Raw genomic sequence first — 57671 nt, 5'->3', positions numbered from 1 at the left:
ACCTTGTCGCCATACGACTTGGCCGCCGAGCCGAAGGTGATGTCCACGCACGGCTTGTAGTTCAGGCGCTCATCGCCCGGCAGGATCTTCACCGTGCCACGGCCATCGACCATCATCTGCTTGCCACCCGGGGCAAGCAGGGCCAGGCCTGGGCGCAGCATGTCACCGTCCTCGGCTTCCTTGACGCTGATGCGGCACAGTTTGTCCAGGCGTTCGGCAAACGCCTTGGTGAACGCAGCCGGCATGTGCTGGATCAGCACGATCGGTGCCGGGAAGTTGGCCGGCAGCTGGGTCAAGACCCGCTGCAGGGCCACGGGGCCGCCGGTGGAGGTACCGATGGCCACCAGTTTGTAAGGCTTGCGTTTAGGTGCCGCAGCCGGCGCCGGCGCGGCTGCCGGGGCCCGGGCCGGCAGCGCATTGCGCGCCGCTGCCGGGCTGCCCACACCCGCCGCCGGCGCATGGCTGCTGGCAGGTGCCGGCGTTGCGGCCGGCGCAGGGCTGGCGTAACTGCCAAACCGGCGGTTGCTACGCGCCAGCGTATGCACCTTTTCGCACAGCAGTTGCTTGACCTTGTCGGGGTTGCGCGAAATGTCCTCGAAGTTCTTCGGCAGGTAATCAACCGCCCCCGCGTCCAGAGCATCAAGGGTGACCCGGGCGCCCTCATGGGTCAGCGAGGAAAACATCAACACCGGCGTCGGGCAGCGCTGCATGATGTGCCGCACCGCAGTGATGCCATCCATCATGGGCATTTCATAGTCCATGGTGATGACATCGGGCTTGAGCGCCAGCGCCTGGTCAATCGCTTCCTTGCCGTTGGTCGCGGTACCTACTACCTGGATCGTAGGATCCGCCGAGAGGATCTCCGAGACGCGGCGGCGGAAGAAACCGGAATCATCCACCACCAGGACCTTGACTGCCATAAACACTCCATTAGGCGGCGCAACCTGCCAGGGTGCGCCACCGAAATCAAATACGCCGCGCGGCGTAACGCTTGAGCATGCTCGGGACGTCGAGAATCAACGCAATCCGACCGTCACCGGTAATGGTGGCCCCGGACATGCCCGGGGTACCTTGCAGCATCTTACCCAGCGGCTTGATTACCACTTCTTCCTGGCCTACCAGTTGATCGACGACAAAGCCGATGCGCTGGGTGCCGACCGACAGGATCACCACGTGGCCCTCGTGCTGCTCTTCATGCACCTGGCCTTGCACCAGCCAGCGCTTGAGGTAGAACAACGGCAGTGCCTTGTCGCGCACGATCACCACTTCCTGGCCATCGACCACATTGGTACGCGACAGGTCGAGGTGGAAGATCTCGTTGACGTTGACCAGCGGGAAAGCGAATGCCTGGTTGCCCAGCATCACCATCAGGGTGGGCATGATCGCCAGGGTCAGCGGCACCTTGATGACGATCTTCGAGCCCTGGCCCTTGGCCGAGAAGATGTTGATCGAACCGTTGAGCTGGGAGATCTTGGTCTTCACCACGTCCATGCCCACGCCACGCCCGGACACGTCGGAAATCTCGGTCTTGGTCGAGAACCCCGGGGCGAAGATCAGGTTGTAGCAGTCCGACTCGCTCAGACGCTCGGCGGCGTCCTTGTCCATCAGGCCCTTCTCCACCGCCTTGGCCCGCAGGATGTTCGGGTCCATGCCCTTGCCGTCGTCGGAAATCGACAACAGGATGTGGTCGCCTTCCTGCTCCGCCGACAGCACCACGCGGCCAGTGCGCGGCTTGCCTGCGGCATCGCGCTCATCGGGCATCTCGATACCATGGTCGACGGCGTTGCGCACCAAGTGCACCAACGGGTCGGCCAGGGCCTCGACCAGGTTCTTGTCGAGGTCGGTTTCTTCACCGACCAGCTCGAGGTTGATTTCTTTTTTCAACTGGCGCGCCAGGTCGCGAACCAGGCGCGGGAAGCGGCCGAAGACTTTCTTGATCGGCTGCATACGGGTTTTCATCACCGCGGTTTGCAGGTCGGCGGTGACCACGTCGAGGTTGGACACGGCCTTGGACATGGCCTCGTCGCCGCTGTTCAGGCCCAGGCGCACCAGGCGGTTACGCACCAGCACCAGTTCGCCGACCATGTTCATGATCTCGTCCAGGCGCGCCGTGTCGACGCGTACGGTGGTTTCCGCTTCGCTGACCGCATGCTTGTCGGCGACCGGGGCCGGCGTGCGCGCGGCTGCAGCAGGTTTGCTTGCAGCCGCGGGCACAGGCGCAGGCGCAGCAGCTGGCTTGGCGGCAGCTGGGCTTTCCGGCTTGGCCGCTGCCGGCGCCTTGGCCGCAGGCGGGGCCTGGACTGCAGCGACGTCACCGCCGAATTTGCCCTTGCCATGCAACTGGTCCAACAGCGCTTCGAATTCATGCTCGCTGATTTCGTCGCTGGTGGCGCTGGCGGTGCTGTCAGGCGCCACCTCGGCAGGTGCCGCCTTGGCGGCAGGCAGGGCGTCGACCTGGAAGGTGCCTTTGCCGTGCAGTTGGTCGAGCAGCGACTCGAATTCGGCATCGGTGATTTCGTCACTGGCCGCTTCGTGGCTGACGGCAGCAGCCGGCGCTGCGACTTCGGCAGTGAACTGGCCTTTGCCATGCAACTGGTCGAGCAGCGATTCGAACTCGGCATCGGTGATTTCATCACCGCCACCACTCACGCGCTCGCCTTGCAGCTGTTCCTCGGCCGCAGCTTGTGCCTTGACCGCGTCGAGCGAATCGAGCAACTGCTCGAACTCGCTGTCGGTGATGTCCTGGTGCTGCTCCTGGTCCCCAACCGGTGCCGCAGCAGGCGCTTGCGCCGCAGCCACCGGCACCACCGCTTCCTCGCCACCCTGCGGCTGCGCCGCACCCGGCTCGGCAAGGCGCGCCAAGGCTGCCAGCAACTCGGGGGTTGCCGGCGTGACTTCAGCGCGCTCGCGCACCTGGCCAAACATGCTGTTGACCGTGTCCAGTGCCTCGAGCACTACGTCCATCAGCTCCGCGTCAACCCGACGCTCACCTTTGCGCAGCACGTCGAACACGTTCTCAGCGATATGGCAGCACTCCACCAGCTCGTTCAGCTGGAGGAAGCCGGCGCCCCCTTTTACAGTGTGGAAACCGCGAAAGATCGCATTGAGCAGGTCAGCATCGTCGGGCCGGCTTTCCAGCTCGACCAATTGCTCGGACAGTTGCTCAAGAATTTCGCCGGCTTCTACCAGGAAATCCTGGAGGATTTCTTCATCGGCGCCGAAGCTCATCAAAGGTGCTCCTTAAAAACCCAGGCTGGACAGCAGATCATCGACGTCGTCCTGGCCGGACACGACGTCTTCACGCTTATCGGCATGAATCTGCGGACCTTCACCCCGAGTCGGATGTTTTTCTCGATCTTTTTCTGCGCGCAATTGATCGTGGTCATGCTGAATGCCCGCAAAGCGGTCGACCTGACTGGCCATCAGCACCAACTTGAGCAGGTTGCTTTCCACTTCGGTCACCAGGTTGGTGACGCGCTTGATCACCTGCCCGGTCAGGTCCTGATAGTCCTGGGCCAGCAGAATGTCATTGAGGTGGCCGGCGACCTTGCGGTTACCTTCGGCGCTGTGCGTGAGGAAACTGTCGACCCGCTTGACCAGGTCGCGGAATTCTTCAGCCGCCACTTCGCGGCGCATGAAGCGTTGCCAGTCGGTGCTCAGGGCCTTGGCCTCACTGGCCAGGTCGTTGAGCACCGGGGTGCTTTCCTCGACCAGGTCCATGGTGCGGTTGGCCGCGCCTTCCGTGAGCTTGACCACATAGGACAGGCGCTCGGTGGCATCGGTAATCTGTGACACCTCTTCGGCCTGCGGCATGGTCGGGTCGATCTGGAAACTGACGATGGCGCTGTGCAGCTCGCGGGTCAGCTTGCCGACTTCCTGGTACAAGCCGCGGTCGCGGGTCTGGTTCAGCTCGTGAATCAGCTGCACCGCCTCGCCGAAACGGCCCCGCTCCAGGCTTTCGACCAACTCCTGGGCATGTTTCTTCAGGGTCGATTCGAACTCGCCCAAAGAGTTATGTGATGAATCCATGGCGCGCCCCCTGACGTGACTCAGCCGTTGACGCGTTCGAAGATCTTCTCGATCTTTTCTTTGAGCACCTGTGCCGTGAACGGCTTGACCACGTAACCATTGACGCCGGCCTGGGCCGCTTCAATGATCTGGTCGCGCTTGGCTTCGGCAGTGACCATCAGCACGGGCATGGTTTTCAGCCGGTCGTGGGCACGCACCTTGCGCAGCAGGTCGATGCCGGACATGCCAGGCATGTTCCAGTCGGTCACCAGGAAGTCGTATTGGCCGTTTTCCAGCATCGGCAGCGCCGTGGTGCCGTCGTCGGCCTCTTCGGTGTTGGTGAAGCCCAGGTCACGCAACAGGTTCTTGATGATCCGCCGCATCGTCGAAAAGTCGTCAACGATGAGGATTTTCATGTCTTTGTTCAAGTAGACCTCCAAGCAGTCTCAAACGCGCTCGGCCCCGAGCGCGCATTCAATCAATTCGGTACAACGTGGAAAACCGCGTGGAAACAGCCGCTACCCCGGCAGGCTCAGCGCGCCCGCCATTCCCCCAGGCGGCTTCGCAGACGCGCGGCACACTGGCTGTGCAACTGGCTGACCCGCGACTCGCTGACCCCCAGCACCTCACCGATCTCCTTGAGGTTGAGCTCTTCGTCGTAGTACAGCGCCAGCACCAGGCGTTCACGCTCGGGCAGGTTGGCGATGGCCTCGGTCAGGGCTAGCTGGAAGCGCTCCTCCTCGAGGCCCCGGGCAGGTTCGACCTGGCCGCTGGCACCGTCTTCATGCAGCCCCTCGTGCTCACCGTCCTGCAGCAGGTCATCGAAGCTGAACAAACGGCTGCCCAAGGTATCGTTGAGGATCGCGTAGTAATCATCGAGGCTCAATTGGAGTTCGGCAGCAACTTCATGATCTTTAGCGTCACGGCCGGTTCTGGCCTCCACGGCGCGCATCGCGTCGCTGACCATGCGGGTGTTGCGGTGCACCGAACGGGGTGCCCAGTCGCCTTTGCGCACTTCGTCGAGCATGGCGCCGCGGATACGAATGCCGGCATAGGTTTCGAAGCTGGCGCCCTTGCTGGCGTCGTACTTGTTGGCCACTTCCAGCAGGCCGATCATGCCGGCCTGGATCAGGTCCTCGACCTGCACGTTGGCCGGCAAGCGCGCCAGCAGGTGGTAGGCGATGCGCTTGACCAGGGGGGCGTAGCGTTCGATCAACTCGTACTGGGCGTCTTTGGCCGCCCGGCTGTACATCTTGAACCCGCTGGCGTTCATAGCACCGGTCCCGCGCTGGTCGGCTGCACCAGGCGCTCGACGAAGAACTCCAGGTGGCCACGTGGGTTGGCCGGCAGCGGCCAGCTGTCGACCTTCTGCGCAATCGCCTTGAAGGCCAGCGCGCACTTGGAGCGTGGGAAGGCTTCGTACACGGCACGCTGCTTCTGCACCGCCTTGCGCACGCACTCGTCGTAGGGCACGGCGCCCACGTACTGCAGGGCGACATCCAGGAAACGGTCGGTAACCTTGGTCAGCTTGGCAAACAGATTGCGCCCTTCCTGAGGGCTCTGGGCCATGTTGGCCAGCACGCGGAAGCGGTTCATGCCGTAGTCACGGTTGAGCAGTTTGATCAGCGCGTAGGCATCGGTGATCGAGGTAGGCTCGTCGCACACCACCAACAATACTTCCTGGGCGGCACGGACAAAGCTGACGACCGACTCACCGATACCCGCAGCGGTATCGATGACCAGTACATCGAGGTTGTCGCCGACTTCGCTGAACGCCTGGATCAGCCCGGCGTGCTGGGCCGGCGCCAGGTGGACCATGCTCTGGGTACCGGAGGCAGCCGGCACGATGCGCACACCGCCAGGCCCCTGCAGTATCACGTCACGCAGCTCGCAGCGCCCTTCGATGACATCGGCCAGGGTCCGTTTGGGCGTCAGGCCCAGCAACACGTCGACATTGGCCAGGCCCAGGTCGGCATCCAGCAACATGACCCTGCGGCCGAGTTCGGCCAACGCCAGGGACAGGTTCACTGAAACGTTAGTCTTGCCGACGCCACCTTTGCCACCGGTCACGGCGATCACCTGTACGGGATGCATGCTACCCATGTTTGTAATTTACCTTGTATCGCTGGGACCCAGGCCACACGTAGGGCAATTCTGCGCACCCCTTGGCATAGCTACTTTGCACACGTTTCATACTCAACCCGCTCGCCGTGGGTTGTGGTAGAGATCAGCGAACATGTCGGCCATTGCCTCTTCGCTGGGCTCCTCCTGCTGCTGCACATTGACCGCCCGGGACACCAGCTGGTGCCCCCGCGGCAGGTGCAGGTCGTCAGGAATGCGCGGGCCGTCGGTAAGATAGGCCACAGGCAAATCATGACTGATGGCAAGGCTCAGCACATCGCCAAGGCTTGCCGTTTCGTCGAGCTTGGTCAGGATGCAGCCGGCCAGGCCACAGCGCTTGTAGCTGTGGTAGGCGGCGGTCAGCACCTGCTTCTGGCTGGTGGTGGCCAGTACCAGGTAATTCTTGGCGGCGATGCCACGGCCGGCCAGGGTCTCCAGCTGCATGCGCAGGGCCGGGTCGCTGGCTTGCAGGCCGGCGGTATCGATCAGCACCACACGCTTGCGCAGCAGCGGCTCCAGCGCTGCCGCCAGCGACTGACCAGGGTCGACATAGGTGACCGGGACATTGAGGATGCGGCCAAGGGTCTTGAGCTGCTCCTGGGCACCGATGCGAAAACTGTCCATGCTCACCAGCGCCATGTTCTGCGCGCCATACTTGAGCACATAGCGCGCCGCCAGCTTGGCCAGGGTGGTGGTCTTGCCCATGCCGGCCGGGCCGACCATGGCGATCACACCGCCTTCTTCGATCGGCTCTACCTCGGGGATGTCGATCATGCGGGCCAAGTGCGCCAGCAGCATGCGCCAGGCATGGCGTGGCTCTTCGATTTCGGCGGTCAGCTCCAGCAGCTCGCGGGCAATCGGCCCGGACAGGCCAATGCGCTGCAGGCGCCGCCAGATGTTGGCCTGTTGTGGCTTGCTGCCCTGCAGCTGGGTCCAGGCCAGCGAGCCGAGCTGCACTTCCAGCAGTTCGCGCAGGCCCGACAGCTCGGAGCGCATGGCATCGAACAGGCGCGGGTCAACCGCCGCCGGTGCCGTGGCGGCCGCCGGTGGGGCCTCGGCATGGGGTTCGACCAGCGGCTCGGCGGCGGTCAGCGACTGCCCGGCGAACAATTGGCGGTTGTTGTCGCTGCTGTCCTGGCGGTGGCCGAGCTCGGCCTGGGCCGTGGCGATGCGCGTGTGGGTCTTGCGCAGCTCTTCTTCCAGCTCGGCATTGGGCACACGCGGGGCCAGGGCGGACAGCTTGTAGTCCAGCGCGGCCGTCAGCTCGACACCACCGGCAATGCGACGGTTGCCAATGATCGCGGCATCGGCGCCCAGCTCATCACGGACCAGTTTCATGGCCTGACGCATATCGGCGGCGAAAAATCGCTTAACTTGCATTATCCACTACCTCAGCCGTTAGGGCCCACGGTGGCAACGATGGTGACTTGCTTGTTGTCCGGTATTTCCTGATACGCCAGCACATGCAAATTCGGTACAGCCAGGCGACCGAAACGCGACAGCATGGCGCGGATCGGGCCGGCGACCAGCAGAATGGCCGGTTGGCCCTGCATTTCCTGGCGCTGGGCCGCTTCGATCAGCGAACGTTGCAGCTTTTCGGCCATGCTCGGCTCCAGAAGAACACCGTCTTCCTGACCTTGCCCGGCGCGTTGCAGACTATTGAGCAAGATCTGTTCCAACCTTGGCTCCAGGGTAATCACCGGGAGCTCCGACTCAACGCCGACAATGCTTTGCACGATGGCGCGACACAATCCGACGCGCACCGCCGCAACCAGCGCGGCGGTATCTTGACTCTTGCCAGCGTTGTTCGCGATCGCTTCGGCAATACTGCGAATATCGCGCACTGGTACCTGTTCCGACAACAGGGCCTGCAAGACCTTGAGCAGCCCCGACAAGGAAATGACACCCGGCACCAGTTCTTCTGCAAGTTTAGGCGAAGCCTTGGCCAGCACCTGCAACAGTTGCTGGACCTCTTCATGGCCAATCAGTTCATGACAGTGCTTTTGCAGGATCTGGTTGAGGTGGGTGGCCACTACCGTACTGGCGTCGACCACGGTATAGCCCAGCGACTGCGCCTGCGAGCGCTGGCCCACGTCGATCCACACCGCCTCCAGGCCGAACGCCGGGTCACGTGCGGCAATGCCGTTGAGGGTGCCGAACACCTGCCCCGGGTTGATCGCCAGCTCGCGGTCCGGGTAGATCTCGGCCTCCGCCAGGATCACACCCATCAGCGTCAGGCGATAGGCGCTGGGCTGCAGGTCAAGGTTGTCGCGGATATGCACCGTGGGCATGAGGAAGCCCAGGTCCTGCGACAGCTTCTTGCGCACGCCCTTGATTCGCGCCAGCAATTGACCACCCTGGTTGCGGTCCACCAGGGGGATCAGCCGGTAGCCGACTTCCAGGCCGATCATGTCGATCGGTGTCACATCGTCCCAGCCCAGTTCCTTGGTTTCCAGCGCCCGCTGCGGCGAAGGCAGCAGGTCTTGCTGGCGCTGCGCCTCCTGCAAAGCCTGGGCCTTGGCCTTCTGCTGTTTCTTCCACACCAGATAAGCCCCGCCGCCGGCCAGCAGCCCCAGGCCGATGAAGGCGATGTGCGGCATGCCCGGCACCAGCCCCATGACAATCATCAACCCCGCCGACACCGCCAACGCCTTGGGCGAATCGAACATCTGCCGGTTGATCAGTTTGCCCATGTCCTCGGAGCCCGAGGCGCGCGTGACCATGATGGCCGCAGCGGTCGACAACAGCAGTGATGGCAATTGCGCCACCAAACCGTCACCGATAGTCAGCAGGGCGTACACCTTGCCGGCCTCGCCGAAGCTCATGCCATGCTGCAGCATGCCGATCAGCATGCCACCGATCAGGTTGATGAACAGGATCAGCAAGCCGGCAATGGCATCACCGCGCACGAACTTGCTGGCACCGTCCATCGAACCGTAGAACTCGGCCTCCTGGGCCACCTCGGCACGACGGTGCTTGGCCTGGGCCTGGTCGATGAGGCCGGCATTGAGGTCGGCGTCGATCGCCATCTGCTTGCCGGGCATGGCGTCCAGGGTGAAGCGCGCGCTCACTTCCGAGATACGCCCGGCGCCCTTGGTCACCACCACGAAGTTGATGATCATGAGGATGGCGAAGACCACCGCACCGACCACGTAGTTACCGCCGATCACCACCTCGCCGAAGGCCTGGATCACCTTGCCGGCGGCACCGTGGCCTTCCTGGCCGTGCAGCATGACCACCCGCGTGGAGGCAACGTTCAGTGCCAGGCGCAGCAGCGTGGCCACCAGCAGGATGGTGGGGAATGCTGCGAAGTCGAGCGGGCGCAAGGCGTAGACGCAGACCAGCAGCACCACGATCGACAAGGCGATGTTGAAGGTGAAGAACACGTCGAGCAGGAACGGTGGTATCGGCAACATCATCATTGCCAACATCACCAACAGCAGCAGCGGTACACCCAGGTTGCCCCGGCCGAGCCCGGCCAGGTTATGACGGGCGTTGCTGATTAACTGAGTGCGATCCACCGCGAGTCCTCTTGATGCAAAACTTTGACGCCCAAGGGGCATCTGCGGCTGGCATTGCAAGAAGCCTTCCAACTTTGCGCGACAGGAGATTTATGTTGTGGGTCGGCCTGTGGGAGCGGGCGTGCCCGCGAAGCAGGCGACGCAGTGTCTGGCACCGGCTGCGCCGGTGTTCGCGGGCAAGCCCGCTCCCACAGGCGTAACGGTGAATGACAGCTTCCAATCCCCTCTCAAGACCCAAGATCAACTGTCGCGGCGCAGGTCTGGCGGGATCGGCAGGTCATCCTTCAACGGCTCAGGGCGCTTGCCCTTGCCCGCACGGTATTGGCGGATCTGGAACACATAGGCCAGCACCTGCGCCACAGCCAGGTACAGGCCGGCGGGGATTTCCTGCTCGATCTCGGTCGAGTAATAGATCGCCCGCGCCAGCGCCGGCGATTCCAGGATCTGAACCTTATGCTCCATGCCAATTTCGCGAATCTTCAAGGCAATGAAGTCCGTGCCCTTGGCCAACAGCAACGGCGCCACCCCACCCTTCTCCGGGTCATACTGCAAGGCGACCGCATAGTGGGTCGGGTTGGTGATGATCACATCGGCCTGCGGCACCGCCGCCATCATGCGCCGCTGCGACACTTCGCGCTGCAGCTGGCGAATACGCTGCTTGACCTCGGGCTTGCCCTCGCTGTCCTTGTACTCGTCGCGCACTTCCTGCTTGGTCATCTTCAGTTTCTTGTGCGTCTGGTACAGCTGGAACGGCACATCCGCAGCCGCGATCAACAACAACCCGGCCGACATCCACAAGGCACTCCAGCCCACTACCTGCAGGCTGTGAATGATCGCCTGCTCCAGCGGCTCGTTGGCAATCGACAGCAGCGCCTGACGGTCGTTGATCAATACCACCACCGCCACCACCAGGATCACGAAAAACTTGGCCAGCGCCTTCAGCAATTCGGTCAAGGCATGCATCGAGAACATGCGCTTGATGCCTGACAACGGATTCATGCGACTGAATTTCGGCTGCAGCAAACTGCCCGAGAACAGGAAGCCGCTCAGCGCGATGGGCGCCACGAAGGAGATCACGAACAGCAGGATCAGCACCGGCTGCACGGCCCAGATGGCCATCTTGCCCGAGGCCAGCAGAAACGCGCCCATCGCCCGCTCATCGACGATGATGTCCCGGGTCAGGCTGAAGTTCATGCGCATCAACGCCAGCAGGGTTTCGGCCAAATGGCCACCAAACGCCAGCAGCCCGCCCGCACCGGCCAGGGTCACCGCCACCGTGTTCAGCTCCTTGGAGCGGGCGACCTCGCCTTTTTCCCGTGAGTCGCGCTTGCGTTTCTCGGTGGGGTCTTCCGTTTTGTCCTGGCCGCTCTCGCTCTCAGCCATGCTCAGCCCGCCCTTGCCAGTTCACGCAGCCACTGCAGCGTTTCGCTGGCCAATGCCTGGTAGTGCGACAGCACATCGGCCAGGCCGACCCAGAAGATGAACATGCCCATGACCAGGGTCAACGGGAAACCGATGGAGAAAATGTTCAGCTGCGGCGCCGCACGGGTCATCACCCCAAAGGCGATGTTCACCACCAGCAACGCCGCAATCACCGGCAGGATCAACAGCAAGCCGGCACCGAACACCCAACCCATGCGCCCGGCCAGCTCCCAGAAGTGGTTGACCACCAGCGCATTGCCAACCGGCAACGTGGTGAAGCTTTCGGTGAGCACCTCGAACACCACCAGGTGGCCGTTCATCAACAGGAACAGCACACTCACCAGCATGGTCATGAACTGGCTGATCACCGTGACGTTGACCCCGTTCCCCGGGTCGACCATGGAGGCAAAGGCCATACCCATCTGCACCGCCACGATCTGCCCGGCAATCACGAACGCCTGGAACAGCAACTGCAACGCCAGGCCGAACAACGTCCCGACGATGATCTGTTCGGCGCACAGCAGCAGGCCGCGCAGGCTCAGCGGGTCGAATTCAGGCAGCGGTGGCAACGCCGGCACGATGACCACGGTAATGGCTACGGCCACATACAGGCGCACCCGCGCCGGCAGCATGCGGGTACCGAAGATCGGCATGGTCATCAACACGGCCGTCACCCTGAACAATGGCAGGATGAAGGTGGCGACCCAGGTGCCGATCTGCGTATCGGTCAGCTCAAGCATCCGCGCATCAACCTATGAGCTGCGGAATGTTGGTATAGAGCGTGGTGATGTACTCCATGAACTTCTGCACCAGCCACGGCCCGGCGACGATCAGCGTGATCAGCATCACCAGCAGGCGCGGCAGAAAGCTCAGGGTCTGTTCGTTGATCTGCGTGGCGGCCTGGAACATCGCCACCACCAGGCCCACCAGCAGGCTCGGCACCACCAGCACGGCCACCATCAGGGTGGTCAGCCACAGGGCATCACGGAACAGGTCGACAGCGACTTCAGGTGTCATCGGCGGCTCTCCTTGACGGCGTCAGACGCCGCCGAAACTGCTGGCCAGGGTGCCCATGATCAGCGCCCAGCCATCGACCAGCACGAACAGCATGATCTTGAACGGCAGCGAAATGATCAGCGGCGACAGCATCATCATACCCATCGCCATCAGCACACTGGCCACCACCATGTCGATGATCAGGAACGGGATGAAAATCATGAAGCCGATCTGGAACGCCGTTTTCAACTCGGAGGTGACGAACGCGGGCACCAGTATGGTCAGCGGCACCTGATCGGGCCCGGCAATGTCGGTGCGCTTGGACAAGCGCATGAACAGGTCCAGGTCGCTTTGCCGGGTTTGCGCCAGCATGAAGTCCTTGAGCGGCCCCTGGGCCTTGTCGATGGCCTGCTGAGCGGTCATCTGCTCTTTCAGGTAAGGCTGCAAGGCATCCTGGTTCACCCGGTCGAACACCGGGGCCATGATGAACATCGTCAGGAACAGCGCCATGCCGGTCAGCAGTTGGTTCGACGGTGTCTGCTGCAAGCCCAGGGCCTGGCGCAGGATCGAGAACACGATGATGATACGGGTGAAGCTGGTCATCAGGATGACGAACGCCGGAATGAAGCTCAGCGCCGTCATGATCAGCAGGATTTGCAGGCTGACCGAATATTCCTGCTGCCCGTCCGCGGTATTGGACAGGGTAATGGCCGGAATCGACAACGGGTCGGCGGCCAACGCCAACGGCGCGGCCAGCAACAGCGCCACTGTCAACAACGGCCCCAACAACCTACGCAGTGCGCCGCTCATCACCTGTTGTCCTTAGGGTTCTTGCCCATCAGCTCCATCAACCGCTGGGCAAACTCCGGCGTCGCCTGGCGAGTGTTTTCCGGCACTTGCACCGGTTCTGCCAGCACATGCAATGCCTCGATGCTGCCCGGGGTATGGCCTATCAGAATCTGCTCCTTGCCCACCTGCACCAGCAACAGGCGGTCGCGCGGGCCGATGGCGCGGCTACCGACGATCTCGATCACCTGCCCACCCTTAACTGCCGTGCTTTGCAAACGCCGCAGCAGCCAGGCCAGGAAGAAAATCAGCCCAACTACCAGCAGCAGGCCGAAGACCATCTGCGCCATCTGCCCGCCCAGGCTGCCAGGCGCAGCTGCCGGCGTGGCCGTGGGCGTGGCCGCAGCCAGGCAGGCATGGCTGCCCAACAGCGCCGCAAGTGCCGCAATGGCGCGTATCGTGGCCTTCACTCAGCGCAGCTTCTTGATGCGTTCGCTGGGGCTGATCACGTCGGTCAGGCGAATGCCGAACTTCTCGTTGACCACCACCACTTCGCCATGGGCGATCAGCGTACCGTTGACCAGCACGTCCAGGGGCTCGCCGGCCAGGCGATCGAGCTCGATGACCGAACCCTGGTTGAGCTGCAGCAGGTTGCGGATATTGATCTCGGTGCTGCCCACTTCCATAGAAATGTTCACCGGGATATCCAGGATCACATCCAGGTTCGGCCCTTCGAGGCTGACATTTTCGTTCGGCTTGGGCGAGCTGGCGAACTCTTCCATTGGCAGGCGACCCGGGCCGCTGTGGCTGCTGGTGTCACCGCCCAGCAGCGCATCGATGTCCGCCTGGCCGGCCGCACCGGTCTCTTCCAGCGCGGCGGCCCACTCATCGGCCAAGGCCTGATCTTCTGGGGAGGTGATCTCGTTTTCGTTAGCCATGGTTTCCTCGACAGGCATTCAATTCGTTAGGGGCGACCGGCACGCCGTCAGCGGCGTTCGATCGGGTCGATGATCTGCAGCGCCAGGTTGCCCTTGTGCGAGCCCAGCCGCGCCTTGAACGCCGGCACGCCATTGGCGCGCAACACCAGGTGCTCGGGCAATTCAACCGGTATCACATCGCCGGGCTGCATGTGCAGAATGTCGCGCAGCTTCAACTGGCGCCGGGCCACGGTGGCAGTCATCGGCACCGCAACATCCAGCACGTCTTCGCGCAGGGCCTTGACCCAACGCTCGTCCTGGTCGTCCAGGTCAGACTGGAAACCGGCATCGAGCATTTCCCGCACCGGCTCGATCATCGAATACGGCATGGTCACGTGCAGGTCACCGCCACCACCGTCCAGCTCGATATGGAAGGTGGACACCACCACGGCCTCGCTCGGCCCGACAATGTTGGCCATGGCAGGGTTGACCTCGGAGTTCATGTACTCGAAAGACACCGGCATGATGGCCTGCCAGGCTTCCTTGAGGTCGACGAAGCACTGGTCCAGCACCATGCGTACCACGCGCAGCTCGGTGGGGGTGAACTCACGGCCCTCGATCTTGGCATGGCGGCCATCGCCGCCGAAGAAATTGTCCACCAGCTTGAACACCAGCTTGGCGTCGAGAATGAACAGCGAAGTGCCACGCAATGGCTTGATCTTGACCAGGTTCAGGCTGGTCGGCACATACAACGAGTGCACGTATTCGCCGAACTTCATCACCTGCACGCCACCCACGGCCACGTCGGCCGAGCGGCGCAGCAGGTTGAACATGCTGATGCGGGTGTAACGGGCGAAACGCTCGTTGATCATTTCCAGGGTCGGCATGCGACCGCGCACGATACGGTCCTGACTGGTCAGGTCGTAGCTTTTGATACTGCCAGGCTCCGAGACGCTCTCGGTCTGCACCAGCCCGTCGTCGACGCCGTGCAACAGAGCATCGATCTCATCCTGGGACAGCAGGTCCTGTACGGCCATTGCGCACTCCTACTGCAATACGAAATTGGTGAACAGCAGCTGGTCGATGACCGGCTTGCCAAGTTCCTTCTGCGCCACTTCCTGGACCACGGCAGTCGCTTTCTGGCGCAGCATTTCCTGGCCGACCGGGCTGCCAGCGAGGGCGTCGAAGCCCTGCCCGGAGAACATCATCACCAGGTTGTTGCGGATGACCGGCATGTGCACCTTGAGCGCGTCCAGGTCTGCCTGGTTGCGCGCCTGCATGGTAATGCTCACCTGCATGTAGCGCTGACGACCGTTCTGGTTGAAGTTGACCACGAAGGCCGGGGTCAGCGCCTGGTAGATTGCCGCGGGCTTGACGTTGCTGGCTGCCGCCTCGGCAGCCGGCGCCGGTTCGCTCTTGTGCATGATGAACCAGGTAGCGCCCACCGACAGGCCGATCGCCAGCAACAAGCCGACGACAGCCATGATGATCAGCTTGAGTTTGCCTTTTGTGGCGGGGTCTTTGACTGCTTCGCTCTTCGCCATGCCAATAATCCGTCGTCCATCGGGGGTTCAAAGGAGGATGGCTTGGCTTGAGCAAGTGTTATGCCAGCTTATTCAGAAGCTCGGTTTCAGCAGGATTTGCGGTGCTCGCTTCTTCGCGGGCATGCCCGCTCCCACAGGTACTGCACAGGTTTCAAATCCCGGTGGGAGCGGGCGAGCCCGCGAACAGGCCGGAACAGGCTACCTGGCATCAGGCGTAGTAATCGACCGCACTGTCGCCGACAACCACCTGCTGCTCCACTGGCCGGGCGCTATCGACAACCTCGCCCCCACCCTGCCCGGCCCGCCGCGCCGCCACCCCGGACAGATTGCTGTCCTGTGCCTGGCCCTGTTGTTGTTGCTGCCCCCGCGACTGATCGGCGACGTTGACGTCGGGCTGCGCCAGCCCCTGCTGGGCGAACAGCTCGCGCAGGCGGTGCACCTGACTGTCCAGGGCATCACGCACGCCCGCATGGCCGCTGATGAACGTGATCTGGGTAGCCTGGTCCGCCGCCACATTGACGCGAATGTCCAGGCGGCCCAGCTCGGCTGGCTCCAGCTGGATATCCGCCGACTTGAGATTCTGGCTGGACAAGTACATGACCCGGTTGACCAGGCCCTCGGCCCATGCATTCTGGTTCATCGGCAAGGGCTGGTGCAGCGGGCTGGTACTGCCCGGCACCGCGTTGGCGGTCTTGGCCGTGGCTGCCTGGGTCAGGCTGGCCAGGCGATTGGCGAAATCATCGATACGGGTGTCGCTGGCAGCGCTCTTGGTGTCTTTCAGGCCGTCTTCGAGCAAGGCACCAAACGCCCCGTCACCGGATTCGGTAGCTTCGCCCTCGGTTTGCTCGACCACAGTCGTCAAGCTATTGACGGCAGCACGGCCGTCTTCGCCCCGAGCCTGGGCCGGATCAAGGGCATGTGCGGAGGTACTACCTTTGGCCTGAGCACTGTGCTCCAGCGCCAGGCGCAGGGTTGGCAGGTTGGCCAAGGGGTCGGCGTCAGGGTCGAAGGCTTCTTCGGTGGGTTCTGCCGGCACTGCGGTGGCCAGTTGGGCTTGCGCCGTGGCGGCTTGCAACACGGGCGCCACCGCCTCGGCCTGGGCCTGGATCAGCTGCCCGCCGGGCTGGCCATCGGTGACTTGCCCAGCCACCAGGCTGGCGTCCGTCAGCCCGGTATCAGCCTGCCCGGCATCGTTATCCGGCAATTTGTTGCCGTCATCGGCAACGGCTGCCTGGCTGCCCGGGCCCTTCTTGCCGCCAACAGCCGCGTCTGGCTTGTCCTTGGGCTTGGCCTGGGCAACCTTGTCATCGGGCCCACCCGGCGGGTTGCGCCGCTGCTGGGCCATGACCTGGTCGAAGCCGTCGCCCTTGTCGCCCAACGCCTGCACGGGTTTGTCCGCCTGTTGGGCAGTTGACCGCGCGGTACTGGCGGAGGCATTGGCTTGCAACAAGGGGTTGGGTGCGACAGGCATCGAGCGGTCTCCGCGCCAGAACGTGAATATCTTCCTGGCAGAGAGAAGCAAGACTCGCGCCAACTAGCCGTCAGCCGGCAGAAATGCGATCTTTCTCACCGCTATAAAAGCACTTTACCTCCTGATACTCCCGAACAATGCGGCTGATCAGGTCCTCTATGCCATACAGCGGCGGCTGCCGCGCACGCTCTTCAAGCTGCTGGCACAGGCTGGCCAAAATCATCGCGCCCATATTGCTGCTGCTGCCCTTGAAGCTGTGTGCAGCCGTCATGAGTTCTGCGGCACTTTTAGCCGCGTGCAGCTGCTCCACGCGGAGCTCCGAGTCCGTGAGAAACGTCTCCACCAATGTCAGATACTCATTCTCCATGACCTCACGCAGGCCCTTGAGAACTTGGTGATCGATATGCATGTCCATCACTTGCTCACTCCCTGATCAAGCAGATTATGCCCAAGCCCGCCCGGGGCTCACCATTGGAATTCCACCTGCGCACACCGCCCGCCCTCGGCCCAGCGCGCATCACTGGCCAGCTGCTGCACCATGTTCAGGCCACGACCACTCAGGCCGTGGTCCGGCACAGCCCGGGCCAACACGCTCGGCACATCGAAACCAGCGCCGCTGTCGCGAACCTCGATACTCAGACGCCCACCCTGGGGGCGCGGTTCAACCCTTAAACGGATGCTTACATAACCTTCACCCACCAACGCCAGGCGCCGCGCGCGCTCTTGATAATAGTCGGCAAAGCCCTGCACATCGCATTTGAGCTGCGAATCCAGACCGAGCACGCCATGCTCCAGCGCATTGGAATACAACTCGCTGAGCACGCTGTGCAGGTGGCCGGTGCGCGCTCGCAGGCCCGGTATTTCCTGCAACAACTGCACCATGTAAGGCACCGGGTTGAAACTTTTGAGACTGGCACCCCGCACCTCGAACGCCAACGACCAGTCCTGCGGGCTGGACCGTCCGCTGTCAGCGTAGAGCACAGGCATCGGTGGCCGCTCTTGAGCATCGAACATGCGGATATCGCACAAGCTGATATCGTCACGTGGGCGCCCTCCAAAACGCTCGAGGGCCAACAGCAACTCGTCGAACAAGCGGGCCGGGTCGCGGTTGGCGTCCAGCACTTCGCGCAGGCGCCGATCCCCAAACAAGCGCTCCTGCTCGTCGGCAGTGTCCAGCACCCCGTCCGACAGCAGGAGCAGGCGCTCCCCTTGTACCAGCGGCAACATCTCTGTGCTGGCATCGAAGCATTCGGCCGCCAGAATACCCAGCGGCAGGTGCCGAGACTGCAGCACCGACAACACCCGGCCATCCACCGAAAGGTGGTAGACATCAGGCATGCCGCCATTCCATACCTCTACTGCGCCACACTGCATGCTCAGATTGAGCAGCACCGCGCAACAGAACATGTCGACCGGCAGAATACGCTTGAGCTTGGCGTTCATCTCGCGCAGGACCTCGGCCATGTCGTAACCCTTGGCGGTCATGCCGTAGAACACTTCCGCCAGCGGCATGGCACCCACTGCAGCCGGCAGGCCGTGGCCGGTGAAATCACCCAGCAGCACACGCATGTCGCCGGCCGGCGTGAATGCCGCCAGCATCAGGTCGCCATTGAACAAGGCGTAGGGCGATTGCAGGTAGCGGATGTTTGCCGCAGCCAGGCAGCCGGCGTGGGCGACCTTGTCGAACACGGCCTTGGCCACCCGCTGTTCGTTGAGCAAGTGGTGGTGGTGCCGGGCGATCTGGTCACGCTGCGCCAGCACGGTGCCCTGCAGCCGACGCAGGCGGTCCATGGCGCGGATCTTGGCAGCCAGTATCGCCGCGCTGTAGGGCTTGGCCATGAAATCATCGCCGCCCGCTTCCAGGCAACGCACCAAGGCCTCTTCCTCGTTCAGCGAGGTGAGGAAAATGATCGGCACCAACGCCTCGCCCGCCAGGGCCTTGATCTGCCGCGCCGCCTCGAAGCCGTCCATGACCGGCATCAGCGCATCCAGCAGCACCAACTGCGGGCGCCGCTCGACGAACAGCGCCACGGCCTGCGCACCATTTTCCGCGGTGACAACCTCGTGCCCCTGGCGACGCACGATCTGCGCCAGCAGCAGACGGTCGGCGGCACCGTCTTCGGCAACCAGCACGGTCAATGCCTGTTCGGCCGGCATGTCGGCGCTCAGCTGATGTTGAAGAGTTTTTCGAAATTGGAGATGGCGAGAATCTTGCGCACGTCGGAGCTGGGGTTCACCACTTGCACCTCAACCGTTTCGCCCGCATGGTCGCGCAGCAGCAACAGCATGCCCAGGGCCGAACTGTCGAGGTAGGTAGTGTCTTTCAGATCGACAACCACGCAATCTTGCCGGCCTGGTTGGCGCTCATAGGCATCGCGAAATTCCTGATGCTTGCTGAAATCGAAGCGTCCTTTGATCTTGATCGTCAACGTTTTCCCATCCTGCGTGAGATCAGTTTCTACTGCCATGCGAGCGATTCCTTCGATGATGGCGAATACAGCTTGTTGAAGGTTTAGCAGGCGATGGCATGGGCGGCAAGAACACGGCGCCCACAGGCCGCTCCACAACGCGACGCTACGGATTCAGAACTGGTTTTGCCGCGGCAGGCGCTGGGACAACTCGTCCAGCAGGCGCTGCTCACGCTTGTCCTCGGCGCGGCGGGCCTCGTCCAAGTAGCGCTGCACCAGCTTGCGCAGCCCCTCCACCCGGGCGTAGGCCTGCTGCCACGTGCCACGGGCATTGTCGAGGTTGTTCTGGTGCCAGACCAGGCTTTGCCGCTGCTGGGTCATCGCCGTTTCCAACTGCCCAAGGAAGCGCTGGTAGTTCACCAGCCAGTTGCCATTGACCCCCTGCCCACCACGGTTGAGCCACTGCTGCTGGTAGTCCTCGCGAAACCGCTCCAGCTCGGCCAGCTTGGCTTGGGCGACGGCAACTTGCTGCTGAAAATGGCCCAGCCGCTGGGCGGCCTTGCGTTCGGCCTCTTCAGCCATGTCCACCACCGGCGCCAGGCGCGCGGCGCGCCCAGGGAGGGCCATGGCCTATCAGCCGGCCGGGGGCGTGAAGATCGCCCCCAGCTCTTCACGGCTTTGCGCCATACCCACGTTTTCACGCAGGCCCTGGCGCAAGAAACCCACCAGCTTGGACTGCAGGGCAATCGCCAGGTCAGTCTCCGGATCGCCGCCCGCCACATAGGCACCCACGCTGATCAGGTCGCGGCTTTGCGACAAGCGCGACCATAGCTGCTTGAATTTCTGCGCCTGACGCAAGTGGTCGGCATCCACCACCTGCGGCATCACCCGGCTGATCGAGGCTTCGATATCAATGGCCGGGTAATGGCCTTCCTCCGCCAGGCGCCGCGACAGTACGAAATGCCCGTCAAGCACACCACGCGCCGAATCCGCGATGGGGTCTTGCTGATCGTCACCTTCGGACAGCACGGTATAGAACGCGGTGATCGAGCCACCACCTGGCAAGCCATTACCCGCCCGCTCCACCAGCTTGGGCAGCTTGGCAAACACCGACGGCGGATAACCCCGCGTGGCCGGCGGCTCGCCAATGGCCAGGGCAATTTCCCGCTGGGCCTGGGCAAAACGCGTCAGCGAATCCATCAGCAACAGCACATTCTTGCCTTTATCGCGGAAGTACTCGGCAATGCGCGTGCAGTACATGGCGGCCCGCAGGCGCATCAGGGGGGCATCGTCGGCCGGCGAGGCGACCACCACCGAGCGCTTAAGGCCCTCCTCACCGAGAATGTGCTCGATGAATTCCTTGACCTCGCGGCCCCGCTCACCAATCAGGCCAACCACGATGATTTCCGCTTCGGTGAAGCGGGTCATCATGCCCAGCAATACCGATTTACCCACGCCAGTACCGGCAAACAGGCCCAGGCGCTGACCACGGCCGACGGTCAGCAGGCCGTTGATGCTGCGAATACCCACATCCAGCGGTTTGCTGATCGGGTCGCGGTTGAGCGGGTTGATCACCGGGCCGTCCATCGGCACCCAATCCTCAGCCTTCATCCCGCCCTTGCCATCCAGCGCGCGGCCCGCACCGTCCAGCACCCGGCCGAGCATACTCATGCCCATGGGCAGGCGGCCGCCGTCGTCCAGCGGCACCACGCGTGCACCTGGGGCAATGCCGACAATACTGCCCACTGGCATGAGGAATACCTTGGACCCGGCAAAGCCCATGACCTCGGCCTCGACCTGCACCGGGTGGTAACTGTCGTCGTTGATCACCAGGCAGCGGCTGCCCACGGCGGCCCGCAGGCCTTCGGCCTCCAGGGTAAGCCCGACCATGCGCAGCAGACGGCCTTCGACGATCGGCTGGGCGGGCAGCGCAATGGCCTCGGCGTAACTGCCCAGGCGCTTGCTGAAACTGGTGCGTTCAAGGCGCATCAGGGTTGTCCACGGCAGGTTCGACCGGCGCTTCCAGGTCTATGGCAAGGTCGGGTTTTGCCGGGTGCAGAGAATGGTCGTGCAACTGGTCGAACAACTGCGCGACGGCTTTTTCGATGCGCGTTTCCATGCTCGCATCGATGCGGCTGTGCGCGGTTTCGATGCGGCAACCACCGGGCAACAAGGTGCCGTCTTCCAACAGCCGCCAGTTTTCCTCATGCCGTTCGCGCAGCGCCTTGGCCAGCTCGAAATCATGCGGGTTGAGGTGAATACGAATGTTCTCCGCGCCCATGGGCAGCAGCTTGAGTGCCTCGCGCAGCACCTGGGTGATCTGGCTGGAGTCGGTGCGCAGCTCACGGCCGATCACCTGGCGGGTCATGTGCGCGACCAGATGCACCAGATGCTTTTCGATCTGTGTGTCTTGCTCGGCAATCGGCGCCATCAGGTTGCTCATCAGCCGCTCAAGGCTGTCGAGCTTGGCCTTGAGCGCCTCTTCGGCCTCCTGACGCACCTTCAGCTGGGTGCTATGGAAGCCCTCGCGCTCACCGGTGGCGAAGCCCTCGTTGTAGGCTTCCTGGCGTATGGCTTCGAGCTCTTCCAGGGTCAGTGGCTGGACTTCTTCCAGCGGCACTTCCTCGATTTCGTCCTCGACCACCTCGGGCTCCGGCTCGGGCTCGGCTTGGGGCTCGGGTTGCGGGTCGAAACTGGGCAACGCCCATACATCCACGCCCTCAAGGTCGCGGGCACGGATCAGGTCGCTGGGGTGGTGTTCTTTGGTGGACATTGGTAATGCCTGTGGGTCATAGCGGCAAGCTTCAAGCGGCAAGTTTCAAGAAAAAACAGGCTGCGCGAGGGCTGCTGTTTCTTGTAGCTTGCGGCTTGTAACTGGCCGCTTAAATCATTTCCTCGGCGCCTTTGCCGCCAAGCACGATCTCGCCGGCTTCGGCCATGCGCCGGGCAATGGTGAGGATTTCCTTCTGCGCCGTTTCCACATCGCTCACCCGCACCGGGCCCTTGGCCTCCAGGTCGTCGCGCAGCAACTCCGAGGCACGCTTGGACATGTTCTTGAAGATCTTGTCCTTGACGCGCTCGTCGGCACCCTTGAGCGATACCACCAGCACGTCAGACGACACCTCGCGCAGCAGCGCCTGGATACCGCGGTCGTCGACATCGGCCAGGTTGTTGAAGACGAACATCAGGTCTTCGATCTGCTCCGACAGGTCGCTGTCGATTTCGCGGATCGCGTCCATCAACGCGCCTTCCACGGAGCTGTCGAGGAAGTTCATGATGTCGGCGGCGCGCTTGATGCCACCCAGGGTGGTGCGCGCGGCGTTGGAGTTGCCCGAGAACTGCTTCTCCAGAATCTGGTTCAATTCCTTCAAGGCCGCTGGCTGCACAGTGTTGAGCGACGACACGCGCAGCACGATGTCCAGGCGCACCTTGTGGTCGAAGTTGCTCAGTACCTCGCCGGCCTGGTCGGGGTCGAGGTAGGCGACCACGATGGCCTGGATCTGCGGGTGCTCGTAGCGGATCACATCCGCCACGGCGCGCGGCTCCATCCACTTCAGGCTGTCCAGGCCACTGGTGTTGCCACCCAGCAGGATGCGGTCGACCAGGCCGTTGGCCTTGTCCTCGCCCAGCGCCTGGTTGAGCATCTTGCGGATATAGGCATCGGAGCCCACGCCCAGGCTGGTCTGGTCGCCGACGATGTCGACGAACTCGCTCATCACCTGCTCGACCTGGTCACGGTGCACATTGCCCATCTGCGCCATGGCCACACCTACCCGCTGTACCTCCTTGGGGCCCATGTGCCGCAGCACCTGCGCCGCATCGGTTTCACCCAGCGAGAGCAACAGGATCGCCGCCTTGTCCACGCGGCTCAGCTTGGCGGTAACGGCTCGGTTATCACTCATCGGCGTTGATCCACTCTTTCACGACCTGGGCAACACGGCCCGGGTCTTCGGCCACCAGGCCTTTGATTGCGTTGAGCTGTGCCTCGTAACCCTCGCTTGGGCTAGGCAGCAGAATGCTTGTCGGGCCACCCAGGCTGACGCGGTCGTTGGCCAGTTCGCCATCCAGACCCATCATGCCGCCCAGCTCCATGTCGCTATCCGGGGCAGCTTGCTTGCCGCCCCCTGTAATGTTGTTCAACACCGGCCGCAGTACACCGAATACCAGCACCAGGATGAACACTACGCCCAACACCTGCTTGACGATATCCCAGAACCACGGCTGCTGGTAAAAGGCGATGTCGGCAATTTCCTCGCCACGGTCGGCCGCGAACGGCACATTGATCACCGTCACGCTGTCGCCACGGCTGGCATCGAAACCAACGGCGTCCTGCACCAGGCGGGTGAAGCGCGCCAGGTCTTCGCTGCCCCACGGGGCACGGGTGGTGTCACCGGTCGCCGGGTCGATCTTGACCTGGTCGTCGACCACCACGGCCACCGACAGACGGGTCATGCGCCCTTGCTGCTGGCGGGTGTGGCTGATCGAGCGGTCCAGCTCGAAGTTCTTCGTGCTTTGCTGACGCTTGTCCGACGGGTACGGCGCGAGCATCGGCTGGCCGGTGGCCGGGTCCATGATCTGCTGGCCATTGGCATCGACCAGCGGTTGCCCAGGCTGAATGGCCGCTGCCGGGGTGGCGGCGCCACCGGTGGTCTGCGGTGCCGTGGCCGCACCGGGCGGCTGGTTGCTCAGTGCCCCAGGCACGCCCTGCGGGCCTTGGCTGCTGGCACGTTGCTCATCAACCGACTGCTCGCTGCGCAGCGCTGGCTGGTCGGGGTTGAACTGCTCGGAAGTGGACTCGACCGCGCTGAAGTCCAGGTCGGCGGACACTTGGGCCTTGTAGCGGTCGTTGCCCAGCACCGGCTGCAAAATGTTGTGCACACGCTGGGTGAGCATGCTTTCCACCCGGCGGCTGTAGTCGAACTGCTTGCCAGCCTGGGTCAGCGCAGAATCCTGGATCTGCTCGGACAGCAGGTTGCCCTTCTGGTCCACCACGGTGACCTGTGACTTGTCCAGCTCCGGCACGCTGGTGGCGACCAGGTTGACGATAGCCATCACCTGCCCGGGCTCCAGGGCGCGGCCTGGGTACAACTCGACCAGTACCGAAGCGCTGGGTTTGCGTTCGTCGCGCACGAACACCGAGCTTTTCGGAATGGCCAGGTGAACGCGGGCGGCCTTGACGTTGTTCAGGCTCGACACGGTGCGCGCCAGCTCGCCTTCCAGGCTGCGGCGGTAGCGGGTAGCCTCCATGAACTGGCTGGTGCCCAGGCCCTGCTCCTTGTCGAGCAGTTCGAAGCCCACGTTGCCGTCACTTGGCGCCACGCCCGCCGCGGCCAGCTTCAGGCGTGCACGGGCGAGGTCATCGGACTTGACCAGCAAGGCGCCAGAATTGGGTTCGACGTTGTACGGAATGTCGGCCGCAGCCAGGGTGTCCATGACCTGCTTGGTGTCCATGCCCGACAAGCTGCCGTACAGCGGACGGTAATCGGGTTGCTGCGACCACAGCACCACGGCAAAGCCGATCGCCACGCTGGCCGCCAGGCCGACCATGAGGCCGACCTGCCGCAGCATGGGCATCTGCGCGATGTTTTCCAGAAACGCCATGCCGAACAGCGGCGGCTTGGCCGCTGGCGAACCAGCCTTGGCGGGGGCGTTATCGACGACTGCTTCAGCCATGGGTTACATCCGTCCTCAAACCGGCATCTGCATGATGTCCTGGTACGCCTGGACCAGCTTGTTGCGTACCTGGGTCATGGCCTGCATCGACACGCTAGCCTTTTGCGAAGCGATCATCACGTCGGTGAGGTCGACGCCGCTCTTGCCGATTTCGAAGGCGTTGGCCAACTGGGTCGAGGCTTGCTGGGTTTCATGCACCTTGCCAATGGCCTGGCCGAGCATGTCGGCAAAGGTGCTTTGACCGGGCGCCAGCTCGGGGGCAGCGGTGACCTTGGGCAGCGACATGGCGTCGGCCTGCATGGCGCGCATATCCAGCATCAGACGATTGAATTCAACACCTTGGCTCATGACCCTTCTCTCTCCTGCGGCCGCATTTTTTTGACACCCATGCAGCGAATAGCCTACGTAAAGCAACAAAGGTGCCAGCCTCTATCGTTCAGGCAACATCACACCCCTGTGGGAGCGGGCGAGCCCGCGAACACCGGCGCAGCCGGTGCCATGCAGCGCGTTGGATTCTTCGCGGGCGCGCCCGCTCCCACACAGGCCGCGTCGCGCGTTGGAACTGGGCCTGTCAGCCGAACAAGCTGGCCTCGACGTCAAACCCGGCATCGCGCATCTGCGCCAGTTTGTAGCGCAGGGTGCGCGGGCTGATGCCGAGCCGTTCTGCGGCTTCCTTGCGGCGGCCACGCTCGGCGCGCAGGGTATCGATGATCATCTGGTACTCGTGGCGGCGCATGTCATCCCCCAGGCCGCTGGCTTCAGCGGCGACCGCGGGTAATGGCTCATTGCCAGCTGACAAGGGAATGGCGCCTGCCAGACAGAAATCCGCCACTTCGATCACCCCGCCCTGCTGCAGAATCAGCGCCCGCTGCAGGGCGTTGTCCAGTTCACGGACATTGCCCGGCCAGGCGTAACCTTGCAAACAGGCCTGTGCCTGCGCCGACAAGCGCACCGGGGCATGCTTCATCTTCGCCACATGCCGCGCCAGCAGGCGCTCGGCCAGTTGCAGAATGTCGCCAGGGCGCTCGCGCAGCGGGCGCCAGGCCAGGGGGAAGACCGAAAGCCGGTAATACAGGTCTTCACGGAAACGCCCCGCGGCCACCTCGCCAGCCAGGTCGCGGTTGGTGGTGGCCAATACCCGAATGTCGAGACTGACCGGCTTGCGCCCGCCTACCCGCTCTACCTCGCGCTCCTGCAGCACCCGCAACAGCTTGGCCTGCAGTGCCATGGGCATTTCCGAAATTTCGTCGAGCAGCAAGGTGCCGCCCTCGGCCTGCTCGAACTTGCCGGGCTGGGAAGCAATGGCACCGGTAAAGGCGCCCTTTTCGTGCCCGAACAAGGTGGCTTCGAGCATGTTGTCAGGGATCGCCGCACAGTTGATCGCCACAAAGGGCTGGGCCGCCCGTGGGGATTGCTGGTGAATGTAGCGCGCCAGCACTTCCTTGCCGGTACCAGACTCGCCGGAAATCAGCACGGTGGAATCGCTGCGCGCCACGCGCGCCGCCAGCTCCAGAAGCTGGCGGCTAGCCGGCTCGCAGGCCACCGGCCCCTCTTCGCCCGTGACCCGGCCGGCCGCATGCCGCTCGACCAGGCTGAGCAGCGCCTTGGGCTCGAACGGTTTGACCAGGTAATCGGCAGCCCCTTGGCGCATGGCCTCCACCGCACGCTCGACCGCCGCGTGCGCGGTCATCAACAACACCGGCAACTGTGGTTGCTGGCGGCGCAACTGCGCAAGCAACTGGTGGCCATCCATGCCGGGCATGTTCACATCGCTGACCACCAGGCTGAAGGCGTCATCGTGCACGGCCTCCAGGGCCTCCTCGGCACTGCCCACCGCGCGGTAGGCAAAGCCGCCGATTGCCAGCGTGTCACCCAGGGCCTGGCGCAATACGCGCTCGTCCTCGACCAGCAGCACCTTGATCGCCATCACACACCCTCCGCCGACTGCCCGTCGATCAACGGCAGCTCGACCCGCACACAGGTGCCACGACCGACCTTGGAGCGCAGGCTCAGGCTGCCCTGGTGCGCCCGCACCACCGCCTTGACCACCGCCAGCCCCAGGCCGGTGCCGGTGGCCTTGGTGGTCAGAAACGGCTCACCCAGGCGCGCCAACAAGCTGGCGTCGATGCCGCTGCCGGCATCACTCACGCACAGGTGCAGGGTGCGCTGGCGGCGGTACAGGTGCACTTTCAACTGCGCCGGGCCTTCGCTGGCCTGCAAGGCATTCTCGATCAGGTTGAGCAACGCCCCCACCAGGGTGTCGCGATTGCAGAGCAGCTCACCCAGGTGGCTGTCGCACTGCCAGCGCACGGCGTGCCCCTGCACATGGGCCTGGGCGGCCTGCTGCAAGGCCTGGAACAGGGCCTTGGGGGTGAGCCGATCGCCCAGCGGCAGCTCGCCACGGGCGAATACCAGCATGTCGCGCACTTGGTGTTCCAGTTCGTGCAAGCGCTCTTTCAACGTCGCGGCAAAGCGCTGGCGGGTTTCGGCATCCAGTGCGTGCGCGCTGTCGGCCAGATGGCTGGAGTAGAGCATGGCTGCCGACAAGGGGGTACGGATCTGATGTGCCAGCGAGGCGACCATGCGCCCCAGCGCCGACAGGCGCTCATGGCGCGCCAACTGGTCCTGCAAGCGTCGGGTTTCAGTCAGGTCGTTGAGCAGCACCAACTGGCCAGGCTCGGCGTCCAGGGAACGGGTGGCGATGGACAGACGGCGGCCGTCGCGTAGCGAGACTTCATGGCCGTCATCCTTGCGCGGTGCAAAGCTGCGGGCAATCACCTGGCGCCACAGCTGGCCGAGCAACGGCTCGCCGAGCAGTTGGCAGGCGGCCGGGTTGGCTTCACGCACAAGGCCTTGGCCATCGATCACGATCACCCCGCCAGGCAGCAGGTCCAGCAGGTTCTGCAGGCGGTTGGCCAGGCGTTCCTTTTCACTCAGTTCGTCGATGCGCTGGGCGCTGACCACCGCCAGTTCGCCCTTCAGCTCGCTGACCCGGGCTTCGAGCAGGCTGTAGGACTGGCTCAGCTGGCTGGACACCTGATTGAACAGGGCGAAGGTGTGCTCGATACCCTGGCGGCTGTCCTGCTCGACCGGGGTATGCCCCTGCTGACCGGGGGCTCGGGATAGTTTGGCGGCCTGGGGCATCGTGCTCTCTCGCGTGGCTGACCGTCATAAAAACGGTGTGGTGCCAGCGGTGTAGCAATAGCCGTGCCGGGGATAGGTTTTTGCTGCAACCTGTACAGGCCTCATCGCGGGCTTGCCCGCTCCCACAGGTGCGGTGCATGGCTCGAATCCAGCGCTGGGCCTGTGGGAGCGGGCAAGCCCGCGAAGAGGCCAGTGCAGGCGACCGCCAGGCTTCAATCCTCTGCCTGCTCCTCACCGCCCTGGCGGCTCATGCCGTACTTGCGCATCTTCTCGACCAGGGTGGTCCGGCGAATACGCAACCGTTCCGCAGCCCGCGCCACAATCCCGTTGGCATCGTCCAGCGCCTGCTGGATCAACCCCTGTTCCAGGCTCCCCAGGTAATCCTTGAGGTCCAGGCCTTCAGGGGGCAGCATCGCCGGGTTGCTGAAGTTAGGCGTATGGCCATTGATCGCCACACGCTCTTCCAGGTCGGTGCGCAGGCTATCGACCATCTGCTCGTCTTCATCATCGACATAGCGGAATTTCTTCGGCAGCTCGGAAACCCCGATCACCCCGTAAGGGTGCATGATGGCCATGCGCTCAACGAGGTTGGCCAGCTCACGCACGTTGCCCGGCCAGCCATGGCGGCACAACGACATGATCGAGGCGGAATTGAAGCGGATGGAACCGCGTTTCTCGTGCTCCATGCGCGAGATCAGCTCGTTCATCAGCAGCGGAATGTCTTCCACCCGCTCGCGCAGCGGCGCCATCTCGATGGGGAACACGTTCAGCCGGTAGTACAGGTCTTCGCGGAAGGTGCCGTCCTCGATCATGTTCTCGAGGTTCTTGTGCGTAGCGGCAATGATGCGCACATCAATGCTCTGGGTCTTGTTGCTGCCCACGCGCTCGAAGGTGCGTTCCTGCAGCACGCGCAGCAGCTTGACCTGCATCGGCAACGGCATGTCGCCGATTTCGTCGAGGAACAGGGTGCCGCCGTTGGCCAGCTCGAAGCGCCCGGCACGGCTGGTGATCGCCCCGGTGAAGGCGCCCTTCTCGTGGCCGAACAGCTCGCTTTCCAGCAACTCGGCAGGGATCGCGCCGCAGTTGACCGGCACGAACGGCGCTTCGCGGCGCTTGGAGTGGTAGTGCAGGTTGCGCGCGACCACCTCTTTGCCGGTGCCTGACTCACCCAGGATCAGCACACTGGCGTCGGTATCGGCCACCTGCTGCATCATCTGCCGCACATGCTGGATGGCCCGGCTGGTGCCCACCAGGCTGCGGAACAGGTTGGGCTCACGCTGGCGGCCGCGCTCACGCGCCTGGTCATACATTTCGCGGTAGACCTGGGCACGGTGCAGCGAATCCAGCAACTGGCTGTAGCTGGGCGGCATTTCCAGGTTGGAAAGCACGCGGCGGCGAAGGTCTTCCGGGAACTCTGCGGAAGAAATTTCACCTAAAAGCAAAACTGGAAGGAACTCATCCCATGCAGCCACTGTCTTAAGCAACCCAAGCACATTGCCAGGGGCGTTTACAGCGCCGATAAGCACGCACAGCACTTCACGGCTTGAGGCCAAAGGCTCCACCGCCTGCTGCCAGTCATGGCTGGCGCACGCGAGGTTTTCTTCGCCGAGAAAGTTCAGCACCACCGCGAGGTCGCGGCGGCGCGCGCTGTCGTCATCGATCAGCAGGATCTTGGTTTCACGCCACATGCAATAGCAACTTCCCTAGTCATATCGGCGCCCTGCAGGGCGTGCTCGACATCATTCCGACTGAATGGTCAGTGTTCGGACGTCTGGAATTCGAAAACAGCCACTAGTTAAGTCAAAAAACCTGTGCCAGTCAAATTAATGGCGCTCGGTTTGTTTGCAACGTCCGTGGTTACGAGAAGAGATGGTATACCTTCGCGGCGTTTTTCGCCTGACGGATTTTCGTCATTTCTTCAACCAAGGATTGACGTTCGCCACTTGCAACCTCGATTAGCTGCCGGTAAACGGCCAGTAGCTGCTCCAGGCTCCCCCGTATCTGAGCCTCGTTTTCACGAGCCTCGGCAAGCACATCATCAACACACAACCGGCACTCGAGGTCCAGTTCGCCGACCGCACTCCAGTCCCGATCCGCCAACGCCGCCAGCAAGGCGTCTCGGGTGTGTTCGATACGTTCGATCACCTCGCTCATGTCTCTCTCCTGATTCAGGAAGCTGTCGACTCGTCGCCGATCGCGTCCCAGCCTTCCTTGACGGTAATCAGCAGACGCGCCACTTCATCGATGATCGCCGGATCACTTTTCACGTTCGCCTCGATCAAGCGACGGCTCATGTAGGTGTAGAGGTTATCCAGGTCAGCCAGGGTGTCAGCATGGTTTTCAAGATCCAGCCCTTCACGCAGGCCGCCGATGATGTCGATAGCCTTGCCAATGAGGATGCCTTTTTGGGCTACATCCTTGCGCGCTATGGCGCCCTTGGCTTGCGCTAGGCGATCGAGCCCACCTTGCATCAGCATTTGTACCAATCGATGTGGGCTGGCGACGGAAGTCTGCGCCACGCCATTGACTTTCTGGTATTGCCGAAGGGCCAACATCGGGTTCATGGATCTACCTCGTTGCAGCGAAAAAGATTGCTTGTATCCTGTGTATCGCCGGGCCGTCAAAAAACTTTAGCGGAAAAGCCAAAAGCCCGGGCATCCACAGGACGCCGCCGGGCTTTTGGCAGACTCAGGCGGTCAGGACTTCTTGGCCTGGGCGTTGATCGCCTCGAAGATCGAGGTGATCTGGTCGGCCTGGGCTTTCATCTTGCCCAGGGCGGTGTCGAGGGCAACGTATTTCTTGGTCAGCGATTCAGTCAAGGACTCTGTGCGACGGTCCAAGGCGGCTTGTTGGTCGCCTAGGTTTTTGGCAATCTTGTCCAGGCTAGATTTACGACTGGCTAGGCTACCATCCGTGGCATTATAGGGATCGATAGCTTTCTTCATCCGCTCGAAGACACCATCGGTACCGGTGAACAACTCCTGGATCTCAGGGCCAAGCTTCTTATCGTTCAGAGCAGCAGTAAACTTGGTGCTGTTGAACTCCAGGGTACCGTCTTTTTGAGTGTTGATACCCAACTGCCCCAGCGTGGTCAAACGGTCGCCGCTACCAACCTCAGACAGCACACCCCGGATGTCCGCCAGCAGGGAGCGAGTGGTCGGGTCATTGGTCAAAGACCCCAGAATGGTATTGCCATCCTCATCTTGACTGGTGCTGGTGAGCGAAGTGATGGCTTTCTGCAGGGTGTTATAAGCGTCAACGAAGCTTTGAACAGAGGTCTTCAGGCCGTCATTGTTGCCGGCAACCGTCACGCGAGTGGTCACGTTCTCAGCACTTTTGCCGGTCAGCTCGAGCGTAAGGCCACTGACGGCATCCTTGACTGTATTCGATGCACTGGAAACCTCCAGGCCATCGATCTTGATCAACGCGTCTTTGGCGACCGAGTCGATGTAACCCGCGCCATTGTCCGCCATCGATTGGGTGCCATCAATTTCCAACTCAGCAATACCGCTGACAGAAATATCACTCCCCGCCCCGGTTGTTGTCGAGCCAAGTACCAGACGCGCACCATCCTTGCCAGAGACAATGTTCGCCGACAGGCCGTCACCCCCGAACTCTTTGTTGATCTGGTCACGCACCGTCTGCAGTGTCGCACCATCATCTACTGTAAGCTTGTAGGTCTTGCCGTTCTGACTGATGCTCAATTCACCAGCGGGAATGGCGGTGCTCGCTCCTCCGCTAAATGACTGGCTTGCCACCTTTGAACTGGTGGCGAGGTTCTTCACCTCTACGTTATAAGTACCGGCTACTGCTGTGTTGCTGGCGGTAGCCTTGACCACGGTTTCACTGGCTGAGGTAGCCGCGTAAGCGTTAAAGGACGGCGCGGTCTTGTCATTGAGCTTGCTCATGGCCGTGGTGAAGGCAGTGAGGGCACTACGCAGCGCGCCAACCCCAGAGATGTAAGCAGTGTTGTTGCTCGTCTGCCGAGTAATCTGCGCCTGCTTGGCGGCCGTGTCTGCCTGCACAAGGGCGGTTACGATCTCGGTGATGTTCAGACCAGAACCCAGGCCCGTACTAGGCGTAATCGTTGCCATGCTCTTTTCCCTCTACTTTACGTCAGAGCCACTCCTGCGGATCCGACCCTCACCACTTCGACGCCAGTGGCCAGTCAGACCTTGGCATCGAACAGAAGACTATTGACATCACTCAGGCTGCTGGCAATTCGCAAGGCCTCCTCGGAAGGCAATTGACGAATGACTTCACCTGTTTCACTTGCGATGACCTTGACCACGATTTTGCCGGATTCCTCATCCATGGAGAACTCCAGATTACGTCGGGTCGACGTCATGAATTTTTCAATTTCAGAAACTGCGCTTTTGACCTTTTCGACATCAGTCGCAGGCTTGATTCCGTCAGGTTCGATATCGTCGCCCTTCAGAGTCGCTTCGACGGACCGGAACGCCGACCGATCTGCAACCTGCTCCACCGGGCGAACGGCCGGGTACGACAGATTCAACTTGACGCTCATATCCATTGCCAGCACCTCGTAACGAAAAAGCGGAGAAGCACGTGAATCGCGCCGCTCCGCCGAACACTACCGGAAAGATTAACCCAGCAGTTTCAGTACTGCCGATGGCAGCTGGTTGGCCTGGGCCAGAACCGAAGTGGAGGCCTGCTGCAGAGTTTGCTGCTTGGTCAACTGGGCGGTTTCTGCGGCGAAGTCGGTATCCTGTACACGGCCACGAGCAGCTTCGGCGTTTTCGTTGATGTTCTGCAGGTTGTTGATGGTGCTGGTCAGACGGTTCTGAGCGGCACCCAGGTCGGCACGCGAGCTGTTGATGCTCTGCAGGGCGGCGTCAATGGCGGTCACCGCAGCGCTGAAGTTAGCTTCGATGTTAGCCGAAGTACCGCTGATGGCGATGGTACCCGAACCTACGCTCAGGGTGGCAGCATCGAAGCCCGAAGCCAGAGTGATGGTGATCTGGTTCGAAGTACCAGTGTTGGAGCCTACCTGGAAGGTCATGGTGCCAGCGGTACCGTCCAGCAGGTTTTTGCCGTTGAGCTGGGTGCTGTTGGCGATACGGGTCAGTTCGTCGGACATGGCCGCGAACTCTTTGTTCAGCGCATTACGGTCTTCCTCGCTGTTCGAGTCGTTTCGAGACTGAACGGCCAGTTCACGCATACGCTGCAGGATGTTGGTCTGCTCTTGCATCGCGCCTTCAGCGGTCTGGGCGATGGAGATACCGTCGTTGGCATTTTTGATCGCCATGGTCTGGCCACGGATCTGCGAGGTCATGCGGGTAGCGATCTGCAGGCCGGCGGCGTCGTCTTTGGCACTGTTGATTTTCAGACCGGAGGACAGACGGGTCATCGAGGTGCTCAGCGCGTCGGAAGCACGATTCAGGTTTTTCTGAATGCCCAGAGAGGTGGTGTTGGTGTTAACAGTCAAAGCCATGACGAATTCCTCGTTGGATTGGGTACTACGGCTTCCGGCCTTGGCAATTCGCCGGGTGTGGCACAGAGAACCTTCGTAATAGTTATCTTCGTCAGAGCGCGTTTCTTTAGCGGTTTTTCAAAAAAAATTGCTGGCATCCTGCCAGCCCATTGAAATCAATGATTTGGCGCCATTATTCAAGCGCCGCCAGGCAGGCCTGAATCCAGGCCACGCCGAGGGCAACTGAGTCGCACTGGACGCACCCCGTCTCGCCTGGCGCACACAAAAACGCCGCCGGAATGCGGCGGCGTTTCCTTAAGCACATAGGCTCAGCCACGACGTTCAAGAATGGCCGAACCCCAGGACAACCCCACACCAAAACCGCTCAACGCCACACGTTTGTGCTGTGAGCCGATCACATGCTTTTCAAGTAGAAGTGGGATACTCGACGATACCGTATTGCCCGTCTCGACCATGTCCTTGACGAAACATTCGCGCTGCGCACCCTCGTTGAACCGGTGCGACACGGCGTCGACAATCGCCGCACTACCCTGATGCAAGCAATACAGATCGATATCGCCGGCCTGCAAGTGATTGGCCTCGAGCAATTGGTGCAGGTGGGCAGGCACCTTGATCAGTGCAAAGTTGTAGACTTGTCGGCCGTTCATGAAAAACTTGCCATCAGTGGTACGCAGGTGCTCGGCACCCGCGCCATCACTGCCGAACAGCGCTTTGCCCAGTTGCCAGTAGGCATCTTCGCCCATCCAGGTTGCCGTGGCGGCATCGCCGAACAGCATGGTGGTATTGCGATCCTCGGGATCGACGATTTTGGAGTACGGATCGGCAGTAATGAGCAAGCCGTTCTTCAGACCAGCAGCCTCCATGAAGCCTTTCAGTGCATAGATGCCATAGACGTAACCCGAGCATCCGAGAGAGATATCGAAGGCCGCGACATGTGTCGGCAAGCCAAGCTTGTGCTGGACGATTGCAGCGGTGTGCGGCAAGCCCTCAGCGTCACCGTTCTGGGTCACCACGATCACGGCATCGATCGAAGCTGGGTCAAGCGCTGGGTTGATGGCGAACAAATTTTTTGCAGCCTCGACGCACAGGTCTGAAGTTTCCTGGCCGTCGGCCTTGCGCGGCAAGAAGGTCGAACCAATCTTACCGAAGATGAAATCCTGGTCTTTGCCGAATTTCGCGCCCTGAGCGTAGTTGTCGACACCTTCGACAGGTACGTAACTGGCGATGCTTTTAATGCCAATCATTGTGGCTTCCCGATGGAAATGGCAAAAATGTGCGGCATAGAAGCTACCGCCCAGAGACAAGCACTGGACGCTGTTGCAGCTTCTCGCTGGCTCAATAGATTAGAGATGCACGTTTCGACTGCCAAGTCACCGTTGGAATAAATGAGTCAACGCGACACCGCCCAGCGGCTGGTCAGGCCCACCCCCTTGCAGGGCGGGCCAACTCATTCTCCTGCGCGCTAAAGCCCGTGGATCAATCGGGCAACCAGGCCTCACGCCAGCGCTGCAGGCTCTCGCCGTCCAGCATCCAGTCGCGCTGAACAGTGGCTCGCAGCAAATCCCCCACTTGCGCAGAGGCTACAGGGTCGGCCAGGTACGCGCCGACAGCCTCACGCCAGGCCGCTTCACTGTTCTTCACCCGCGTCACGGGTAGCCCAGCGCTGTCGAGCAGCACATCGCTGCAGACGACTGGGATACCACAAGCGCCATACTGCAGCAGCAGCAAATTGCTCTTACAGGCGTTGACACGGTTATCCAGCAGCGGCAACAACGCAAGATCCAGGCTCAACCCGGCCAACTGCGCAGGGTAGTCCGCCCCCGGCGAGACGGCATGGTATTCATGCACGTAGGGGCGGAGTGCTTGCGGGCATGCACCGATGAAGATCCAGTGCACATCACCCGCCAATGCCTGAACCATTGGGGCTATCAATTGCAGGTCTTCGACAGTGCTGCCAACAACAGACCAGCCGACCCTTGGCTTTTCAGCGGCACCGCGATGGCTGGCCACACGCCCCCAGGCCAATGGGTCGAGCCGGTTAGGCAGCATGACGATACGCTCATGCAGCGACCCAAATGCCTGCGCCAGAGCTTCGCTGGAAACAACTAGGCGGTCGGCGTGAGACAGTGCGCACTGCCAGTTGGTCTCGCTTGGACGCAGACAGTCATCCAGGTCGATGACCTTGAATGCTCTCGACAACAGCCGGAGGCGACGCATGCGGTCTGCCTGCTCTTGATTGACCGGAGCCTGAAGCACGATACTGTCCGGCGCCAAGCGTTCCAGTTCTACGAGTGACAACGGCGTGTCCACTGGGACGCTCCGGATCAGCCCAGCACGGCCTAGCACCGCCAGAGACTCCGCGCAGCGAGGCTGAGCAGCGTGCTGATCATGGTGCACTTCGGCCAGGACGGTCGGAATGGGCGACCAGGACGACAGCGGGTTCCAGTTCAGGTTGGCCGGGGCGATGGAAAAGTCCTCGCCAGCGCTCAGGGAGAAATTGGTGTTGTACCCCGGGTCGCGGGCCAGCACTGGCAGCCAGCGGTCGTACATGGCCTCCTCCTGCTCTGCAGTGGCCATCGGCTCATCTGCATCGCTGATGAGCAAAGCAACGCTGGGCGCCCACACATTGAGGTATCCCGAGGCCTGGAGGCGCAGGCACAGGTCGACATCGGCCCAAGGAGCCAACTCGGCGCGCGCATCGAACCCACCTTCGTCGAGGAATCTGCTTTTGCGGATCATCAGGCATTTACCACTGACCGCAGCGGCGTTCTGGTCCACCTGCAACCGCTGCATATAGCCACCGGCATGCAACGGCTGACCCATGAAAATCTGGCCCACCGGGCCGTTGAGACCAAGAATCAGCCCGCCTTGGCGAACGGTGAAGTCTGCACCGACCAGCTTGGCCCCCACAGCCCCCACTTCTTGGCGGAACGCGTGGTTGACCAACCGACGCAGCCAATCGTCTTCCAGCACCGCGACCCCGGCATCCAGCCAGAGCAAATATTCGCCACGCGCGCTCAATGCAGCCTGGTTGCGCGCCTGGGCCAACGACAGCCCATGGGGCAGCCGCAGCACCCGAACGGTCTGCGTTCCAAGGCCTTCGACACCCGCCAGCCAGGTCTGCAAACTTGGCTCGTCGTTACCGTGATCCAGTAACAGCACTTCGAAGGCCGGGTAAAGCGTTTTTTCGAGTATGCTTTCCATGCAGCGTCGCGCCCGGGCAAAACCACCCTGGGTGGACAGTAGAATACTGACCAGCGCTTGCTCGGCGCCGTAATGCACATCCAGTTGGTCAGGCAGCCGCGAGTCAACCCGCGCTTGCGTATAACCCCGCGCCTGCAGATGCCGGCCGACAGCCCGCTGGGTATCCGCACAGTTCTGCAGCAAAGGTGGCCGACGCACCAGCAGAGGCTCGCTGATATGCCCCAAGCCCTCCAAACCTTTGTCTTCGATCAGTCGCAGGATGTAATCCAGCTCATAAGCCTGGCCTGCATCGCTACGGAAACCACCGGCTGCCAGCCATGCGTCGCTGTTGTACAGCCAGTGGCTCGCAAACACCGCCGGCAGGCTCAAGAGCATGTCCAAATTCAGGTCCGGGCGCAGCGCGAGACCAAGCTCGTCGCCGTCCCCTTGCACCACCTCATCGCCATATACAGCGCGAAGCCCTTGTGTGTCGAGCAGATCGAGGGCAGCGATCAACAAGCCACTGGCAGTAAAGGTGGTACCGGCCTCAACCAGCATGAACCAGTTGCAGCCGGCCTCGGCTACCGCCCGCTGGATGACAGGCAATTGATCATCCTCAAGCTGCATGAAGCGCAGTTTTCCCTCGGCCGCAGTCGGCTCCTGGGGCTCACCCGGGCGTAACACGACGATCTTCACATCAGCATAAAGATGACGATCGGGCGTGAAGCTCTCCAACGTTGCCGCCAGTGCATCAGCATCTCCGGCACGATCGATCACCACTACACCGATAAGGGGGGCGACTTTATCCTCAAAGCGCGCCTTTATCAGGCGTTGTTGGGCGGAACTGGGAACACGCTCGGCTAGCCATGTGCTGACATCGGTCGGCACTGGCAGACGCGGGTATTGCGCCATGGCGATGCGAATCGTCTCTGCAACTGGCCTTACCAGGCCTGCACCCTCCGGGTTCTTCTCAAGAGCCTTCTGCCGCAGGATCTGGTCGCGCATTTGTACATAGGCCGCACGCAGCTCTGGGCTGTCAGCGCTGCGCATCCGCACTTTCAGCTCGTTGAGTTCAATGAAGTCGGCATTGATTGGGTGGCGCATCACCGGCAATTTCAAATGATCATAGGCGTGTACCTTCCACTGGCCCTGCGTGGCCAGAATCAACGGCAACAAGCGCTCCATTACGAAGACCTTGCTCTCGTAGCCAGCAGTGCCGCGATGATAGGTTGGCGCATTCAAGGCAGCGCCGTAGGGCGACGGCGACCGGGCGTCGCGTGCCTGCTCGGCGGCCTGGAAAATGCTTTCGGCCTGGCTTAGCCAGTGGCGCCAGAAGCGCGGCTTAGCAATGAAATAGTTGCAGAACTGGGAGTGCCGGGCATCCATTACCAGAGTTTCGATATCGACGCCTGGTGCAAGCCTACGGGCCATCTCGACAAATGCTGGCCAGATATTCGGGTGATAGATGAGCCCCTGAATGAAGACATTCTCGTACAGGGCACTTTCATCGAAGAACATCGGAAACAGCAGCACATCGGCTTCTGCAGGTGCCGAGCTACAAAACTCAAGCACCTGCTGGGCATTGAGGCCGGTTTTCTGTTTGAACCTTGGCGACAACACGCCGTAGAACGCGTTCTCGTCCAGCTGCTTATCGAGCAGCAGTGTACGCATCGGCCAGTATTCGGCCCAATCGGGACGCTGCCCGGTATTGTCGAAAGGAGTAAACCCAGGCTCGAGCATCGCTCGAGTTTCTTCGGAATAGAAAATCTGATGGATATGGGCTTGCGATGGGCCTGTGACAGGCTGCGGATCGACGAATGCCAGATACAATGACAAAGGGCCAGCAAGCCCGGGCATGCCCGGGAATGAACCAGCGCTGCGCAGCTCAACCGTGGTGGTACCCTGCTCGTCTGGCCGGTATGGCAAGAGCACTCGCTGGGCACGCGTATCGCTGAAATGCAGTTCACACTGCAGGTGGCCGTTGATCCAAAGCTCGGTGGTAAAAGGGAAGACATCGTACTGTTGCCCGGCCGCACAACACAGGAGCACCTCCACGCCGGTTGGCTGACGTGCGTGCCCGAGCACGGCAGGCTGAAGCTGCAGCGAAGCCTGCGGGCCTGCCAAATACTGCGCTTGCCGCGCACCCACCACGCGAATAAGCGAAGGCCCCAGCACCACATTGAGCTGTTCACTTTGCCACGCACGGTGGACACCATGTGCCCCCAATGTCTGCCAGAGGACCGAGAACACCTCGTCATCCACGCACTGGGGCAATTGCCCAAGCGCTCTGTGCATGACATGCGCCGGCAGCAACTGCCATGCCTGACGACCTTGGCGCTGTGCCAACGCCGCTTGCAAGCGCTGCTTGATCCATTGTTGCTTGTCTGCACTGGCCATCGGCGCCGGCAAAGCCTGCGGTTCGCTCAACACCAGCGCCTCGCATTCACCACTGGCCAATGCCGCAAGGCCATCACTGACCTGATGGGCGCTACCAGGAATGTAAGCGGCCTCCCCGTCCACGAGCATGAAGCCCAGATCCTGCTGGGCATCCGCCCAGCGCTGCGCCAACCATGCAGTTGCAGCCCCCTTGTCGTCCCCCTGAAGCACGGAGATGCGTTTGAACGCCAAGCGGTCATCCAGCGCTTCTACCACCTCGGGACGTAGGCCGAGCCGACCGTCCACAATCACATGCAACCGCGGGACCGTGGCAATGGCAGCCGCAACCCGCTCTACCGAGCGGCCGTCCTGGAAGTCGCCGTACAAATACCGGACCCGCTCGCGCTGAGCGGCGCGGCAATTCTCTGCATGGCAATGATGGGCATCGCTGAGCAACTCGAGAAACGCTGTATCGTCTGCGAACTCCATGCCGATATCACGCCAGGCGTTGCCAGGCGCGTCAGGGTTGTACTGCCAATGGCCCACTCGCTTTTCGCTGGAATACAACAGGATCGGGCGGTCCAACACCATGAATTCGAACAGCAGGGACGACCTGTCGGCGACAAGAATGTCGGCCTCGGCAAAGCTGTCAGCGATACTGGCTTCGGGATCATCTACCAGGCTCACCAAGGGGTCGGCTGCGGCCTGTTCACGCCAGGTACCCATGAGGTTGCGGAACAGCGCCTTGTCGACGACAAAGCTGTGCTCGTGCTGAACAATAGCGGGGTGAGGCTTGATAATGATCTTCGCGCGCGGGTACACCGAACGGATCAAAGGCACCACGCGGTCGCCAAAGTAGACCGCAGCGCTGATCTCCGGGTTATAAGTCGGTGCGAAAAGGATGGTGGGCTCACCTTGGGCATGCGCCCTTGGGGCCAGGCGGAAGACCTGGTCGACCCAGGCGTTGCCCGTCAGCAGGAAACCATGACGGGGGCGAACATTGGACAGCAGCGTGTCTTCGATATCCCAGACGCTGCCACACATGTAGTCGGCACAGCGATACTGCGGTTCGGCAAAACCGTAACGGGTAACCGAGCCATGGCGCATGCCAACCAACAACACCCCGTGCGCATCGCAGTAATCACGCCAGAATTCCACCGACCAACCATCGGCAACCACGATGACTTGAGGCTTCCAAGCCATGACATCATCGATAGAAAGGCTCAGTAAACTGGTTTCAAAGCAGGCTGCCAGTGGTCGCAACGAGCGGAAGTGGAAAGGCATGCTGCCGAAGCACGCCACCCGCAGGCCTGCAATGGGCAGTGCCTGCAGCTTCCCAAGGATCGGCGCGAACCCATACAGCACAGCCCCCTGCAAGGGATGGCAGAATACCTCTCGCAACCCAAGCGACCGTACGAGCGCAACACAGCGGGGCGCAGAGCGCTCGGCAGCATCGCCCACAGCCTTCACGCCCGCCGGATCATGCTGCAGGATGATCCGGCCGTCGGGTTTGAGCATGGACAGCGCATGCAACACCAGGCGAGCCACGTCATTGTCATCATCGATCGTAGCCAGCACGCCCATCAGGCAGATCGCATCGAAGCGCTCTGCCGATGTAAATGCCAGGGCGTCCGCCTGATGAAACCGCACATGCTCGATACCGGCCTGGCTGACAAGGGCACGCGCCTTTGTGAGTACTTCATCTCGCCATTCGCATACCACCACCTGTGCGGCATGCTGTGCCAGCAGCAACGTCAGCTCTGGGTCCGCGCAGCCGATCTGCAATAGATGCCCGGCAACTGGCAAAGCTGGCAATACCTGTGACTCAAGGCATTGCAGCAGATCCGTCACAGTCGGGGTGGCGCAAGTCTGCTCGTCTGCGCCAGGAGCGGAGCGGTTGAAGGATTGATCAATCATGGTTGCCCCATTCCGCCGCGAAGACTTTACGCGCCATATCCAGATCCTCGACCGTATCGATGTCGAACGCTTTGAGTTCGAATGCAGGCAATGGTAACCAGGGTTCCAGCGCTTCGTAGACGTACATGGGCCTGTCGAAGATGACTTCCGGCTTGATCACGGCAATGCCTGTCCATTCCATCGAGTGCTGAGTTTCGCGGGTGAACCCTGAAACATTCGCATTTTTTTCATCCATCAGTACACGCACGCCGTCACTGGTGGTATAGGGAGAAACCCCAATCAGTTGCTCGTGATGTTGAGAAGCTTGCAGGAAAGCTTTGAAGCTTTCAGGCTCCATAACCGTGTCTGCATCGAGCACCAGCATACGCTCCCGCAGGTGGCGAGAAACCCGATAGATGCTTTGCAAGGTGTTGGTGCGTGCGTAATCTGGATTGCGTACCACGATCAGGTCAGGGCGCAGCGCAATGGCGTGCTCGATCACGTCCTCTTCATGAAAGCCGACTACCAGCCAGACCGTTTCGGCCCACTGCAAGCGTGAAAGATGCCAATCCAGCAGCGAACGACCCGCTACCTCGACAAGGCACTTCGGCTTGTTGAGACCCAGGCGCGAGCCGATGCCGGCAGCGCTGATTACAACGTGCTTAACAAGCGACATAGTGCCTTCCCATTGTAAGTAACGAAATCACTCAGTTTCACCAGCTCCTTGTTTGGCGCATGCACGCCGCCAAATGCGATACGCCAGTCGGCTGCCTCGAACATGGCGACATCGTTCATCCCCTCGCCCACGGCGACGATACGCTCGAAGCGAGAGCGTAGGCTGTTCACGGCGTCACCCTTGTGCAGGATGCGCTCCACGCCATCCAACTGCCCTTGTTCATCCAGCCGAGCCAGCGAGGTGAAACTGCGGATGCCGAGCTTGTCCAGCACGGGCCGCACCCAAAGATCGAGGTTGCCCGTAACCACGAAGGATTGATCAGGATGGGCGGCAATGAACTCCAGGATGGCCTCGTCAAATTCAACATCACGCTCCAAGGCCTCGTGAATCCAGTCCAGCCGTGCATCGCGTAGCAGCCTGACGCGCAGCTTGAACGACTTGTCGAACGGTAACAGGCCTTCGATGGTGGCTTGCGTCAGCGCACTGATTTCGTCCTCCAGGCCGACCGAGGACGCGATCAGCGGCAATAGCTCCTGGCGCGTGAGCGTGCCATCGAGGTCAAAACAATAAGCCGTGTTCATACCACCCCCTCGTCACGTCGCAATACGAAAAAGTACTGGCGCGTCTCGGTCCGCTTTTCCAGATCTTGCGGGAAAAGTAACTGTTCGCGCTCGACCGTCATTCCGATACCTGCGAAAGCCGTAGCCATCAAGGCATGCAATTCGTCCACCGTGCGGTAGATCGCCGAATACTCGTCAGACAGCTCTTCGGAGTAGAAGCGGTCAAGCGTGAAGCGCTCGGCCACGCCCACAGGTTCACGCAGGTACAGCGCGCCCCCCGGCTTGCACAGTTGTGCGGTGTCGCGCAGGACCTTCACGCAATCGTTGTCGTTGAGGTAAATCAGCAGGCCAGAGATCAGCGCCAGGTCGAAAGCCCCTTGCAACAGCATTGCCTGCGGCTGGATATCGGTTGCCGACATGACTTGGAAGTGCACATTTTCTAATTGCCGGATGGCGCTTTCGGCTCGGGCTTTTTCGATCAGACTCGCGGAGAAGTCCAGACCAAGGTACTGCAAGCCTTCACACCGCTGCGCAAGCAACCAGGCCCAGCGACCGACACCGCAACCCACGTCGAGCACCCGATGGGTATTGCCTAGGTCCAGGATGCCCACGACCGCGGCTTTTTCGGCCAGATCGCGTTGTTCGACCAGCTTGGCGTCATGATCCTGGTACATGGTCGCACTGAGCACATTGGAATACTCACGCTGCCCGCGTGATTCGAAAAATGCGCGGGTGGCGTCGTAATCGATGACGACGTTCCTACCCTTGATACGTCGAGAGTCGTTCAAGATTTCTCCTAGTTCCTGCAATGCCGATGCGCCGCAGTCAAAAAATCACCACCTTGGCTTGGCGTTGCGGGGGACAAAGCAAGATATCTGCCAACGAGCAGCCGACAATGCCACACGGCGGCAAGTGCCACGCCCATGATTGAGCCAAGTCAACTGTGCGGTTGCCTTACAGCTGACATAACGCAATCGGGCTGCATAAGCAGCCCGATTGCGTAACACCACGTTAGTCAGTCCGCAAGCCAACCCCGCTGCCAGTGCCGCAGGTTCTCGCCCTGCAGAATGAAATCACGCATGACCTGCTCTCGCAGCGCGTCACCCATTCGATAGCTGGCAGCCGGGTCATTGAGGTGGGTTCGGATTACTTCGAGCCACTCCTGAGTGCTGTTGCTGTAAACGCGGCTGCATGGCAGGTTACCGCGGTATGCAGCGGTATCCGAACATACGGTCGGGTAGCCACAAGCGCCGTATTCGAGCAGGCGTAGATTGCTCTTGCAGTCGTTGAAGATATGGAATTCCAGCGGCGCCAGGGCCAAGTCGAGGTTGAGGCTGGCAAGCTTGGCCGGATACGCCTGGAGCGATACGCCCGGGTGGTATTCATGAATGAAGGGGCGCAATGCCTGCGGACACATACCGAAGAATACCCACTCCACTTCGTCGGCAAGTTCACGCACTACCTCGGCGATGATCTCCAGGTCACCACTGTGGCTGGTCCCGCCCCCCCAACCCACACGAGGTTTGGAAGATACCCCGCGGCGGCTCCTGGGCAGGTTCGACCACAGGTGCGGTGCAAGCATGTTCGGTACCACCCGGATGTCTCGGTGCATGCCGCTGAGCGCATTACCCAGGGCCTCGGTCGTGACCACCAGCCGATCACACAGCCCGATGGCTTCTCGCAAGTGCTGCTCGATATCCGCTGGCTTGTTCCTGCCGTGGGTATTCTTGACCGGGGTACTGATCACATAATCGTCGATTTCGAATACCCGCCGGGCATTGCTGAAACGCGCAATCCGTTCGATTTCCTGAACCGACTCACGATTGTGACGTAACTGCACCACGACAACATCGGGGGCCATTCGCGCCAACTGCGCCGTACTCATCGATTCGTAGCTGGAAAAGCCCGTAATCAGCCCAGCCTGCTCAAGCTGCAACAAAGGTTCGGTAACGCGATAATGACCAATCGCCGAGTCGTTGATCGGCAACCCTAACACGCTCGGAACCACCCGTGAAATCAGCGGGTTCCATGAGCCCCGCAAGGTGGGTGTAAGGCTGAAGTCCGCAGACAACAGGCTGAGGTTGACGTTATACGCAGGGTCGCGCACCAGTGCCGACAGCCAACGTTCACAGAAGCGATACTGCTCATCTTCGCGCACGCTGCGCCGACCATCATCATTCGCTTGCGCCATTAGGCTGACGGCAGCTTGCTGCAATTGCGCGTAAGGGGTCCAGACCATCAGGTAACCCTGGGCAGCAGCACGCAGGCACAGGTCTACATCCCCCAGCCCCTGCGAATGATTCTTCTCGTCGAAACCCTGCAGACTGTCGATTACCTCTCGCCGAAGCATCATGCAATCCTGGCTCAGAGCCGACCAGTTCTGTACTACCTGCAATCGCTGCAAGTAGCCACGCGCCTGACCCGACTCGCCACCGAACGCCGCCTGCGCACCCCGCCCCACCCCCAGCACCATGCCCGCGCTGGCAATGTTGCCCTGGCTGTCGAACAGCTTGCCGCCCACCGCGGCGACTTCCGGGCGGCCGGCATGGTTGAGCAACTCATCAAGCCAAGTGTCGTTCAGCACACAATAGCTGCACCCCAGCGTAACCACATAGTCGCCCAGACTGGCTTGAACCGCATGGTTGAGCATATGCGCGACCGAGCATTCCCCCGCCACTGGCAGGATTCGCAACATTGAGGAAAACCCTTGCATCCGCCGCAACCAGTCCGATGTTGCCGGCGTTACCCGATCATCGTGCACGACGATGATCTCGTAGCGCTCATAGGCGGTATGCTGCAATACGCTTTCGAGAGTCGCCTGCAAACCTGCCTGCCGCTCATCGACGCACACCAGCACGGACACGAGTGGCTGTTGCTCATGCAGGTAATCAATACGATTGAGCAGTGCCATCTCATCATGACGGATCTGGTGGGCAACGCCCAATCGGCTCAAATGCGCGGCAACAACCAGCTCGCTTTCTTGCGCCACATCGCGCGAAGACAACCACTGCGCGTAATCAGCGCCAGACTGGACCTGAATTTCTGGAATATGTTCTACCGCCTGGGGACCAACATTCTCGACCAGGCGCCAGACCAGATCATGGGTGGCCAGCGCACGATATCGACCATCGAGACCGCCAAGGGCCAACACCCATTCACGCCGTAACGCCAGGGTACGCCCTAGATACGGATAGGAACGATACAGATCGAGATTGAAATCCGGCTTGAACACCGGTTCACACGGCCCGTCTTCCTTGAGGCCGCCCTCATCACTGTACAGGCAGCCCACGGAAGATTGCAGCGCCGCGCGCTCGGCCATGACCAGCAGAGCGGTCGGCGCAAGCTTGTCTCCCGACTGCAGCAGGTAGATCCAATCGGCAGCATCCAGCCCGCCTATGATTTCATTCAGTTGGCGCGTCCAGTCCGTAGCCGGCGCTAGGCTTACGCGACCAGCTTGTGCCGCCAAATCCAGCTCGCTGACCACTATGGTAGTGGTGGCGCCATAGTGCTGAGCTGCAATACTCGCCAACGTCACCTCAAGCCCCTTCGAATCGCCATCGAGGTCGCGCACGATCACCGCGATACGCGGCCGCACGGGCCACGCGGCAACCACTTCTGAGGTCATCCGCAGTTGCGCACTACTTAACTGCCGGTCCTGCAGCCATTGGCGGTAAAAAGCTTCATAACTGTCGCTGTTGCTACCAACCCTGCCATTGAGGCGACACTGCCAAGTCGACAAGGTGCGCAACAGGCACAGTTCCTGCCACTGCCGAGGCACTTCAGACACTCGCGCCATTTCAACAAAGCGCACCCAGCCGGAAGCAACTGGTGCATCTCCACCGCGGGCCTTGAGCATCTGCGTGAGCCACCCCCACTCCTGCTGCGTGGATGCCTTGACCGAGTCATCCAGGCTGAGTCGCTCCGGGTGCAGGCGCTCGATAATAGCAGCGCTGCGCATGACGGCGACTTCACCGTGACGCATCAGACAAACGAACAGCACCAGATCAAGCAGTGCCTCGAACTGTTGTTCCTGATTGATAAGAACCTTGAGGATCTCCGCGGCTTCGCGTCTATAGAACAGCGCCGACGAAAAATTGCCAAGGAAGTTGACCGGGCTGCCCGCCAGGATCGCCAGCACATCGGACCCCTTGAACATGCTGTCGGTGTTGGCGAACGCCACGTTCTGCAGGCGCTGAGGCAAGACGAAGTCACCCGCATCGCAGAACACCCGCTGAGCGAGCGACACTTTGACTTCGGCATGCTGGAAAGCGGCAGCCTGCTGCTCCACGCAGCGCGCCAGCAAGCGGTCGTCGTCACACAGCACTTTGACCAGTTCGCCCTGAGCAGCTTCGAGCAAGGCCAGCACGTTGGCTGCCAAACCCAAACGCCTCGGGTTGCGCCGATAGTGCACACGCCCAGGCAGTCGTCCACTGGCGACCTCGACCATAGCTTCGATTGCAGAGCCTTCGCTATCGTCCCCGATCAGTATTTCAAGATCCGGGTAAGTCTGGTCCAGCGCACTCTTCAGCGCCTCGTTGAAATAACGTGGGTTAAACGCAGGAATGACGATACTGACAAGGGGCTGTTGATTCACGTTGATGACCTTTAAAAAAAATGCGCCGCACCTGAGGGTGACGACGCATGCTTGATAACGCAGGCCGCGTTATCAGATGTAATTGACCAGCGAAAGCCCGGCCACCTTGGCATAGGCCTGCAAAGAGGCCTGTAACATGTTGGTCTGCATCTGCAGGCGCAACATAACCTCGGCTGGGTCGCTCTCACGGATCGAGCTTTGAGTCTTGGCGTTTTCGGTACCCAATGCTTCGTTGGTTTCAGCCTGGACATCCAGCGCCTGGCCGCGCCCACCAATAGAACTGACCGACGAAGACACTTGGTTGATCGCGCTGCTGACGTTGCCAACGGCCGAACCCAACGACGCCAGGAAGTTCTGCCGAGCTGTCGCGTCGCCGTCCTGCGGGGTACTCAGTGCAGCGCGCAGTTTGCTGATGGTATCGAGCACATTCTGGGTTTGATGGGTATCAACCTTGATCCCGAACGAGTCTCCGGCGCCAGGCGCGGCAGACAGCTCGAAGCTGACCCCCATGGCGCTCGCGGTGGTGCCATTGGGCCCACCCAGTGTTCCGGAGGCAACCGGGCGGCTGTCTTCAGTCACAGGTGACGCGTACAACTCAAAAGCGTTGGCACCGGTAAACTTCAACACTGCGCCGCCGGCAGGAAACGCCGCTTTGTAAACATCTTGATCCGTGATGGTAGCGCCAGTGACCTGTGCCGAGGAGCTATTGCCAGGGCTTCGTGTACCGGACACTTCATCGGCCTTGGAGCTCAAACTGAACGAATGTCCTGCAATGACCGCATCCTCGTTGCCTTTGTCACCCTCTTTGAAGTTGACGTCCAGGCGTAGATCGACACCTCGGAAACTGATGGTGGCGTTGTCGCTATCAGGATCGAATTTGCCGCCCTGACTGGCTTCCAGCGTCACGTCATTGCCATTGGCATCGGTGATCTTGTATTCGGTGCTGCTGGTGAATTCGATGGTGTAAGGTTCGCCGCTGCGGAACTGATCATTGAAGGCGGAGTTTCCGGAAACCTGGCCATTGGACAGGCTGATGCGGCCATCATCAGTGGCCGGGGCGGTCAGCGTAGTCTCGCTGCGGCTGGTATTCAGTGCTTGTTCGAAAGCATCGTAACCGGTTTCGTTGGCCGCTAGGCTAAGCATGTCACCAACCTGAAGATTGAGCTTGCCCTGATCACCCTGGTAACTGTAGGTACCGTCTGCATTACGCACATACGGTGGCGTATCGCCCCGGGAGCCGGAGAAAATGTATTTGCCGCTCTCGTCCCTGCTGTTCATAAGGTTGAACAGTTGATCCTCCAGCGAAGCCAGTTCATCAGCATTGGCCTTGCGATCGGCATCGGTAAAGGCGCCGTTACCCGAGCTCACCGCCAACTCGTTGACCCGTTGCAAAATGTTCCCGATCGAATTCAGGGTGCTCTCGGCCGTGCCCAGCGCATTGCGCACGTTGGTAATGTTGCTGCCGTACTGCTTCAACATGTTCTGCTGCTGCTCCAACTGCAACAACCGCGCCGCGCCCACCGGATCATCCTTGGCCGAGCGCACGCGAATGCCATCGCTGGCCTCCTGCTGAGTCTTCACCGTCTTGGCGAAGTTGCTCTGATAGTTGGCACTATTGGTGTTGTAGAACTGGGAAGTCGAGATGCGTACGCTCACGATCTAAGTCTCCTTAAAGGCTGTTGATCAGGGTGGCGAAGGTTTCCTGGGCCGCCTTGATGATCTGCGACGACGCGGTGTAGTACTGCTGGAACTTGATCAGGTTACCGGTCTCTTCATCGATCGACACACCCGACACACCGTCGCGGCTGTCCTGCGCAGAAGTGTGGAGAGCGCTGGTAGCATCGCCGTCCATCTGCGCCTGCCCGGCCTTGCCACCAACGCCGGATGCCAGCTTGGCGTAGGCATCAGTGAAGCTGATACCCTTGCCATTGGCCCCCACTTCGACCGTAGGCTTGGTCTGCAAATCGATCACCGACTGGCTGTTGCGGTTGTCCGCAGAACCTGCGCCGGTCAACGCCACGGTGTAGCTGTCGCCATTTTGCGGGGCGCCGGAAACGTTCATCTCGAAAGTGAAGCTGCTACCCAGCGAGTTGCCGTTGCCATCGACCATTGGTACCGATAGCTGCAGTTTGTTGTCTTGGCCCGGCACGATGGTGCCGCTGCCAATCTCGGTGCCCTTGGCGTCATACATTTTGTAGGCCTGGGGCGAGGTACTGTTGTCACCGAAAACGAGCTTGACCGGGGTGGAATACTTCAGGCCGGTCTGCAACAACGAACGCTGGGCTGCATCGGAGATGTCCAGCTCGGATGTCAGGGTCGGCTGGGTTATGACGCCAGTCCCCTTATTGCCAGAACCGCTGGTGGCGCTCAGCGGCGCGGCCAGCGCCAAGCGTTTGGGGTCGGTCAGAACCGTCTCGATATTGGCTGCGGCGTTGCGGGTGGGTGTGATCTTGAAACTGTCACCCGCGCTCAGGCCTCCGCCATTGAGGGCAAGGGTGAAACCGTCGATCACCGGGGCCGGGTCATCATCGAGGCTGTAGCTACCCATGTCGGTGCCATCGGGCAACTTGCGGACCGTGTACTGCTTGTCGCTGGTGAAGGTCACTTGGTAATCGCTGGTGGTCAGCTTACCGGTATCCTTGATGGTCACATCGAGGTTGCCTGAGCCTGGGCTGTTGTTCTGCTTGGCGATACTGCGCTGGCTGATAGCCGCAGCGCTGTTGATATCACCAAACAAGGTCGCCCCGAAATCACCATTTTTGTCGATGCCCTGCGCCAACTGGCTATTGATGGCATCCGCCACTACCAAGGCAACACGCCCCAGCTCGTTGAGCGCAGGGTCGAGCGTTTCCGAGCGATAGCGGATCAAACCGCCAAGTTCGCCACCGCTGGTGGTGCTGGTGATATCCATCTTGGTCGAACCGCGATTGAGGATCAGACTCATACGGGTCGGGTCCGTCGCGCTTGGCGCCACCCCCAAGGTCTGGGTGGTCTTGCCCAGCACCAGCGCCTGGCCATTCTTCAGGTAAATATCGTAGTTACCGTCGCGCTCGACCACATCGGCGCCAATCAATTTGTTCAGCTCACGTACCGCACCATCACGCTGGTCGAGCAGGTCATTGGGCTGGCCGGAGATTGCGCTGACGCGAGATATCTGCTCATTCAGATCAGCGATGGTCTTGGTGAGGTTGTTAACCTGATCGGTGAGCGACGCCATGTTGGCGTTGATGTTGCTGTTTTGCTGGTTGAGCTGCGCTGACAGCGTGTTGAAGCGCTTGGCCAAAGACTGCGCACTGGTTAACAACAACTGGCGCGAGGCGTCCTCGGTGGGCTTGGCCGCAGAGTCCTGCATGGCGGTGAAGAAACTTTGCAACGCTGCGGTGATACCGGTATCGCTGCTCGACAGGGCAGTATCCAGCGGGGTGATCTGGTTAAGGTACGTGCTTGCCTCACTACTGAGCGACGTTGTAGTACGCAGCTGGTTCTCGAGGAACGCGTTATACACTCGACGCACATCGGCCAAAGTAGTGCCACTGCCAATAAAGACCTGGCCGACCTGCTGACCGCCCTTGCTCTTTTGTACGTTCTGCTGGCGCGAGTAGCTCTCGACGTCGGCATTGGCAATGTTGTTACCGAGGGTATACATCCCCGACTGCGCGGCACCCAGCCCCGACATACCAATGTTGATCAGACTCGCCATGGTTTCCTACCTTTAAATTTTCGTTGCGGTACCGAGCAGCGCGTAGTGCTCGTACGACTTCATCTGTTTTGCTATCTGCGAGATCTTGCTGGCGTAATTCGGGTCGGTGGCGTACCCGGCCTTTTGCAACTCTTGCACGAACTGTTCAGGTTTATCGGCGGCTTTCACCGCATCTTGATAGCGCGAATTGTTCTGCAACAGGTTTACCAGGTCATGGAAGCTGTCCTGATAGGAATCGTACGAACGGAACGCTGCCGTTTCCTTGACGAACTGGCCATCGCGGAACTCGCTGGTAATCGCCCTCGCCTCGCCGCCCTCCCAGTTCCCAGTTGCCTTGATGCCAAACAGGTTATGGCTGCTACTGCCGTCGCTGTTGCGCATCACCGACTTGCCCCAACCGGTTTCCAGCGCGGCTTGGGCTACCAGATAGCGAGGGTCGATACCAATGCGCTTGGCGGCTTGCTCGGCCATCGGCAGCATGGTGGCGACAAATTCATCACTGTCGGCGAACGCCTTTTTCGGCGCCAGCGGCGGCTGGGCCACCGCGCGACCGACAATACGCAGGCCGTTGTCCGGCACGGCAAAGACCTTGGCCGGTTGCTGGCCGTCACGGGCAGGTACGGCGGCGTTGTTCGGGCTGGCCGCCGACGGCACGATACCAGCCAAAAGGCGGTCGGTGAGTTTGCTCGGCAAGGCCAGGCGCCGCGAATTGAGCGCCGCTACATCATTGCGGTTAGCGCTCGCCAGGGTGGCTTGCACGGGCTCAGCCACCTTGTTGCCCCATAGCGCCGGGGCGCGGCCTTCAACGTGCGGGAACGGGCTGGTATTGACCGATGCACTCTTCTTTTTCGACAACTGGCGCACCAACACGTCCTGCAGGCCGATACCGCCCCCCTCGCGGGACATGCTCACGGCCAATTGCTGGTCATACATGTCGCGATACTGCTTGACCGTTTCGGTGTTCATCGGGTTGTCGTCGGCCAGCACGTCGCTGGCCTTGCGCGAGGCCTTGAGCATTTCGCTGATGAATAGCGACTCGAACTCCTGGGCCACCTTGCGTACGTTGGCATCGCTGTCGCGGTCACCATGCTTGAGCGAACTGAGGCGATTGAGGTCGGTGTAAGCACCGCTGTCGCCGCTGCCAGAAACCAGGCTTTTGCTGTTCATCGGCGCCGTCCTCAGATCACGATCAGGTCGGCTTGCAAGGCGCCGGCCTGTTTCAGGGCTTCGAGGATGGCCATGAGGTCGCCAGGTGCCGCGCCCACCTGGTTCACCGCGCGGACGATTTCATCCAGCGTGGTGCCTGGGCCGAACTTGAACATCGGCTTGGCCTCCTGCTCCGCATTGACCCGCGAGCGTGGCACCACGGCAGTCTGGCCGTTGGAGAGCGGGCCCGGCTGGCTGACGATCGGGTCTTCGGTAATGGTCACGGTCAGGCTGCCGTGGGTCACCGCCGCTGGTGAAACCTTCACGTTCTGGCCAATGACGATGGTACCGGTACGCGAATTGATGATGACTTTGGCCACCGCCTGGCCGGGATCGATTTCCAGGTTTTCCAGGACCGACAGGTAGTCCACGCGCTGGCTTGGGTCCATCGGCGCACTGACCCGCACCGAGCCACCGTCCACCGCCTGGGCCACACCCGGGCCCAGCAGGTCGTTGACTTTGTCGACGATACGTTTGGCAGTGGTGAAATCGGGGCGGTTCAGGTTCAAGGTCAGGGTATTGCCTTGGTTGAAGCCGCTTGGCACGGCCCGCTCCACGCTGGCACCACCTGGAATCCTACCCGCCGACGGAACGTTGACGGTGATCTTCGAGCCGTCACGGCCCTCGGCGTCGAAGCCGCCGACCACCAGGTTGCCCTGGGCGATGGCGTAGACGTTACCGTCAATCCCCTTGAGCGGGGTCATCAGCAGGCTGCCGCCGCGTAGGCTCTTCGAGTTACCGATCGAGGACACGGTAATGTCGACCACCTGGCCCGGCTTGGCGAACGGCGGCAAGTCGGCATGCACCGACACGGCAGCGACGTTTTTCAACTGCACGTTACCGGAGCCTGGCGGCACCTTGATGCCGAACTGCGACAGCATGTTGTTGAAGGTTTGCAGGGTAAACGGGGTCTGGGTGGTCTGGTCACCCGTACCGTTCAGGCCAACCACCAGGCCATAGCCAATCAACTGGTTGGAGCGCACGCCAGAAATACTGGCGATGTCCTTCAGGCGCTCGGCCTGGGCCACACAGGCACAGGACAGGAGCAGGGTTGCGGCAATCAGCTGCCTCACGTTGAACATGTTCATCCGTACTCAGAAAGGCCAAAGCGGGCTGAGGAAGAAGCGGTCCAACCAACCAGGCTGGCTGGCATCGGCGAACGAGCCGGTACCGGAGTAGGTAATGCGCGCGTCGGCCACACGGGTGGACGGTACGGTGTTATCGGTGGCGATGTCGTCGGCACGGACCATGCCGGCAATGCGCACCAGCTCCTCGCCGGTATTCAAGGTCATCCACTTCTCGCCGCGCACGGCGATGATGCCGTTGGGCAACACCTCGGCCACGGTAACGGTGATCGAACCCGTCAGGGTATTGCCCTGGGTCGCCTTGCTGTCGCCTTTGGTGGCGCGGTCACCGCTGTAACCGGCCTCCAGCGACAGATCACCCCCGCCGAATGGGTTATTGGTGTTCGGCGAGCCTCCAAACAGCGAGGTCAGGCCAATATCGGTCTTGCTGGTCTTGGCGATCTGCGAGCCGGCGTTCTTGCTAGCCGATGTACGCTCGTTGAGGGTAATGGTAATGATGTCACCCACCCGGAACGCTTTACGGTCGCTGTACAGGTTCTGCTCGAAACCGGCCTGGTAGATCGAACCGTTGTTGGCCGCTGCCGGCAGTGGGGTGCGCGGCAGAACCGGCGCGTAGTACGGGTCGTTGGGCTTGGGCGTCGGCGCGACGCAACCTGCCAGCAACACCGCCCCCCCCAGGGCGAAAACGGACAACAGACGATTCATGACGCTTACCTCACGAGTGCAAAAAACTACCAGGCTCAGAGCTGCCGGCCTCAGAGCTGTTGAGTAACGAACGACAGCATCTGGTCGGCGGTGGAGATGACCTTGGAGTTCATCTCGTAGGCGCGCTGAGTGGTGATCATGTTCACCAGCTCTTCTACGGTGCTGACGTTGGAGTTTTCCAGGGTCTGCTGCAGGGTGGTGCCGAAACCGTTCAGGCCCGGGGTGCCGACTTGCGGCGCGCCACTGGCCGCGGTTTCCAGGAACAGGTTGTCGCCGATTGCCTGCAGGCCGGCCGGGTTGATGAAATCGGCGGTCTGGATGTTGCCGATCACCTGCGCTGCAGGGTTGCCGGCGGTCGTGATAGACACGGTGCCGTCCTGGCCGACGGTAAAGGTCTGCGCGTCGTTAGGCACAACGATGGCGGGTTCCAGGGCAAAACCGTTGGCAGTGACGATCTGGCCGTCAGAGTTCAGGTGGAAGGTCCCGTCACGTGTGTACGAAACGGTGCCGTCAGGCTGCAGCACCTGGAAGAAACCACGGCCGTTGACCGCCATGTCCAACGGGTTCTCGGTCGTTTGCAGGCTACCCGTCTGGAAGTTTTTCTGCGTACCGACAATGCGCACGCCGGTACCGACCTGCAGGCCCGAGGGCAGTTCGCTGTCCTGGGTGGACTGTGCGCCAGGCTGGCGCTTGATCTGGTAAAGCAGGTCCTGGAATTCGGCACGATCACGCTTGAAACCGGTGGTCGAGACGTTGGCCAGGTTGTTGGAGATGACCGTGAGGTTAGTGTCCTGGGCGGACAGGCCGGTTTTAGCGACCCAAAGAGCCGGAAGCATTAGTGTTCTCCTCGTGCGCCTGTTTTACGGCACCCGTTCAAAAGTGATTAGCCGATTTGCAAAACACGCGCCATGGCTTCGTCGCCTTCCTTGGCCGCATTCATCATCTTGACGTGCAGTTCAAATTGACGCGACAGCGCCAGGACCGAGGTCATCTCTTCGACGGCGTTGACGTTGCTGCCCTCGAGAAAACCAGATACCACCCGCACGTTGACGTCGGCGTCGGCTGGCTGGCCAGAGGTGGTATGGATCATGCCATCGAGGCCTTTGGTAAGACTCTTGGTGTCCGGGTTGACCAGCTTTATACGGTCGACCTCGGCCATCACTCGCGGGTCTTCACCCATGGAACGAATGCTGATGGTGCCATCGGCGCCCACCTCCACCTTCTGTTCTGGCGGGATGGCAATCGGGCCACCGTTGCCGATCACGGGCATGCCGTTGCCGGCACGCAGCACCCCCAAAGCATCGATATTCAGGCTGCCTGTACGAACATAGGCCTCGCTACCGTCCGGCGCTTGTACAGCGATGAAACCTTTGCCGGTTACTGTCACGTCCAGATCTCGACCAGTTTCTACCATCGGCCCTTCGCTGAAGTCGGTGGCCGGTCGCTCGGTCATGGCAAAGGCGCGCGCCGGAAAGCTGTCGCCAAACACCGGCATCGAACGCGCCTGCTCCAGGTCACGCTGAAAACCGTTGGTGGAAATGTTCGCCAGGTTGTTGGCGTGGGCCTTCTGCGCCAGCGCGTTCTGGCTGGCGCCGGTCATGGCCACGTAAAGCATCTTGTCCACAGTCATCCTCCGCTGCACTGGCGCTCGTTTGCCGTACGCCGCTGCTTTACTGGCAAAGAAGCAAGTTCCGAACCAACTTCTTGTTTTTGGGAGAACCCCCCGGGAATACGGGGGGTTCGGGATCGCATTCGCACCATGCCCGCCGGTTATCCGGCGCCGGCTTGCCGATTGCGGCAAGCTTGTATCAGCCACCTGGCGCCAGGCCCGCCCCACTAAAGCAAGTAGAGCCGCCATGGCCAGCGCTTTATCCAAGAGCGCCAACCCACGAACGGCGCTGACACTCACTCATCAAGGTTCCCGGCAACGACCATTGCTGTAGGGACCGGCGAATTTCCTCCAGCCGTCTCCTGGCGGCCATTGTGCACATACCAGACGGCCGTCGATCTGGCTTTCCCAACGCCACCAGTTAGCCGTACCAGCTTGCACTGGGTAGAGGCTGAACGCGATCAACAACGCCACCAGCAATTTGCCCATGAACCCTCCTGCAAAAACGACGAGCCCCTTCAAAAAGAAAGGGGCTCGCGTGCACACGATCAAACAGCAGCCATCAGGCCATTTGGATGACGGTCTGCAAGATGGTGCTTTCGGTGGAAATGGTTTTGGCGTTCGCCTGATAGTTGCTTTGCGCCTTTATCAGCTCAACAAGCTCTTGGGTCAGGTTGACGTTCGAGCCTTCCAGTGCGTTGGACTCGATAGCCCCCAAGGTTCCAGTCTTCGGCGCATCTATGCCGGGAATGCCCGAGGTGAAGGTTTCGGTCCAGCGGGTACCGCCAATTTGCTGCAAGCCTTGCTCATTTGCAAAGCTCGCCAGCGCCACCTGGCCAATGGCATTGGATTTGCCGTTGCTGAAGCTGGCGAACAATACCCCTGTTGCGTCGATGCTCAGGCTCGACAGAATACCGGTGGCGTAACCGTCCTGAGACTGCGACATTCGCGCGGTTTCGGTGTTGTAAGACGTAGTGCTGTCCATCGCCAGGCGCATACCACCGACGTCACCCACGGCACCGTTGGAAGCCCAGTTACCCTGCGCATCTTCCACCGCAGGTACCCAACCGGTCATGCTGAATGTGTTGTTGGTCACGGTGAAAGACGAACCCGCCGGGTGGCCGGTATTATCAGCTGTCATGCTCTTGACCGAGCCATCGCTGTTGAAGCTGATGGTGCCCGTCAGTGGCGTAGTCGAAGAAGGGTCGAACGGGTTGCGCCCATCGACCAGCGTATACATGGTCCACTCGTTGGTGCCGGTCTTGCGGTAGAACTGCTCCATGGTGTGCTCGTTGCCCTGGCTGTCATACACCTTGGTCGGGAACGACTTGGTATACGTCGACGCGCTGGCAGGATCGAACGGCAGGTTAGGCACCATCGCGCCGTTGCCGTCATCGACCTCGAGAGGGATATCGGCGGCCGAAGAATTCAGGTTGATACCCTGATCGATCAGGGAGGTCGCCTTTGGCTGCAGCGCCGAGGTATCAATCTGCAAGTCCTTCAGTACACCCTTCTGAATGTTGCCAGCCGCATCAGCGGTATAGCCCTGCAGGCGCAAGCCGTCGGAAGTCACCACGAAGTTGTCCTTGCTGGCCTGGAAAGCACCTGCACGGGTGTAAACACGCGAGCCATTATCGGACAACACGAAGAAGCCCTGCCCTTGAATTCCCATGTCCAGCACGTTGCCTGTGGTGTTTACATCGCCCTGGGTGAACTGTTGGGAAATGGCAGCCAGGCGCACCCCGTTGCCCACTTGGTTCTTGCCGACACCCAAGCGGTTGGCACCCGCGTAGACATCCGCGAACTCGGCACGCGAAGACTTGAAGCCAGTTGTATTGACGTTGGCGATGTTGTTACCAGTGACGTCCAACTGCTTGTTCGCCGCAGACAGACCGCTAAGGCCGATATTGAAAGACATGAATTCGCTCCTTGTGCCGCGCTAACGGGCCTTAGATACCAATGGTTTGTACGTCGGAAAGAGACACCTTGCCGACACCGGCGAGGTTGAGCACCATTTCACCCGTTGCGCTGAAGCTGACGCTGGTCACCTTGGCCGGCAAGAGGGTGTTCATCTGCACCGACTGCCCATCTACTGTGGTGGTGGCAGTGAACGTGTAGGTGCCCGGGTCGACTTTCTCCCCGCTGCTGTTGGTGCCATCCCAGATGAAGTCAGCGTAACCCGCCTTCTGCTCACCCAACTCGATGGTCTTGACGGTGTTGCCGTCCTTGTCCTTGATGGTGATCTTCGCTTCGCTGATAGCCTGAGGCACAACGAACTGGGCATTGAAGCTTTCAGTGGTATCAACCACAGCTTTATCGTTCTGCACCACCACCGATCGGCCTACCAACGATGAAGCCTGCAGCGCCTGCGACGACGCCATGGCATTGGTGATACTGCTAACCGACTCATTCAGGGAGGTAATACCTTCCAAGCTGCTGAACTGCGCCAACTGAGCAACGAATTCACCGTTGTCCTGTGGGTCCAGCGGGTTCTGATGCTGCATCTGCGTTACAAGCAGTTGCAGGAAAGCATCCTTACCCAACGAATCAGTGCCGGTCTTGGAAGCGGTATCCGTGGTTTTCTTCGTACTGCTACCCACACCGGACGCCGTGAG

The 57671-nt window shown here is 61.2% G+C and carries 50 protein-coding genes (2 of these 50 running past the window's edge); all 50 read right to left on the bottom strand.

Annotated elements, in window-relative coordinates:
* Positions 1-920 carry the 5' portion of a protein-glutamate methylesterase/protein-glutamine glutaminase gene (locus tag GEV39_RS07800; RefSeq protein WP_173888072.1) on the bottom strand. It extends 205 nt beyond the left edge of the window, so the window shows 920 of its 1125 coding nt (coding positions 1-920); the start codon lies at positions 918-920; its stop codon lies beyond the left edge, outside the window.
* Between the two features lie 46 nt (positions 921-966).
* Positions 967-3228, bottom strand: coding sequence for a chemotaxis protein CheA (locus GEV39_RS07795; protein ID WP_173888070.1), 2262 nt, complete (start codon positions 3226-3228; stop codon positions 967-969).
* Between the two features lie 12 nt (positions 3229-3240).
* Positions 3241-4029 (bottom strand): protein phosphatase CheZ, encoded by a 789-nt coding sequence (locus tag GEV39_RS07790; RefSeq protein ID WP_173888069.1) that lies wholly within the window; start codon positions 4027-4029, stop codon positions 3241-3243.
* A 20-nt stretch (positions 4030-4049) separates the two neighbouring features.
* Complete coding sequence (locus tag GEV39_RS07785) at positions 4050-4424, bottom strand: chemotaxis response regulator CheY (RefSeq protein ID WP_173888068.1); 375 nt, start codon at positions 4422-4424, stop codon at positions 4050-4052.
* Positions 4425-4540: 116 nt separating this feature from the next.
* Positions 4541-5281: an RNA polymerase sigma factor FliA gene (gene fliA / locus GEV39_RS07780; RefSeq protein WP_009683227.1), complete on the bottom strand. Its 741-nt coding sequence runs from the start codon at positions 5279-5281 to the stop codon at positions 4541-4543.
* A complete protein-coding gene (fleN, locus tag GEV39_RS07775; protein WP_172828404.1) occupies positions 5278-6120 on the bottom strand; it encodes a flagellar synthesis regulator FleN in 843 nt (280 codons plus the stop codon). Before fleN ends, fliA begins: the two co-directional genes overlap by 4 nt.
* Positions 6121-6204: 84 nt before the next feature.
* Positions 6205-7509 carry a flagellar biosynthesis GTPase FlhF gene (flhF, locus tag GEV39_RS07770; RefSeq protein ID WP_173888067.1) on the bottom strand — a complete coding sequence of 435 codons (1305 nt, stop codon included), beginning with the start codon at positions 7507-7509 and terminating at the stop codon, positions 6205-6207.
* 11 nt (positions 7510-7520) lie between these two features.
* Positions 7521-9650, bottom strand: coding sequence for a flagellar biosynthesis protein FlhA (gene flhA / locus GEV39_RS07765; RefSeq protein ID WP_173888066.1), 2130 nt, complete (start codon positions 9648-9650; stop codon positions 7521-7523).
* A gap of 240 nt (positions 9651-9890) precedes the next feature.
* On the bottom strand, positions 9891-11033 hold the full coding sequence (gene flhB, locus GEV39_RS07760) for a flagellar biosynthesis protein FlhB (protein WP_173888065.1): 1143 nt from the start codon (positions 11031-11033) through the stop codon (positions 9891-9893).
* Between the two features lie 2 nt (positions 11034-11035).
* Positions 11036-11812, bottom strand: coding sequence for a flagellar biosynthetic protein FliR (gene fliR, locus GEV39_RS07755; protein ID WP_054881280.1), 777 nt, complete (start codon positions 11810-11812; stop codon positions 11036-11038).
* A gap of 7 nt (positions 11813-11819) precedes the next feature.
* Positions 11820-12089, bottom strand: a complete 270-nt coding sequence (gene fliQ / locus GEV39_RS07750; RefSeq protein WP_012273497.1) for a flagellar biosynthesis protein FliQ — start codon at positions 12087-12089, stop codon at positions 11820-11822.
* Positions 12090-12110: 21 nt separating this feature from the next.
* On the bottom strand, positions 12111-12878 hold the full coding sequence (gene fliP, locus GEV39_RS07745) for a flagellar type III secretion system pore protein FliP (protein ID WP_054881279.1): 768 nt from the start codon (positions 12876-12878) through the stop codon (positions 12111-12113).
* The gene (gene fliO / locus GEV39_RS07740) at positions 12878-13324 is read right to left on the bottom strand and encodes a flagellar biosynthetic protein FliO (RefSeq protein WP_173888064.1); all 447 of its coding nucleotides are present in this window, start codon (positions 13322-13324) and stop codon (positions 12878-12880) included. The genes fliP and fliO overlap by 1 nt, the downstream gene beginning before the upstream one ends.
* Positions 13325-13792 (bottom strand): flagellar motor switch protein FliN, encoded by a 468-nt coding sequence (gene fliN, locus GEV39_RS07735; protein ID WP_173888063.1) that lies wholly within the window; start codon positions 13790-13792, stop codon positions 13325-13327.
* Positions 13793-13839: 47 nt separating this feature from the next.
* A complete protein-coding gene (gene fliM / locus GEV39_RS07730; protein ID WP_173888061.1) occupies positions 13840-14808 on the bottom strand; it encodes a flagellar motor switch protein FliM in 969 nt (322 codons plus the stop codon).
* Positions 14809-14817: 9 nt separating this feature from the next.
* Positions 14818-15315 carry a flagellar basal body-associated protein FliL gene (fliL, locus tag GEV39_RS07725; RefSeq protein WP_054911378.1) on the bottom strand — a complete coding sequence of 166 codons (498 nt, stop codon included), beginning with the start codon at positions 15313-15315 and terminating at the stop codon, positions 14818-14820.
* Positions 15316-15523: 208 nt separating this feature from the next.
* A complete protein-coding gene (locus GEV39_RS07720; RefSeq protein ID WP_173888059.1) occupies positions 15524-16786 on the bottom strand; it encodes a flagellar hook-length control protein FliK in 1263 nt (420 codons plus the stop codon).
* A gap of 70 nt (positions 16787-16856) precedes the next feature.
* A complete protein-coding gene (locus tag GEV39_RS07715) occupies positions 16857-17204 on the bottom strand; it encodes an Hpt domain-containing protein (protein ID WP_173888057.1) in 348 nt (115 codons plus the stop codon).
* A gap of 47 nt (positions 17205-17251) precedes the next feature.
* On the bottom strand, positions 17252-18943 hold the full coding sequence (locus tag GEV39_RS07710) for a fused response regulator/phosphatase (protein WP_173888056.1): 1692 nt from the start codon (positions 18941-18943) through the stop codon (positions 17252-17254).
* Positions 18944-18951: 8 nt separating this feature from the next.
* The gene (locus tag GEV39_RS07705; RefSeq protein WP_173888054.1) at positions 18952-19254 is read right to left on the bottom strand and encodes an STAS domain-containing protein; all 303 of its coding nucleotides are present in this window, start codon (positions 19252-19254) and stop codon (positions 18952-18954) included.
* Positions 19255-19368: 114 nt separating this feature from the next.
* Positions 19369-19821 carry a flagellar export protein FliJ gene (gene fliJ, locus GEV39_RS07700; protein WP_173888052.1) on the bottom strand — a complete coding sequence of 151 codons (453 nt, stop codon included), beginning with the start codon at positions 19819-19821 and terminating at the stop codon, positions 19369-19371.
* A gap of 6 nt (positions 19822-19827) precedes the next feature.
* Positions 19828-21183 carry a flagellar protein export ATPase FliI gene (gene fliI, locus GEV39_RS07695; protein WP_054904676.1) on the bottom strand — a complete coding sequence of 452 codons (1356 nt, stop codon included), beginning with the start codon at positions 21181-21183 and terminating at the stop codon, positions 19828-19830.
* The gene (gene fliH / locus GEV39_RS07690) at positions 21173-21967 is read right to left on the bottom strand and encodes a flagellar assembly protein FliH (RefSeq protein ID WP_173888050.1); all 795 of its coding nucleotides are present in this window, start codon (positions 21965-21967) and stop codon (positions 21173-21175) included. Before fliH ends, fliI begins: the two co-directional genes overlap by 11 nt.
* 109 nt (positions 21968-22076) lie before the next feature.
* Complete coding sequence (gene fliG / locus GEV39_RS07685; RefSeq protein ID WP_003254434.1) at positions 22077-23096, bottom strand: flagellar motor switch protein FliG; 1020 nt, start codon at positions 23094-23096, stop codon at positions 22077-22079.
* Positions 23089-24867, bottom strand: coding sequence for a flagellar basal-body MS-ring/collar protein FliF (gene fliF / locus GEV39_RS07680; protein WP_173888049.1), 1779 nt, complete (start codon positions 24865-24867; stop codon positions 23089-23091). Before fliF ends, fliG begins: the two co-directional genes overlap by 8 nt.
* Positions 24868-24882: 15 nt before the next feature.
* On the bottom strand, positions 24883-25215 hold the full coding sequence (fliE, locus tag GEV39_RS07675) for a flagellar hook-basal body complex protein FliE (RefSeq protein ID WP_003254438.1): 333 nt from the start codon (positions 25213-25215) through the stop codon (positions 24883-24885).
* 223 nt (positions 25216-25438) lie between these two features.
* Positions 25439-26794, bottom strand: coding sequence for a sigma-54-dependent transcriptional regulator (locus GEV39_RS07670; protein WP_173888048.1), 1356 nt, complete (start codon positions 26792-26794; stop codon positions 25439-25441).
* Positions 26794-28011 carry a sensor histidine kinase gene (locus tag GEV39_RS07665; RefSeq protein ID WP_173888047.1) on the bottom strand — a complete coding sequence of 406 codons (1218 nt, stop codon included), beginning with the start codon at positions 28009-28011 and terminating at the stop codon, positions 26794-26796. Before GEV39_RS07665 ends, GEV39_RS07670 begins: the two co-directional genes overlap by 1 nt.
* Before the next feature lie 212 nt (positions 28012-28223).
* Complete coding sequence (gene fleQ / locus GEV39_RS07660) at positions 28224-29699, bottom strand: transcriptional regulator FleQ (RefSeq protein ID WP_054911387.1); 1476 nt, start codon at positions 29697-29699, stop codon at positions 28224-28226.
* 169 nt (positions 29700-29868) lie between these two features.
* Positions 29869-30165 (bottom strand): flagellar protein FliT, encoded by a 297-nt coding sequence (gene fliT, locus GEV39_RS07655; protein WP_054911388.1) that lies wholly within the window; start codon positions 30163-30165, stop codon positions 29869-29871.
* 14 nt (positions 30166-30179) lie between these two features.
* Positions 30180-30575, bottom strand: a complete 396-nt coding sequence (gene fliS, locus GEV39_RS07650; protein WP_054911389.1) for a flagellar export chaperone FliS — start codon at positions 30573-30575, stop codon at positions 30180-30182.
* 132 nt (positions 30576-30707) lie between these two features.
* On the bottom strand, positions 30708-32105 hold the full coding sequence (gene fliD / locus GEV39_RS07645) for a flagellar filament capping protein FliD (protein WP_173888046.1): 1398 nt from the start codon (positions 32103-32105) through the stop codon (positions 30708-30710).
* Between the two features lie 74 nt (positions 32106-32179).
* A complete protein-coding gene (locus tag GEV39_RS07640) occupies positions 32180-32545 on the bottom strand; it encodes a flagellar protein FlaG (RefSeq protein WP_054911391.1) in 366 nt (121 codons plus the stop codon).
* A 72-nt stretch (positions 32546-32617) separates the two neighbouring features.
* Positions 32618-33466 carry a flagellin domain-containing protein gene (locus GEV39_RS07635; RefSeq protein WP_054911392.1) on the bottom strand — a complete coding sequence of 283 codons (849 nt, stop codon included), beginning with the start codon at positions 33464-33466 and terminating at the stop codon, positions 32618-32620.
* 308 nt (positions 33467-33774) lie between these two features.
* Positions 33775-34710, bottom strand: a complete 936-nt coding sequence (locus GEV39_RS07630) for a ketoacyl-ACP synthase III (protein WP_054911393.1) — start codon at positions 34708-34710, stop codon at positions 33775-33777.
* Between the two features lie 232 nt (positions 34711-34942).
* The gene (locus GEV39_RS07625) at positions 34943-40942 is read right to left on the bottom strand and encodes a glycosyltransferase (protein ID WP_173888045.1); all 6000 of its coding nucleotides are present in this window, start codon (positions 40940-40942) and stop codon (positions 34943-34945) included.
* Positions 40935-41597: an NTP transferase domain-containing protein gene (locus GEV39_RS07620; RefSeq protein ID WP_161891732.1), complete on the bottom strand. Its 663-nt coding sequence runs from the start codon at positions 41595-41597 to the stop codon at positions 40935-40937. Before GEV39_RS07620 ends, GEV39_RS07625 begins: the two co-directional genes overlap by 8 nt.
* Positions 41573-42178, bottom strand: coding sequence for an HAD-IB family phosphatase (locus tag GEV39_RS07615; protein ID WP_054911395.1), 606 nt, complete (start codon positions 42176-42178; stop codon positions 41573-41575). The genes GEV39_RS07620 and GEV39_RS07615 overlap by 25 nt, the downstream gene beginning before the upstream one ends.
* A complete protein-coding gene (locus GEV39_RS07610) occupies positions 42175-42945 on the bottom strand; it encodes a class I SAM-dependent methyltransferase (protein ID WP_173888044.1) in 771 nt (256 codons plus the stop codon). The genes GEV39_RS07615 and GEV39_RS07610 overlap by 4 nt, the downstream gene beginning before the upstream one ends.
* Positions 42946-43172: 227 nt before the next feature.
* Positions 43173-46751, bottom strand: a complete 3579-nt coding sequence (locus GEV39_RS07605; RefSeq protein ID WP_173888043.1) for a glycosyltransferase — start codon at positions 46749-46751, stop codon at positions 43173-43175.
* A 72-nt stretch (positions 46752-46823) separates the two neighbouring features.
* Complete coding sequence (locus tag GEV39_RS07600) at positions 46824-48407, bottom strand: flagellar hook-associated protein 3 (RefSeq protein ID WP_173888042.1); 1584 nt, start codon at positions 48405-48407, stop codon at positions 46824-46826.
* A 13-nt stretch (positions 48408-48420) separates the two neighbouring features.
* Positions 48421-50451: a flagellar hook-associated protein FlgK gene (flgK, locus tag GEV39_RS07595; RefSeq protein WP_054913395.1), complete on the bottom strand. Its 2031-nt coding sequence runs from the start codon at positions 50449-50451 to the stop codon at positions 48421-48423.
* Between the two features lie 12 nt (positions 50452-50463).
* Entirely contained in the window at positions 50464-51618 is a 1155-nt protein-coding gene (gene flgJ / locus GEV39_RS07590) for a flagellar assembly peptidoglycan hydrolase FlgJ (protein ID WP_054913396.1), read from the bottom strand.
* An 11-nt stretch (positions 51619-51629) separates the two neighbouring features.
* Positions 51630-52739 carry a flagellar basal body P-ring protein FlgI gene (locus GEV39_RS07585; RefSeq protein ID WP_009684238.1) on the bottom strand — a complete coding sequence of 370 codons (1110 nt, stop codon included), beginning with the start codon at positions 52737-52739 and terminating at the stop codon, positions 51630-51632.
* 12 nt (positions 52740-52751) lie between these two features.
* Entirely contained in the window at positions 52752-53447 is a 696-nt protein-coding gene (gene flgH, locus GEV39_RS07580) for a flagellar basal body L-ring protein FlgH (protein ID WP_054913397.1), read from the bottom strand.
* Positions 53448-53497: 50 nt separating this feature from the next.
* On the bottom strand, positions 53498-54283 hold the full coding sequence (flgG, locus tag GEV39_RS07575; protein WP_015271239.1) for a flagellar basal-body rod protein FlgG: 786 nt from the start codon (positions 54281-54283) through the stop codon (positions 53498-53500).
* A gap of 47 nt (positions 54284-54330) precedes the next feature.
* Entirely contained in the window at positions 54331-55071 is a 741-nt protein-coding gene (locus GEV39_RS07570; RefSeq protein ID WP_173888041.1) for a flagellar basal body rod protein FlgF, read from the bottom strand.
* Between the two features lie 288 nt (positions 55072-55359).
* A complete protein-coding gene (locus tag GEV39_RS07565) occupies positions 55360-55545 on the bottom strand; it encodes a hypothetical protein (RefSeq protein ID WP_082416212.1) in 186 nt (61 codons plus the stop codon).
* 73 nt (positions 55546-55618) lie between these two features.
* Complete coding sequence (flgE, locus tag GEV39_RS07560; protein ID WP_110680023.1) at positions 55619-56974, bottom strand: flagellar hook protein FlgE; 1356 nt, start codon at positions 56972-56974, stop codon at positions 55619-55621.
* A gap of 31 nt (positions 56975-57005) precedes the next feature.
* Positions 57006-57671, bottom strand: partial view of a flagellar hook assembly protein FlgD gene (gene flgD, locus GEV39_RS07555; protein ID WP_054913399.1) — the 3' portion only. The gene runs 39 nt beyond the window's last position; 666 of the gene's 705 nt are visible here — the last part of the coding sequence; its start codon lies beyond the right edge, outside the window; the stop codon is at positions 57006-57008.

It is taken from the genome of Pseudomonas sp. NY5710, assembly GCF_013305665.1.
Classification (GTDB): domain Bacteria; phylum Pseudomonadota; class Gammaproteobacteria; order Pseudomonadales; family Pseudomonadaceae; genus Aquipseudomonas; species Aquipseudomonas juntendi.
The sequence above is the reverse complement of the archived record's forward strand: the minus strand, read 5'-3'. Positions and strand labels throughout refer to the sequence as shown.

Bases quoted from the DNA above. Each gene is read 5' to 3' on its own strand.
- flgK (WP_054913395.1), bottom strand. From the start codon at position 50,451: ATGGCGAGTCTGATCAACATTGGTATGTCGGGGCTGGGTGCCGCGCAG.
- fliJ (WP_173888052.1), bottom strand. From the start codon at position 19,821: ATGGCCCTCCCTGGGCGCGCCGCGCGCCTGGCGCCGGTGGTGGACATG.
- fliI (WP_054904676.1), bottom strand. From the start codon at position 21,183: ATGCGCCTTGAACGCACCAGTTTCAGCAAGCGCCTGGGCAGTTACGCC.
- flgJ (WP_054913396.1), bottom strand. From the start codon at position 51,618: ATGAACAGCAAAAGCCTGGTTTCTGGCAGCGGCGACAGCGGTGCTTAC.
- flgH (WP_054913397.1), bottom strand. From the start codon at position 53,447: ATGAATCGTCTGTTGTCCGTTTTCGCCCTGGGGGGGGCGGTGTTGCTG.
- GEV39_RS07565 (WP_082416212.1), bottom strand. From the start codon at position 55,545: ATGGGCAAATTGCTGGTGGCGTTGTTGATCGCGTTCAGCCTCTACCCA.
- GEV39_RS07615 (WP_054911395.1), bottom strand. From the start codon at position 42,178: ATGAACACGGCTTATTGTTTTGACCTCGATGGCACGCTCACGCGCCAG.
- GEV39_RS07670 (WP_173888048.1), bottom strand. From the start codon at position 26,794: ATGGCGATCAAGGTGCTGCTGGTCGAGGACGAGCGCGTATTGCGCCAG.
- fliD (WP_173888046.1), bottom strand. From the start codon at position 32,105: ATGGCAACGATTACGCCTAGTACGGGCCTGGGTTCTGGTCTGAACATC.
- fliH (WP_173888050.1), bottom strand. From the start codon at position 21,967: ATGTCCACCAAAGAACACCACCCCAGCGACCTGATCCGTGCCCGCGAC.
- fliF (WP_173888049.1), bottom strand. From the start codon at position 24,867: ATGGCTGAAGCAGTCGTCGATAACGCCCCCGCCAAGGCTGGTTCGCCA.
- fliT (WP_054911388.1), bottom strand. From the start codon at position 30,165: ATGAGCGAGGTGATCGAACGTATCGAACACACCCGAGACGCCTTGCTG.
- fliS (WP_054911389.1), bottom strand. From the start codon at position 30,575: ATGAACCCGATGTTGGCCCTTCGGCAATACCAGAAAGTCAATGGCGTG.
- GEV39_RS07640 (WP_054911391.1), bottom strand. From the start codon at position 32,545: ATGGATATGAGCGTCAAGTTGAATCTGTCGTACCCGGCCGTTCGCCCG.
- GEV39_RS07625 (WP_173888045.1), bottom strand. From the start codon at position 40,942: ATGATTGATCAATCCTTCAACCGCTCCGCTCCTGGCGCAGACGAGCAG.
- GEV39_RS07720 (WP_173888059.1), bottom strand. From the start codon at position 16,786: ATGCCTGTCGCACCCAACCCCTTGTTGCAAGCCAATGCCTCCGCCAGT.
- GEV39_RS07785 (WP_173888068.1), bottom strand. From the start codon at position 4,424: ATGAAAATCCTCATCGTTGACGACTTTTCGACGATGCGGCGGATCATC.
- fleQ (WP_054911387.1), bottom strand. From the start codon at position 29,699: ATGTGGCGTGAAACCAAGATCCTGCTGATCGATGACGACAGCGCGCGC.
- GEV39_RS07620 (WP_161891732.1), bottom strand. From the start codon at position 41,597: ATGTCGCTTGTTAAGCACGTTGTAATCAGCGCTGCCGGCATCGGCTCG.
- fliL (WP_054911378.1), bottom strand. From the start codon at position 15,315: ATGGCGAAGAGCGAAGCAGTCAAAGACCCCGCCACAAAAGGCAAACTC.
- fliG (WP_003254434.1), bottom strand. From the start codon at position 23,096: ATGAGTGATAACCGAGCCGTTACCGCCAAGCTGAGCCGCGTGGACAAG.
- GEV39_RS07630 (WP_054911393.1), bottom strand. From the start codon at position 34,710: ATGATTGGCATTAAAAGCATCGCCAGTTACGTACCTGTCGAAGGTGTC.
- fliP (WP_054881279.1), bottom strand. From the start codon at position 12,878: ATGAGCGGCGCACTGCGTAGGTTGTTGGGGCCGTTGTTGACAGTGGCG.
- GEV39_RS07635 (WP_054911392.1), bottom strand. From the start codon at position 33,466: ATGGCTTTGACTGTTAACACCAACACCACCTCTCTGGGCATTCAGAAA.
- flgE (WP_110680023.1), bottom strand. From the start codon at position 56,974: ATGTCTTTCAATATCGGCCTTAGCGGTCTGTCTGCGGCGAACAAGCAG.
- flhF (WP_173888067.1), bottom strand. From the start codon at position 7,509: ATGCAAGTTAAGCGATTTTTCGCCGCCGATATGCGTCAGGCCATGAAA.
- GEV39_RS07710 (WP_173888056.1), bottom strand. From the start codon at position 18,943: ATGCCGGCCGAACAGGCATTGACCGTGCTGGTTGCCGAAGACGGTGCC.
- GEV39_RS07585 (WP_009684238.1), bottom strand. From the start codon at position 52,739: ATGTTCAACGTGAGGCAGCTGATTGCCGCAACCCTGCTCCTGTCCTGT.
- fliQ (WP_012273497.1), bottom strand. From the start codon at position 12,089: ATGACACCTGAAGTCGCTGTCGACCTGTTCCGTGATGCCCTGTGGCTG.
- fliM (WP_173888061.1), bottom strand. From the start codon at position 14,808: ATGGCCGTACAGGACCTGCTGTCCCAGGATGAGATCGATGCTCTGTTG.
- GEV39_RS07790 (WP_173888069.1), bottom strand. From the start codon at position 4,029: ATGGATTCATCACATAACTCTTTGGGCGAGTTCGAATCGACCCTGAAG.
- flgG (WP_015271239.1), bottom strand. From the start codon at position 54,283: ATGCTTCCGGCTCTTTGGGTCGCTAAAACCGGCCTGTCCGCCCAGGAC.
- fliA (WP_009683227.1), bottom strand. From the start codon at position 5,281: ATGAACGCCAGCGGGTTCAAGATGTACAGCCGGGCGGCCAAAGACGCC.
- fliR (WP_054881280.1), bottom strand. From the start codon at position 11,812: ATGCTTGAGCTGACCGATACGCAGATCGGCACCTGGGTCGCCACCTTC.
- GEV39_RS07795 (WP_173888070.1), bottom strand. From the start codon at position 3,228: ATGAGCTTCGGCGCCGATGAAGAAATCCTCCAGGATTTCCTGGTAGAA.
- GEV39_RS07705 (WP_173888054.1), bottom strand. From the start codon at position 19,254: ATGGCAGTAGAAACTGATCTCACGCAGGATGGGAAAACGTTGACGATC.
- GEV39_RS07665 (WP_173888047.1), bottom strand. From the start codon at position 28,011: ATGCCCCAGGCCGCCAAACTATCCCGAGCCCCCGGTCAGCAGGGGCAT.
- flhB (WP_173888065.1), bottom strand. From the start codon at position 11,033: ATGGCTGAGAGCGAGAGCGGCCAGGACAAAACGGAAGACCCCACCGAG.
- fliN (WP_173888063.1), bottom strand. From the start codon at position 13,792: ATGGCTAACGAAAACGAGATCACCTCCCCAGAAGATCAGGCCTTGGCC.
- fliE (WP_003254438.1), bottom strand. From the start codon at position 25,215: ATGAGCCAAGGTGTTGAATTCAATCGTCTGATGCTGGATATGCGCGCC.